The organism is Pseudomonas sp. PAMC 26793 (assembly GCF_000313235.1).
GTDB classification, from domain to species: domain Bacteria; phylum Pseudomonadota; class Gammaproteobacteria; order Pseudomonadales; family Pseudomonadaceae; genus Aquipseudomonas; species Aquipseudomonas yamanorum.
In genome coordinates, this window is sequence record NZ_AMXG01000054.1 from 339,282 (window position 1) to 384,167 (window position 44,886).

The 44,886-nt window shown below is 61.7% G+C and carries 34 protein-coding genes (1 of these 34 cut by a window edge); 19 read left to right on the plus strand and 15 right to left on the minus strand.

The window, feature by feature from the left end:
- Together D109_RS0129400 and D109_RS0129405 are read left to right on the plus strand one after the other, a co-directional pair.
- On the plus strand, window positions 1–172 hold the 3' portion of the coding sequence (locus D109_RS0129400; RefSeq protein ID WP_003216406.1) for a VF530 family DNA-binding protein. 65 nt of this gene lie to the left of the window's left edge; 172 of the gene's 237 nt are visible here — the last part of the coding sequence; its start codon lies beyond the left edge, outside the window; it ends in the stop codon at window positions 170–172.
- Window position 173: 1 nt separating this feature from the next.
- Window positions 174–815 (plus strand): Pr6Pr family membrane protein, encoded by a 642-nt coding sequence (locus D109_RS0129405; protein ID WP_017480068.1) that lies wholly within the window; start codon window positions 174–176, stop codon window positions 813–815.
- 71 nt (window positions 816–886) lie between these two features.
- On the opposite strand, the gene D109_RS0129410 is transcribed toward D109_RS0129405, so the two are convergent.
- Window positions 887–1,636: a siderophore-interacting protein gene (locus tag D109_RS0129410; RefSeq protein WP_017480069.1), complete on the minus strand. Its 750-nt coding sequence runs from the start codon at window positions 1,634–1,636 to the stop codon at window positions 887–889.
- The gene (locus D109_RS0129415) at window positions 1,633–2,181 is read right to left on the minus strand and encodes a PadR family transcriptional regulator (protein ID WP_017480070.1); all 549 of its coding nucleotides are present in this window, start codon (window positions 2,179–2,181) and stop codon (window positions 1,633–1,635) included. The genes D109_RS0129410 and D109_RS0129415 overlap by 4 nt, the downstream gene beginning before the upstream one ends.
- 512 nt (window positions 2,182–2,693) lie before the next feature.
- Here D109_RS0129415 and D109_RS0129420 point away from each other — a divergent pair.
- From D109_RS0129420 to D109_RS1000000133475, 9 genes are read left to right on the plus strand one after another with little or no spacing between them, the layout of a single operon-like run.
- Window positions 2,694–3,215, plus strand: a complete 522-nt coding sequence (locus tag D109_RS0129420; protein ID WP_026078297.1) for a fimbrial protein — start codon at window positions 2,694–2,696, stop codon at window positions 3,213–3,215.
- Window positions 3,216–3,269: 54 nt separating this feature from the next.
- Window positions 3,270–3,830: a fimbrial protein gene (locus tag D109_RS0129425; protein WP_017480072.1), complete on the plus strand. Its 561-nt coding sequence runs from the start codon at window positions 3,270–3,272 to the stop codon at window positions 3,828–3,830.
- Window positions 3,831–3,847: 17 nt separating this feature from the next.
- Window positions 3,848–6,457 (plus strand): outer membrane usher protein, encoded by a 2,610-nt coding sequence (locus D109_RS0129430; protein ID WP_152416425.1) that lies wholly within the window; start codon window positions 3,848–3,850, stop codon window positions 6,455–6,457.
- The gene (locus tag D109_RS0129435; RefSeq protein WP_017480074.1) at window positions 6,454–7,203 is read left to right on the plus strand and encodes a fimbria/pilus periplasmic chaperone; all 750 of its coding nucleotides are present in this window, start codon (window positions 6,454–6,456) and stop codon (window positions 7,201–7,203) included. Before D109_RS0129430 ends, D109_RS0129435 begins: the two co-directional genes overlap by 4 nt.
- A gap of 21 nt (window positions 7,204–7,224) precedes the next feature.
- Entirely contained in the window at window positions 7,225–7,806 is a 582-nt protein-coding gene (locus D109_RS0129440; RefSeq protein WP_017480075.1) for a fimbrial protein, read from the plus strand.
- A gap of 10 nt (window positions 7,807–7,816) precedes the next feature.
- Window positions 7,817–8,302 carry a fimbrial protein gene (locus D109_RS0129445; protein ID WP_017480076.1) on the plus strand — a complete coding sequence of 162 codons (486 nt, stop codon included), beginning with the start codon at window positions 7,817–7,819 and terminating at the stop codon, window positions 8,300–8,302.
- Window positions 8,303–8,328: 26 nt separating this feature from the next.
- A complete protein-coding gene (locus D109_RS0129450; protein ID WP_017480077.1) occupies window positions 8,329–8,808 on the plus strand; it encodes a fimbrial protein in 480 nt (159 codons plus the stop codon).
- Window positions 8,809–8,819: 11 nt separating this feature from the next.
- Window positions 8,820–9,368: a fimbrial protein gene (locus D109_RS0129455; protein WP_017480078.1), complete on the plus strand. Its 549-nt coding sequence runs from the start codon at window positions 8,820–8,822 to the stop codon at window positions 9,366–9,368.
- Between the two features lie 9 nt (window positions 9,369–9,377).
- Entirely contained in the window at window positions 9,378–10,346 is a 969-nt protein-coding gene (locus D109_RS1000000133475; protein WP_026078298.1) for a fimbrial protein, read from the plus strand.
- Window positions 10,347–10,431: 85 nt separating this feature from the next.
- Here D109_RS1000000133475 and D109_RS0129465 read toward each other — a convergent pair whose 3' ends face one another.
- Window positions 10,432–15,393 (minus strand): dermonecrotic toxin domain-containing protein, encoded by a 4,962-nt coding sequence (locus D109_RS0129465; protein ID WP_026078299.1) that lies wholly within the window; start codon window positions 15,391–15,393, stop codon window positions 10,432–10,434.
- Between the two features lie 77 nt (window positions 15,394–15,470).
- On the minus strand, window positions 15,471–18,563 hold the full coding sequence (locus D109_RS0129470; protein ID WP_017480081.1) for a transglycosylase domain-containing protein: 3,093 nt from the start codon (window positions 18,561–18,563) through the stop codon (window positions 15,471–15,473).
- 607 nt (window positions 18,564–19,170) lie between these two features.
- Between D109_RS0129470 and D109_RS0129475 the strand changes: the two genes are divergently transcribed.
- A complete protein-coding gene (locus D109_RS0129475; protein WP_017480082.1) occupies window positions 19,171–20,583 on the plus strand; it encodes an amino acid permease in 1,413 nt (470 codons plus the stop codon).
- 47 nt (window positions 20,584–20,630) lie between these two features.
- Here D109_RS0129475 and D109_RS0129480 read toward each other — a convergent pair whose 3' ends face one another.
- The 5 genes from D109_RS0129480 to D109_RS0129500 all read right to left on the minus strand — a co-directional run bounded on the left by D109_RS0129480 (window position 20,631) and on the right by D109_RS0129500 (window position 24,988).
- On the minus strand, window positions 20,631–21,755 hold the full coding sequence (locus tag D109_RS0129480; protein WP_017480083.1) for an OpgC family protein: 1,125 nt from the start codon (window positions 21,753–21,755) through the stop codon (window positions 20,631–20,633).
- A gap of 144 nt (window positions 21,756–21,899) precedes the next feature.
- Window positions 21,900–22,196 carry a cupin domain-containing protein gene (locus D109_RS0129485; protein WP_017480084.1) on the minus strand — a complete coding sequence of 99 codons (297 nt, stop codon included), beginning with the start codon at window positions 22,194–22,196 and terminating at the stop codon, window positions 21,900–21,902.
- A gap of 62 nt (window positions 22,197–22,258) precedes the next feature.
- Complete coding sequence (locus D109_RS0129490; RefSeq protein ID WP_017480085.1) at window positions 22,259–22,543, minus strand: putative quinol monooxygenase; 285 nt, start codon at window positions 22,541–22,543, stop codon at window positions 22,259–22,261.
- 21 nt (window positions 22,544–22,564) lie between these two features.
- Window positions 22,565–24,184: an FMN-binding glutamate synthase family protein gene (locus D109_RS0129495; protein ID WP_017480086.1), complete on the minus strand. Its 1,620-nt coding sequence runs from the start codon at window positions 24,182–24,184 to the stop codon at window positions 22,565–22,567.
- A gap of 39 nt (window positions 24,185–24,223) precedes the next feature.
- The gene (locus D109_RS0129500; RefSeq protein ID WP_017480087.1) at window positions 24,224–24,988 is read right to left on the minus strand and encodes a LuxR C-terminal-related transcriptional regulator; all 765 of its coding nucleotides are present in this window, start codon (window positions 24,986–24,988) and stop codon (window positions 24,224–24,226) included.
- 93 nt (window positions 24,989–25,081) lie between these two features.
- Here D109_RS0129500 and D109_RS0129505 point away from each other — a divergent pair, with 93 nt between their 5' ends.
- The 3 genes from D109_RS0129505 (at window position 25,082) to D109_RS0129515 (ending at window position 27,845) form a co-directional block, all read left to right on the plus strand.
- Window positions 25,082–25,903 carry a carbon-nitrogen hydrolase family protein gene (locus D109_RS0129505; RefSeq protein WP_017480088.1) on the plus strand — a complete coding sequence of 274 codons (822 nt, stop codon included), beginning with the start codon at window positions 25,082–25,084 and terminating at the stop codon, window positions 25,901–25,903.
- 243 nt (window positions 25,904–26,146) lie between these two features.
- Window positions 26,147–27,472 carry an APC family permease gene (locus D109_RS0129510; protein WP_017480089.1) on the plus strand — a complete coding sequence of 442 codons (1,326 nt, stop codon included), beginning with the start codon at window positions 26,147–26,149 and terminating at the stop codon, window positions 27,470–27,472.
- A 100-nt stretch (window positions 27,473–27,572) separates the two neighbouring features.
- Entirely contained in the window at window positions 27,573–27,845 is a 273-nt protein-coding gene (locus D109_RS0129515) for a type B 50S ribosomal protein L31 (protein WP_017480090.1), read from the plus strand.
- Window positions 27,846–27,870: 25 nt separating this feature from the next.
- On the opposite strand, the gene D109_RS0129520 is transcribed toward D109_RS0129515, so the two are convergent.
- From D109_RS0129520 to D109_RS0129535, 4 genes are all read right to left on the minus strand, one after another.
- A complete protein-coding gene (locus D109_RS0129520; RefSeq protein ID WP_026078300.1) occupies window positions 27,871–29,277 on the minus strand; it encodes an ATP-binding protein in 1,407 nt (468 codons plus the stop codon).
- Window positions 29,278–29,279: 2 nt separating this feature from the next.
- The gene (locus tag D109_RS0129525) at window positions 29,280–31,082 is read right to left on the minus strand and encodes a DAHL domain-containing protein (RefSeq protein WP_017480092.1); all 1,803 of its coding nucleotides are present in this window, start codon (window positions 31,080–31,082) and stop codon (window positions 29,280–29,282) included.
- Window positions 31,079–32,026: a cytochrome-c peroxidase gene (locus D109_RS0129530; RefSeq protein WP_050555093.1), complete on the minus strand. Its 948-nt coding sequence runs from the start codon at window positions 32,024–32,026 to the stop codon at window positions 31,079–31,081. The genes D109_RS0129525 and D109_RS0129530 overlap by 4 nt, the downstream gene beginning before the upstream one ends.
- A gap of 66 nt (window positions 32,027–32,092) precedes the next feature.
- Window positions 32,093–33,967, minus strand: a complete 1,875-nt coding sequence (locus D109_RS0129535; RefSeq protein ID WP_017480094.1) for a bifunctional diguanylate cyclase/phosphodiesterase — start codon at window positions 33,965–33,967, stop codon at window positions 32,093–32,095.
- Between the two features lie 258 nt (window positions 33,968–34,225).
- On the opposite strand from D109_RS0129535, the gene D109_RS0129540 reads away from it, so the two are divergent.
- The gene (locus D109_RS0129540; protein WP_017480095.1) at window positions 34,226–35,572 is read left to right on the plus strand and encodes an HD domain-containing phosphohydrolase; all 1,347 of its coding nucleotides are present in this window, start codon (window positions 34,226–34,228) and stop codon (window positions 35,570–35,572) included.
- 48 nt (window positions 35,573–35,620) lie between these two features.
- Complete coding sequence (locus tag D109_RS0129545) at window positions 35,621–36,031, plus strand: NUDIX domain-containing protein (protein ID WP_017480096.1); 411 nt, start codon at window positions 35,621–35,623, stop codon at window positions 36,029–36,031.
- A 113-nt stretch (window positions 36,032–36,144) separates the two neighbouring features.
- Here the strand turns inward: D109_RS0129545 and metR are convergent, their stop codons facing one another.
- Together metR and D109_RS0129555 are read right to left on the minus strand one after the other, a co-directional pair.
- Window positions 36,145–37,062 carry a transcriptional regulator MetR gene (gene metR / locus D109_RS0129550; RefSeq protein ID WP_017480097.1) on the minus strand — a complete coding sequence of 306 codons (918 nt, stop codon included), beginning with the start codon at window positions 37,060–37,062 and terminating at the stop codon, window positions 36,145–36,147.
- Between the two features lie 97 nt (window positions 37,063–37,159).
- On the minus strand, window positions 37,160–42,745 hold the full coding sequence (locus D109_RS0129555; RefSeq protein WP_017480098.1) for a dermonecrotic toxin domain-containing protein: 5,586 nt from the start codon (window positions 42,743–42,745) through the stop codon (window positions 37,160–37,162).
- Window positions 42,746–42,948: 203 nt separating this feature from the next.
- Between D109_RS0129555 and D109_RS0129560 the strand changes: the two genes are divergently transcribed.
- Entirely contained in the window at window positions 42,949–43,968 is a 1,020-nt protein-coding gene (locus D109_RS0129560) for an alpha/beta fold hydrolase (protein WP_017480099.1), read from the plus strand.
- Window positions 43,969–44,030: 62 nt separating this feature from the next.
- Window positions 44,031–44,687, plus strand: a complete 657-nt coding sequence (locus tag D109_RS0129565; RefSeq protein WP_017480100.1) for a DsbA family oxidoreductase — start codon at window positions 44,031–44,033, stop codon at window positions 44,685–44,687.
- Window positions 44,688–44,886: the final 199 nt, after the last annotated feature.

The window sequence follows — 44,886 nt, forward strand, 5'->3', positions numbered from 1 at the left end:
GGCCCATTACCAATGGGAAGGCCTGGCCGAGCGCATCAACATCCGCTGTTTTTCCAGTGACCCGAGCATCAAGTCGAGCCTGTCGTTCCTGCGCAAGACGCCGTGGGCGCGGGAGAAGGTCGAAGGTTTGTACGTGAAGTTGATGCGCACCAAGCGACCGGTCGAGGACTGAGGTGAAACGTCACCTTATCGGCCTGGCAGCCCTGGGCGGCTGGGTTGGCCTGGCGCTGCAGCAGTACATCATTTTCTACTTCCGCTGGATCGATGGCGCCAGCCTGTTGCCGGGCCTGGTGAATTTCTTCAGCTTCTTCACCGTGCTCACCAACACCCTGGTGGCGGTGGTGTTGACCCACGCCTGGGTACAACGGCCAAACGCGGCGAGCCGGTTCTTCCTCGGGCCCGTGGTCAGCAGCGGGATCGCCGTGAGCATTGTCGTGGTCAGCCTCGCCTACAGCTTGTTGCTGCGGCACATGTGGCAGCCAGCGGGGGTGCAGTTTTTGGCGGACGAGCTGCTGCACGACGTGATGCCGTTGGTGTTTGTCGTGTATTGGTGTTGCTGCGTACCCAAGGGCAGCCTGCGCCTCAAGCACATCGGGCTGTGGGTGATTTACCCGTTGGTGTACTTCGCGTATGCGTTGTTGCGCGGGTATGTGTGGGGGTTGTATCAGTACCCGTTCATTGACGTGGACAGGCTGGGTTATCCACAGGTGTTCATCAATGCCGGAGGGATTCTGGCGGGGTTTGTGCTGATTGCTTTGGCGGTGGTGGGGCTGGATAAAATCTGTAGGAGCGAGCTTGCTCGTGAAGAACGTTAACGATAACGCAGGGTGTCTGGTTTAACGCGGCGCTCTCGGGTTCTTCGCGAGCAAGCTCGCTCCTACAGGGATCACTGTTGCCAGTAACCCACCGCCTTGAGGAATGCCTCATTGATGTTGTGGGTGTCCAGCAGCACCCGCCGCACCTGGCGCGACAGTTTGCTCTCGGTGGCGACAAAGCTGTACAGCGAACCGCCCGGCAACGTCAGGTTCTGCACCGTCTCGAGCAGGTCATCCTGGCCGCGCACCACCCAGATCACTTCCACCTCGGCGGCGCTGTGCAGCGGCTGCTGTTCCGCCGTATTGGCGATCTCGATCACCGCCAATACCTTGCGCCCCGCCGGTAATTCGTCCAGGCGCCGGGCGATGGCCGGGATCGCGGTTTCATCGCCGATCAACAGGTAGCTGTCGAAGATGTCCGGCACGATCATCGAGCCACGGGGCCCGCCGATGTGCAGGTGCTGGCCGACCTTGGCCTGCTCGGCCCAGGTGGAGGCAGGGCCATCGCCGTGCAGCACGAAGTCGATGTCCAGCTCGCCGATGTCCAGGTCGTACCGGCGTGGGGTGTAGTCGCGCATGGCGGGTTGCGGGCCATCGCCGCGCAGGTTGAAGTCGGGGCTGTCCAGCGCCGCTTGTTCGGCGGCGTTCTGCGGGAACAGCAGCTTGATGTGATCGTCACTGCCCAGGCTGATAAAGCCCGCCAGTTCCGGGCCGCCCAGGGTGATGCGGCGCATGCGCGGGGTGATGTCGACCACCCGCAGCACTTCGAGGCGGCGGCGTTTGATTTCGTGGGTCACGCGGTGGATGGCTTGGGTATTCATTGAGCTTTCCCGTCGGCAATGGCTTGGGCGGTGCCGTTGAGCAGCGCCGCGACACGAACAATTTCTTCCGGGCTCCAGCGCCCGTGGTGCGAATGCAAGGCGTGGCGCAGGTTATGCACCGCCTCGTGGATTTCCGGCGGACGGTCCTGGCCGCGCAGCGAACGTTTGCTCACATCCATGCGCATGCGAATACCTTCGAGGGCAACCGCCTGTTCGCTTAAGAAGAGACGACCGGCGTCGGTGATTGTGTAGCGTTTTTTTCCGTCTTCGGCATCGCCGGTAATCAATTCGCTTTCTTCGAGAAAGGTCAGCGTGGGGTAGATCACGCCGGGGCTGGGGCTGTAGGCGCCGTCGAACAGGGCTTCGATCCGGCGGATCAGATCGTAGCCGTGGCACGGTTGTTCGGCGATCAGCGCCGGCAACAGCAGTTTCAGGTCGCCGGGGGCAAAGACCCGTGGGCCACGGCCGCCGCGCTCGCGGCCTGGGCGTTTGTCGAAGCCGTCGCGGCTGTCACCGTGGTCGCGGTGTGAATGATGGTCTCTCATTTCGGGTGCTCTCGTTTGGTTTAGATACAACGTAAGATATATCTTAATGGGAAGGCAACCTGACCGGACGAACGGTCACTCGGCCCGCCGTCCCTTCACTTTTGAAATATTCATAAATTCGTTAGTTGGTTTGCCAGAGTAATTACTGTTGTTTTTCAGTTAATGTAATCCTATTCTTACGGATCTATCCGCCACTAAACTATTCTCATTAATTGCCATGTAGTCTGTTTCTTACAGATGGTTTTAAAGTTTTGGCAAAGTGCCATAATTTTCCTATGTGTCATGGTGTAACACGGCTACGTAACTAAGCGAATCGGACGGCTTTCCTCGTCAGAATCACAATGGATAATTGCCCGGCGTTGAGCGACTCCCTGAATTGCAATGCAACTAGTTGGAAAAAATAGAAACTTTCCAATGTGTTCAAAGGGTGAGTTCGGCGGCTTGTTTAATTAGTCCTGCACGCAATGGCGGCAGGGTCCGTTTTGATATTTGATACGTGTGAGCGTTTGCGAATGAATACTAAAGTGAAAACTGCGCTGTTAACTCTGGGTCTGCTGGCCGGTTCGATGTCCGTTGCGCAGGCAGCGGATGGGACCATTACCTTTACCGGGTCGGTGCACTCGGGCGCTTGCTCCATCAAGCCTGAATCCGTCGACCAGACCGTTCCCCTGGGCGCTATCGCAAAACATCAACTGCAAACCGGCGGCAAGTCGACCGCACGCCCTGTGAAGATCGAGCTTGAAGGCTGCGACCTGACCGGCCTTACCGACAACACCGTCACCACCACCTTCACCGCTGCACCCTCCAGCGCTGTGCCGGGCGCGATCGGCACCGTCGGTGGCGCTGGCAACATCGGCATCATGATGACCCATGGCGGCAAGCAGATTGTGCTGGGTAACCCGACCGATCCGCAGGCCATCGTTGCCGGTAACAACACACTGGAGTTCGGCGCCTACGTACAAGGTGCGGCAACGGGCGACATCGTTCCTGGCGACTTCAGCGCAGTCACCAATTTCACGTTGGCTTATCAGTAAGTTTTTTCCCCGCCACTCGTTGGGGGTGGCGGGGGAAAACTGCCGGAGGTCCAAGTGAAAACAGTCTTAAGTCTCGCTATTGCCTCTTCATTGACGATGGTCCTCAGCCCTTGGGCGTTTGCACAGACGCTCGCGCAGGGTGATGGGGTCGTCACGCTGGGAGGATTGGTCGTTGACTCGGCCTGCGGGCTGGAAACGGCCACGGTCGATCAGACCATCGAGGTGCCACCCGAACCCATCGGCCGGCTGTTGCGCGAGGGGATTGGGCAAGTCCAGCCCTTCCAGTTGCGGTTGGTCAATTGCTCATTGACGCGTCCCGATCCCACACGGCCGGGGCAAACGCTGCCCGATTGGGAGCACCTGCGCGTGACCTTCGAAGGTCCTGTGGACAGAGAGGGTCGCTCCTTTGCCGTGTTTGGTGGTTCGCAGGGCGTTGCCTTTCATATCTGGGACGCGGCCGGTCAGGAGAGCGTTCCAGGGGTGCCGATGGCGCTGGTGCCGGTGGCTGAAGGTGACATGACACTTAACTACGTGCTTCGCACGGTCGGTAACGGAGTGCCGATGCTGGCCGGGTCTCACCGTGCCGCAGTGAAGTTCAAGTTGGAATACTTCTGAATTGATGGGTTGTTTGCATGTGGAAAGCGTCGAAAATCATAACTACGCTGCGCCCCAGCCTATTTGGCGGGTTGATGTCTCTGGCAGGAACTGCAATGGGAGCCGGTGATATTGAGTTCAATACCGACGTCCTTGATCTGAGTGATCGCACCAATATCGACTTGTCTCGTTTTGCGCGCAGTGGGTTTATCCTCCCCGGCAACTATTCGATGGTGGTGCAGTTAAATAACCAGCCTATTACTGAGCAATCAGTAGCGTTCTATCCACCCGATAATGATCCCAAAGGCAGCCAGGCGTGTTTGGCGCCGGCTATTGTCGAGCAGTTGGGCCTGAAGGCCTCCGAGGCAGTGAAACTGCTGTGGTGGAAAAATGGACAGTGCCTGGACCCCCAAGGCTTGCCGGGCATGGAAGTCAGTGCCGACCTGGCCACTTCCACGCTGAACATCAACCTGCCCCAGGCCTATCTGGAATACAGCGCCATCAACTGGGACCCGCCGTCCCGTTGGGATGAGGGGGTGCCCGGACTGCTGGTTGACTACAACATGACCGCGCAGTCCAGTTACCGCAGGCACGACGGTACCCGCAGTGACGTCAGTGGCAATGGCACACTCGGGGCCAATATCGGCGCCTGGCGCTTGCGGGCGGACTGGCAAGGCCGAGTTGAAAAAGACCGCGAGGCGGCGGCCACCCGTAATCGCCTGGAGTGGAGTCGCTACTACGCTTATCGCGCCCTTCCTGCGCTCAAGGCGCGGCTGGTGGTGGGCGAGGACTACCTGTATTCGGACCTGTTCGACAGCTTCCGTTTTACCGGTGCCGCGCTGAAGTCGGATGAAAGCCAGCTGCCCCCCAACCTGCGAGGTTATGCGCCGGAAGTGGTCGGGGTCGCCAAGACCAATGCCAAGGTGGTCATCAGCCAGCAGGGGCGTGTGCTGTATGAAACCCTGGTCGCGGCGGGACCTTTTCGTATCCAGGATCTTAACGACGCGGTGTCCGGCACCCTGGATGTGCGGGTCGAAGAGCAAGACGGTACGGTGCAGAAATCCCAAATCGACACGGCGGGCGTTCCCTACCTGACACGTCCTGGGCACGTTCGCTACAAGGTGTCTGCCGGGCAACCGTCCAATCTTCAGTACCACGAAGACGGTGCCTTTTTCAGTACCGGCGAGTTCTCCTGGGGGATCAGCAATGGCTGGTCGCTGCTGGGCGGCGGCATCCTGGATAACAACTACCGTGCCGTGTCTGCCGGTGTAGGGCGTGACCTGCTGGCGTTGGGGGCACTTTCTCTGGACGTGACAGAGTCCCGTGCGCACCTGTGGAACGAGACACTCAAGGGCAAATCCTACCGTCTTCAATACTCGAAAAACTTTGAGCAGTACGACAGCCAGGTGACCTTCGCCGGCTACCGGTTCTCCGAGAAAAACTACTTGAGCATGAGTGAGTACCTGGATGCCAAGCATTACGGGATGAACAACGAACTCGGTGGACGCGGCGTGTACGACCGTGACGACGAGTTCCATGAACACTGGCGGCCGATCGGCGGCAAGAAGGCGCTGTACACGGTAACGGTCAATAAACAGTTTCGTGACCTGGGGGCCACCGTCTACGCCAGCTACAACAAGCAAACCTATTGGAACCGCCCCGATACCCAGCGCTGGAACCTGTCCGCGTCCCGCTACTTCAATGTGGGCTCAGTCAGGAACATGAGCCTGTCCCTGAACCTCTACCGAACCCAGGACTACCAATACAAAGATAACGGCATGGCCGTGACGCTCAGTCTGCCGTTGGGCCCCACCGGCACCTTGTCGCTGGATGCCCAAAGGGCCGGAGGCGACAACAGCTTCTCGACGCGCTTCAACGACCGCATCGATGAGCGCAACAGCTACCAGCTCAACGCAAGTGACAGCTCCGCCAGTGGCTATCTGAGCCATGTCGGCGACCTGGCGGATATCGACCTCAGTGCCACGCAACAAAGCAATAACCGAACCCTCAGTGCGGCCGTTCGTGGTGGTGCCACGCTCACGCCATACGGTGGGGCGCTGCACCGTACCAACAGTACCGGCGGCACCCGCCTGCTGGTCGACACTGCGGGTGTGCCCGATGTGCCGGTGCGGGGTTATGGCACACCGACCCGCAGTAACGCCTTCGGTAAAGCGGTCATCGCCGATATCAACAGCTATCAGCGCACCGCCGCCAGCGTTGACCTGGAGAACCTGCCGAACAACGTCGAAGCCACCCAATCGGTGACGCAACTGACACTCACCGAAGGCGCTATCGGTTATCGCTCCCTGGAGCTGGTTTCCGGCATGAAGGCCATGGCGGTCCTGCGCCTGCCGGACGGCAGTTCACCGCCCTTCGGTGCGACGGTGAAAAACCTCAAACAGCAGGACACCGGCGTGGTGAATGACGGCGGCGATGTGTACCTCAGTGGCATTCAGGCTGGCGAGCAGATGGTCGTCAGTTGGGGAGGAACCGAGCGCTGCATCCTCACGTTGCCTCTCACGTTGCCAACCGATGGCTTGAGCGATGCCCTGCAACTGCACTGCCAGATGGTAGCCACTGAACAACCTGTGCCCGAGCCAGCTGTGCTGACCGGTAAGCGTAACGATACGGAGAACGTAGCCTCATGAAACTGAACATGCGCCTCGCCGCCCTGCTGATACTGGGTTTGAGCCCGAGCGCCCACGCCGCTGTCGGCCTGGACCGTACCCGCGTGATTTTCGATGGTGGCAAAGAAGCCACCAGTGTGAACATCACTAACAACAATACCCAGTTGCCCTATCTGGCCCAGGGCTGGATCGAGGATGAGGCGGGCAACAAAATCACCTCGCCGCTGATCGTGCTGCCGCCGGTCCAGCGATTGGAGCCGGGCAAACAGAGCCAGGTGAAAGTCCAGGCGTTGCCGGCGGCCAAGTCGCTGCCCCAGGATCGGGAGACGGTCTACTACTTCAACCTGCGGGAAATTCCGCCGCGCAGCGACAAGCCCAACACCTTGCAGATTGCGCTGCAAACCCGGATCAAGTTGTTTTACCGACCGTCCGCCATCGCTCCCAGCCAGCAGGACCTGTCCAACCCCTGGCAGGAAAAGCTGACCCTCAACCGTGACGGTGAGGCTTATTGGGTGATCAACCCAACGCCTTACTACGTCACCCTGGTGGATGCGCGCAGCAGCAAGGAGGGCAAGACCATACCCGGCTTCGAGCCTGTGATGGTCCCACCCAAGGGCTCGCTGTCCCTGGGACCGATTGCCAAGGCGCTCGGCACCACCCCCTACCTGGCCTACGTGAATGACTACGGCGGCCGCCCGCTGATGGCCTTTTCCTGCAGTGGTGACGTTTGCACCGTCAACCGGCAAGCGTCTGCGGCTAACCAGTAGTACCTGCGGTGGGAGAACGTCATGAAGTTGCACAAAGTGAAATTCCTGGGGTGCCTGCTGCTGCTCGTGATGGCGCCGGCGCATGCGCTGGATGAGGGCGATATCGAGGGCATGGCGGGCATGCTGAACATCATCGGGTCCATGCATGAAATGCCGTGCAGCCTGGAGATGACCTCCCTGCATCAAACGATTGACCTGGGCGACATATCGGCCAGCCAGTTGCGCCGCCCCGGCGACCAGGCCACTTCCAGGCCCTTTCAACTGCGTTTCCAGGATTGTCAGCGCACCGCCGGGAGCATCGCCAGCGAGCGTACCGGCAACCTGACCTGGAGTGCTCATCAACCCGTGCTGTCGGTGGCGTTTATCGCCCCCGCGGATGCCGATGACCCACGGCTGGTCAAGGTGCAGGGCATCACCGGTATGGGCCTGCGCCTGACCGATGCTGAAGGGCGCGATGTGCAGTTGGGCTCGCGGGGTGAACCGTTGTTTTTGCCCTTGGGCGGCAACACGCAAACCTGGCATGTGCAGCCCACGCGCACCTCTGCGCCGCTGACCAGCGGGGCATTCCGGGCCGTGGTGGATTTCAGGCTCAGTTATCAGTGAGGGCAGGACAGTGGCTAGGTTAATCATTTTTATCGGTGCGGGCCTGCTGTGGGCTGTCAGCCAGGGTGTGCAGGCCGACACCAACCTGACCATCCGCGCGGTCATCATCGCGCCCCCGCCGTGTGTCATTAACAGTGGAAGTACGCTCAATGTGCCATTTGGCAATGACCTGCTGACGTCGCGGGTGGATGGGGTCAATTACCGGCGGGACGTGCCTTACACCATCCGGTGCGATCCGCCTGTTTACAGCAATGCGATGACCCTGGAACTCAAGGGCGCAGGGGCCGCGTTTGATAGCGGCGTGCTTTTGACCGGCAAGCCGGACCTGGGGGTAAAGCTGTTCGCCAACGGGGCCGACTGGCCGGTGAATTCGACCGTGCGGTTTACCCACCCCAACTTTCCCGTCGTGCAGGCGGTGCCGGTCAAGCGCGCGGGCAGCACGTTGACGGGCGGCGCATTCAATGCCGCCGCCACCTTGGTGGTCGAGTACCAATGACGAGCGCAAATGAAGAGGAACGATCAATGACATGTTGGCCGCAGCGAGCGTTGCTCGCCCTGTGTTCCATCGGCCTGTGCAGTGGTGCGTCGGCCAACCTGACGTTCAGCGGCACGCTGAACGAGCCTCCACCCTGCACGATTGATTCTGGCAGCACGATTGAAGTCGATTTTGGCGACGTCGGGACAAAGCGCGTCGATGGGGTGAAATACCGCCAGGGGGTTGGCTACACCATTCGGTGCGGCGCCTCCACGTTGCCGTGGCTGCTGAAGTTGAGCGTCAGAGGTGCGGAAACGACGTTTGACAACGCGGCGCTGCAAACCACCGCGCCTGATCTGGGCATTCGGCTGTATCAGAACAACCTGCCGTTTCGCCTCAACACACCACTGGACATCAGCCTGGCGGCACCGCCGACCCTGGAAGTGGTTCCCGTCAAACGGCCGGGCGCGATTCTGACCGCCGCCAGGTTCACGGCGGTGGCCACGCTGTTGGCCGAATACGAGTAGGAGGCGAGGTTATGCGACATGTAACGGTTCACAAGGGGCTGGCAACTGCCGGGCTGGCCTTGCTGCTGACGTTCAGCCTGGTTTCCCCCGCGCAGGCGGCGGACAACCTGAGGTTCAAGGGCAATCTGGTGGAGCAGGCCTGCGATGTTCGCCCCGGTGACGAGGCAATGACGGTGGAACTCTGGGACCTCACCAGCAAGCACCTCTACATCAACAGGCGTTCAGTGGGTAAACGTTTCACGCTGCACCTGGATGACTGCAACACCACGATCAGCGACTCGGTGACGATCATGTTCGGCGGCGCGGAAAACCGCGCACTGCCCGGATTGTTCGCGCTCGACGGTGGCAGTGGTGCCTCAGGCATCGGGCTGGGGCTGGAGACGCTGAGCGATAAGCCGGTGCCCGTGAACAAAGTCGGCGACGAGCAGATGTTGACCCCTGGCAACAACGTCATCGAGCTCAAAGCCTATGTGCAGGGTGAGCCGGATGCCCTGCGCGATCAGACCATCGGGCATGGCGCCTACCGGGTGACTTCTGTGTTTACCCTGGATTATCCGTAAGAGAACACTATGAAACGACTATATGGAGCCATTGCGCTTCTCGCCCTGATTGGCGTAACGACGACCGCAAGAGCAGCGGACTGCCGCGTAAACGGCGGGCCGTGGCAAACGGTCAACCCCGGCGGGTCCTTCAACCTGCAAGTGCCGGTAACGGTCCGAGTAGGCTCGGACACCACCCGCATCCTCCTTGAAGGGGCGAACATCGAGTGCAGGTTCACCGCCTTTGGGGGGGCACCTTCGTTCGAGGACTACTGGTCAACCTCGACAGCAGTCGGCCCCGCCTGGACGCCTGGTCCAAAGTTCTCCAGCCTTGGCACCGGCTTGCGCATAAACGGTACGTTCTATAACACGCCGGTCCCGAGTAACGTTCGGATAGCGACCATCCCCAATAACGGGAGGGGCGTCCCGATCGCTGTAACGCCTTATATTCTGCTGCGCAACAATCCGGTGACCCCCGTCGACGTTCGAATTGGGGATGTTCTCGGGGTGCTACGTCTGAACCAGACAAACAACTACGATTCGGGTTGGACGCGGCTCGTTCTGACGTACACCGCCGCCAACAACTTCTCGATCTCCCCCTCTACCTGCACGATCAACAATAACAACCCGATCGAGATCAACTTCAACGACGTTCACCAAAGGGCAATCGGCAGCGACCCCCTGACCACCTCCATTCGCACCATCCGCAGACTCACCTACGCCTGCCCGGACCCCGGAATCACCACGCCGATCACCATCACTTACAAAGGCACCCCGTCTTCGTTCAACCCCAACCTGTTGACCATGAGCAACCCGAATGTGGGCACGGCCATGCTTTATGCGGGGTCTGCGGTGCGCGTGAACGGCTCATTCCTGACCCGCATTACCAACAGCAGCGGGAGCGACGACGTGACCTTTGCGCTGGTCTCGCGGCCGGGGTCCCTGCCGGCCGCCGGGCCCGTGAGCGGCAGCGGTGTGTTGGTGATGGGGGTGCCGTAATCCCGGCCAGCACCTGAGCCGAATACGAGTGTCGGTTTCCTCAACCGGGGCTGGCGGTGATTGCCGGCCCCGGCTTTTTCAGGGGTTATTCGTCCGAGTTCGGCTCCCGGTTGCGACGACCTTCATGGCGCTCCAGGGCCTCGCGGGTGAGTTGGCGCAGCCACTCTTTTTGCTGGTAGCCCAGGTCATTGAGCAGTTGCTCGTAGAGGGCGTCGGGCATCGGTTCTTCACCCACGGCGGTCTGCGCCTTGCCCAGGGTTTCCAGCAACTCGCGGGCGGTATCGCGCAGGGCTTGCTGTTCTTGCGCCGGCAGGCCGGGGGCCCATTTGGCCTGGTTTTCCTGGAGCGCTTCGAGGGCGAAGAAGCGTTCATCAAAGCGCAATTCGTTGAGCTGGTCTTCGCGTTGGTGGCTGTCGCGCAGGTAGTGTTCCCAATAAGGTTCCAGCAGCATCTGGTTGACCAGGCCGTCACCGTCTCCCAGGGCCAGCACGCTCCAGTAGGCGCGTTCGATTTGCACCGTGCTGACGTTGGCGGTTTCGCGGTACAGCATGTGGTCAGCCAGCCACGGCAGGTCCAGGCGCTCGGCGAGTGAGGTCTGGTAGGCCAGGTAGATATCCACCTCGTCGACCTCACCGGGTACGCCGTCCACCATCTGGGAACGCAAGCGCTGGCCCAGGCCGCCCTGGGCCACGGGGTTGAGGCGCTGGCGGATGTCGCTGCGGATCACTTCGCCCAGGTGCTTGAGTCGAGCGGTACCCTTGCTCAAGGTCACCAGGCGCGCCTGGCGTTCGGCGTCGTTGAGGCTGTAGCGCTGGGCTTCGCTGGCCAGCACTTCAATGCCCATCTCATTGAAAATCTGCGCGCCGCCGTCGGCGCACAAACCGGGGAAACTGCTGAGCTTGAACAAGTCTTCGCGCAGCTGGCTGTCGGCATGGGTGGCACGCAACAGGCGCCACACCCGCGTGGTCAAGGCCGGGCGATTGAGGGCGTAACGCACCTCATCTTCTTCGGCTTCGAAAAATGCCGGCGCCTCCAGAGACTTGAGTACTTCAAAAAATCCCTGGGAGCCATGCTCGCGCTCCACCGCGTCCCATACCTGTTGTTGTGCCAGGCGCCGGGGGCCTTCGGCTTCCGACAGCCAGAAACTGGCGTCGCCCCGGGGTTCGTAGGTGCGTTTGGGGTCGAGCCCGGCGGCCAGTCGATAGGCTTCATACCGCTGGCGATCCTGGTCGCTCAACAGGCGTCGGTCCAGGCGGGTGCGTGCGATCAGTTCGGCGGCGCTGGAGCCGGGGCGCGCCTCAGGCAGGTGGTCGATCAGCGTGCCGCTGAGGTCCAGCTCAAAGCCACTGCCCCTTGGGTGCAGGAACAGCCCGCTCGGCCAGGCGCGGATCTGGCTGCGGCTCAGATCCAGGATGCGCAGCTCGCGCATCAGGCTGACATTCGGCGCCAGGCTCAGCGGGTTATGGCTCAGGTTGAGCACCGTTAGCCGGCGCATTGCGCCCAAGGTGTTGACATCTGCCGGGCCGAGCACCAGTTGGTTGTTGCTCAGGCCCAGTTCGTACAACTGCAGCATCTGCTCCAGCGCCGGGGGCAGGCGGGTGAGGGTATTGTCATTGAGGTTCAGGCTGCGCAGTTTCGGGAAGTGGCTGAGCAGGTCGTTATGGGCCTGGCTGAAGCCTGTGTCCTGCAGGGTCAAGTGGGTCACGTGTTCAAAACTGGCGTTCAGCGGGGGCAATGTCTCGGGCAGCGGCTGGTGGCTCAAATCCAGGCGTGCGCCACTTTGGGTGTGGCCCCAGCCATCGACATGTTCGGCGAAGCGGTCGGTCCAGCACAGGTTCAGAGCGTCCCCCAGGCGTCGACGGCGGCTGCGCTCCCGACGTTCTTCGGCGCTGCCCTTGGGATGGCGGGTGGGGCCTTTGCGCCAGGTGTCGAGTTCCACATGCAGGCGCTGTTTTTCCAGGGTCAGGTTATTCAGGGTGGTGCGCAGTTGCCGTGGGCGAACGCCCTGGATCACGCGCTCGATTTTTTCCGGTGCCAGGCTGGGGAACAGCAGTTGCAACACTTCCCTGGCATGGCCGACATTTGTCTCTTGCGCGCCCGGGTTGAGCCGGGTCAGCGCCGGGCCGCCTAGTAGGGTCACAGTGTGGCGGTCGGCGACGCTGCGTTCCGGCGCCTGGGCCAGCGACTTGCGCCGCTCGGCCAGGGGTTCGAGGCTGTCGATCAGCCATTGGCGCAACGCGCCGCCCTGGCCGGGTCGGTAGCCCAGCGGTGTGTTCGGCAGGGCGAGCAGGATGGCTTCGTACAGCGAACCCGGCGGGCTGCCGGTGACCTCATAGCCCAGGCCGGGGCGTTGCACCACGTGGCGCAGGGTGCCGGCCGTGGCGGGGCCGACGCTGCTGCGCAGCGTGCCGAGCGCGTCGCGAATTTCCAGGCGCACGTTGGCGAAGCTGTCCGTGTGCAGTTTGAGGGCGTTGAGCAGCATTTGCTCGGTATCCGGGGTGATGCGCGCGCTGTGATAGAGGCCTTCGAAGGCCAGTGTCGAACGCTCGGCCAGTGCCAGTTCGCGGGCTTGCTCCAGCAAGGCCAGGGACGGATGTGACGGGTCGAGGCGTTGCAGGTCGGGCTCGCCGACGTGCTCCAGCAGGGTCTGGGCGGTATGTGAACCGAGCCCCGGCACGTGCTGGCGCAGCTGTTGCTGGCGCGGAGAGTCAGCCCGTTGCGCGCGCAGGTCCACAAAGTGGGTAATGGAAGACGTCTGGCTCAACACATAGTCCGCCAGGCGGTCGCGCAAGGCTTGAACACGTTGCTCGGGAGCAACCTCGGTGCCGAGCAATTGATCGATCTGCGCGCTGTCGAGAAACCCCAGTACCCGTTCCGGCAATTGCCCGGACATGACCTCGCCCAGGCTCAGGCGCAGGGTGTCGGCAGGCTTGGCGTCGGCATTGCCGTACTTGTGGGGTTCGCCGCTGAAATCGGATTTGGCGAACACCTCAATCGCCTTGTCGCTCGGCCAGCCCGCCAATTCGGTGACCATCTGTTCGAACCAGTCCGAGGACGGGTCCAGTGGCATGGCCTGGCCATTGCGGATTTTTTCGCTGGCGCGCCGGGGGTACTCATACAGTTCAAAGCGGCGCAGGGTTTCACTCAGCAAGGGCGGCGGCGGTTGGTTGCGTACATACATGCGGCGCAACACGCCGTCGTCGGTGCCGCTGATGCGGCGGATGCGTTCCAGTTGCAACTCGCTCAAGCCTTGCACCGAGGGCCCCAGGCGGCGCATCAGGGTGCTGCTGGTCCACGTACGCGGTTGTTCGCCTTCATGCACCCAGGCACCCTGACCGTTGCCGGTGATACGCGGCTGGTAGGCCGAGGCGCGGCGCGGGTGCAGCACGCGATGCTCGCCGGTGTCGGGGCTGTGGCGCAGTACGTAGTGCTGATCGTCGAGGGGCAGAATCAGGCGCTGCTGGTGTTGATGCAGGCCCGACGGCAGAGGTTTGGCATCGGGCGGCAGGCGTACATCGGCATGGGCGTAGGGGGCCAGGTCGGGGTTCCAGAGACGGGTCTGGCCGTCGGGCAGTTGCACCGGGCGCAGGCGCTCGACAAACGGCGACAGCCCGGTGCGAGCCACCTCGCTCACAGCCCCGGCCCCGGCAAACACCCCGGCTTCGACCAGGCTGCGGGCCACGCCGATCAGGTGCCCGGCCGCCTCGCGGCCACGGCCCTCGGCCCAGTCGACCAGCCCTTCAAACACCTCATCGGCCAACTGGTAAGCGGTGTAAGCCAACATCACCTGGCCCAGCCCCGGCACAAAAGGCGTGGCCACCAACAGCGCGACATTGAGCAGGTCCGAAAGGATTTTTTCCAGGTTGTCCCACCACGCCCAACGCGCCAGGCGATCCACCTGGGCGGTGGACACGGCGATCTGCCGGGCATCGTTGAGCAACTTGTTCAACTTGACCCGGTACAGGTAATTCCACAGGTCGTTTTCGGCCTCCAGCGGGCCGCGATTGGGGTGGTCCTCGCGGATGTCCAGCGTGCTCATCACCAGCCTGGGCCGGGCCTTGAGCGCTGCCAGAAAGGCACCGCGCCGTTCGTGGTCGACGAACTGGCTGAAAAACTGCCGGTAGTCGGCCTCCTGCAACTGGCGGCTGAGTTCCTCGGCGCAGGCCTTGGGCGTGGGGTACTCCTTAAGCGGGTGCTGCGGGTCTTCCGGCACCCAGGCGAGCACCCGGCCTGCCGGCTGGCCGCCAAACAGCACGACACCCGTCAGTGGGCAATCCAGCAGGCTTGTGACGTAGCTATTGAGAGGCTGGCCGTCGAGGCTCGCATGGTGATAACCGCCAGCCAGCAGCAACAGGCTGTCATGGGCGTCCTGGGTGATGTCGCCGCGCAGCAGTGCCTGATGGGTGGCCACCGTCAGCGACGCCTTGAGGTTGGCGAGCACCGCCAGGCGGACATTCCGCGCGGTGACGGCATGGTGATAACCCACCACTTGATTGAGACGTGCCTGATACAGGGCACCAAGGTCCAGTTGGCGGCAGATACCCTTGAGGGCCACGGCGGTCAGCGACGTGTTGAGGGTATCGCGCTGACCCCGCGCGTCTTGCGGGCCAAGAAAGGCAAAGTCGATAAACTCATCGCCAGCGGCAAAGTTGTGCAGGGCGGCGTCAAGCAACGACAGCGTGCGGCTGTGCTGGCCGTGTTTGACGCCGATCACCCACCAGGCTTTTTCGGCGTTGGCGTACGTGCGCAGAAAGGTGTTGCGCACATCCATCTCGCCGTAGGCGGCGAGGGCTTTTTTCAACAAGGGTTCGGCGAAGGCGTAAACGTCGGTCAGGCCGTGGAATAACACGTCGAGACGGTTCTGGGTCTGCCATTGCCGGGCAATGGCAGCCTTGAGCCGTTGATGCTGGCCGGGCGTGGCGTTGGGGTAGGGCGCAGGGTCGGTGAGGCCAACGGCGTGCAAGGCATGAATGCGCGCCAGGGTGGTGGTTTTGATCCACGGTGGCAGCGCATTTTCCATCAGTGTTGCGTGGTTTGAATCGAGCATGGGAAGGCCTGAATAGAACGCAAGAAACCTTGAGTCTAGGGAGGAACGTCCCAAAAAAAGGCTGAGTAGTTAACACCCTAAGGCGCCTGGCATAGGGTGAGGCTTGCGGGTTGCAAATACGGGGTCAGCATCGGGGCCATGCCCTTGAGCACCTGCACCGGCAGTGCCGAGGTGAATTTGAAATCCTGGGCCGAGGTGCCTGGCACGAAGGCGGTGAGGGCACCGAAGTGGTGGTCGCCGATGTAGAACACGAATGTCGCCGTACGATTGATCGCCTTGGAGCTGAGAATCCGCCCGCCGGCGCCGATGGCTTCGATCCGGTTGTCGCCGGTACCGGTCTTGCCGCCCATGGCCAACGGTGTACCATCCGCCAGTTTGAAGCTGCCGGACACGCGCCGTGCGGTGCCCGCGTCCACCACTTGGGACAGCGCGCCCTTGAGCGCCATGGCCACCTCGGAAGGCATCACGCGCTTGCCGCGATTGGGGTCATTGACCAGTCGGGTTTCGTACGGGGTGTCGGCGGCAAAGCGCAGGCTGTCGATACGCAGGGTGGGCTGGCGCACCCCGTCGTTGAGGATAATCCCCACCAGTTCCGCCAGGGCCGCCGGGCGGTCGCCGGAGCTGCCAATGGCCGTGGCGAGCGACGGCACCAGGTGGTCGAAGGGGTAGCCGACTTTTTGCCAGCGCTGGTGAATATCCAGGAACGCCTCGATCTCCAGCATGGTGCGGATGCGGCTGTCGCGGGCACTCTTGTGGCGGCTCTTGAACAGCCAGCTGTAAACCTCCTGGCGCTCGTGTTCACTGGCGGCGGTGGCCTGGGTGAAGGTGGCGTCGGGGTGTTGCAACAGGTATCCCATCAACCACAGGTCCAGGGGGTGAACCTTGGCGATATAGCCTTGGTCGGGCAGGTCATAGGCGCCGGGGCCATAGTTCTGGTAGAGCTTGTCGAGGCGCTCATCGGTGAGTTTCTCAGGGCTTTTCACGCTGCTCAAATGGGCGCGGACAAAGCTGTTGAAGCTCGCCTGGCTGGCATTGGGCAGCAGGTAGCGGTGCACGGCGGCCAGGCGAATGGCGGTGGGGTGCATGCCATCGAGAAACGTATCGAGGCGCGCCTGGGTATCTTTGTTGCGGTACTTTTTCCAGAACTTGAGCAGGAACGTAGTGCCCTCGCGGTCGGCAAACTGGGCCAGGTATTCCTGGCGACGCGGGTCGTTGTCGTCCTTGAGCAACTCGGCGCTGTTGTTCGGACCCTGATAGGTGGTGTAGCGCACCAGGTCACGCATCAGGCGAATGAACGGCAGGTTGATGGACTCACGCAGGGCTTCGATCAATGTGGGGGTGCGGCCGTTGTCCTGGCTGCGGAAGTTGTGGAAGTGGTGCATACCGCCGCCGGTGAAAAAGCCTTCGCTGGTGTTGGCCGAGTATTGGCGATTGAGGGCGGCGTCGAGCATGGCCGGCAGGTTGCGATCACTGTTCTGGATCAGGTAATCGAGGGCCCAGCGGGTGATGCGGTCCTGGTCGTCCACCGGAATCTTGCGCAATTGGGCAGCGGGCATCGCGCCGTATTTGTCGTGCAACTCGCTGACGATTTGCAGGTAGGTGGTCATCACCCGCAGCTTGGCGGTGGAGCCCAGTTCCAGCTTGCTGCCTTCGTTGATGTCGAACGGCTGGTCGGTGCTGTCGGTCTGCACCCGCACCCGCGCGCCGTCGGGGGTCATTTCGTAGAGGTTGAAACTGTAGCGCACCTGGGCGGTGTTGGCGGGCGTCAGCAACGTTGGGCCGAGCAGGCCGATCTGCGCGGCGAAGGCCGGGTCGGCGAGGTGCTTGAGGTAGGCGCTGGCCTGGGCTTGCAGGTCCGACTGCAAGGTGCTGGTGGCAGACAGGTCGAGGCGGTCGAGGTCATACAGCGGCTGGTTGAGCAGGGCGGCCAGGCGAGTGCGGGCGACGGTAATGCCCTTATTGGTTTCGATCGGCTGGATCGTCGGTTGCTGTTGCCAGTCACGGTAGGTGACTTTGCTGGCGAGGGCGGCGTTGGCCAGGGCCGGGTCGATCACATTGTTCTGTGCGAGCAGGCGGATGTGGCTGTCGGTGAGGTCCGCCAGCTCCTTGTGACCCTTGGACAAATAGTGAGACGGGCGGCGCTGGGCGATCATCAGTGACAGCACCTCGCGCAACGCCAGGCCTCTTTGCGGCAGTTGTTTGGGGTCGCTGCTGTTGAGCTGGGCGTTGGTCTGGTTGAAGTCAGCGCCGTACCACACGCGCAAACCTTCGGCCATGCCGTGCACTTCGCCGTGGCCGGGCACCGCCGACAGGGGCACGCTGTTGAGGTAGTCGCGCACGATGCCCTGGCGGGCGGGGAGGGTTTGCGGGCCGTCCTGGTACGCGCGCACGCTGGCGGAAATCATCTGGCGAATTTTCTCGCCGCCGGACAGGGTCAGGCCGTCGGGCGAGTGGCGGTATTTCTCCAGTTGCGTCGCCAGGGTACTGCCGCCGGCTGTCTGGCCGGGCAGGTGCAAGAGCTTGGCCACCTGGGACCAGGCGGCCTTGGCGAAACGCGGCCAATCCACGGCCGGGTTGAGTTGAGGATTTTTCGGGTCGAGCAGGTCGCGGTCTTCGATAAACAGCAGGCTGCTGACCACCACCGGCGGGATCGCCGCAAAGCTTGGGTACAACTGCTGTGGATACGTGAACTGATACAGGGGGGCGGCCCGGCAATCGGTGATAGTCAGGCCGGCCTGCATCTTTTCCGGGTAGGGCACGAACAGGCCGCGCTGGGCGTAGGCCATCAGGTCGGGGGAGAAGCGCGCTTGAGCCTGGATCAGGTAGTCACGCTTGATCAAGCGCGGCAGGAACTCGCCAAGGGCGCTGTAGCCCAAGCGCTTGTCAAAGGGCCCGGCACCTGGGTAAACCCGTGCATCGCTTGGGCCCGAATGCATTTGGTAGGTGAGGGTTGAGGCGATGTCGGAGAAGGTTTTGGCCTGCAACCTTGAAGTGCGCATTTCCCGCAGAGCGGCAAAAGCCAGGGCGATCAACGCAATCAACAGTACCAGCCAGAACAGCCGCCACCACAACCGTCGGCGGGGGGGAGGGCTTTGTGGCAACGGCTGTTCATCCGGGCTATCGGTGGATACCGCAGCCTTGGTCGAAGCGTTTTGCCATAAAGCGCCCATAGTCGATTGATCCATTTACGCAGATTGATCGGACTTGGTTGAAGCTTAGACGGTGGTGGGCGAGTGGGCGGAATTTGTGAGAGGGATGTTGTTTGTGGTGAAGGGGCTTGCTGTGGCGAGGGAGCTTGCTCCCGCTGGAGTGCGAAGCACTCCCAAAGAATCCGCCCCGGTCTAACTGAAAAAAACCATGCCCAGGTTTTGGGTCTGCTACGCAGCCCAGCGGGAGCAAGCTCCCTCGCCACAGCAATCTCCCTCGCCACAAAGTGCCGCCCTAGAGCCTCCCCCGCCGGTAAATCCGCCAAAGGTCGGGGCATGACGCTGCACCATTACCGTGCAATACTCGCGGCCGTTTGTTGGCGAAGGTTCCTACGCTGGCCAGGTAATGCTCCTCCGCAAAAGGCGTGTTTACCGAGAGTTCCCGCTGAATCTTGCCGTTTATAGAGTGAAAACCCCTGGGTTTAGCTTTTTATACTGCACCCCCGCTGATCTGGCCTGGCCAGACCGTTTTACCCAAAAGGTGAACCGGAAACGGTACGCCCTGGCACACCCGCCACGACGCTCCGGACTCGGTGGCTCATATCCAATAACAAGACGAGGTTGTATCCCTATGCCCGCTGGCAATCACCTGCCCCAAGGCGAGACCGCTCAGGGCGGTCCGCTGAAACGCGAACTTGGCGAACGGCATATTCGCCTGATGGCCCTCGGCGCCTGTATCGGTGTCGGCCTGTTCCTCGGTTCGGCCAAGGCCATTGAAATGGCCGGCCCGGCAATCATGCTGTCCTACATCATCGGCGGCCTGGCGATCCTGGTGATCATGCGCGCCCTCGGCGAGATGGCTGTGCACAACCCGGTGGCCGGCTCCTTCAGCCGCTACGCCCAGGATTACCTCGGCCCGCTGGCGGGCTTTCTCACGGGCTGGAACTACTGGTTCCTGTGGCTGGTGACCTGTGTCGCAGAAATCACCGCCGTCGCCGTCTACATGGGCGTGTGGTTCCCCGATGTGCCACGCTGGATCTGGGCCCTCGGCGCGCTGGTCAGCATGGGCACCATCAACCTGATCGCGGTCAAGGCGTTCGGTGAGTTTGAGTTCTGGTTCGCGCTGATCAAGATCGTCACCATCATTGCCATGGTGATCGGCGGCGTCGGCATCATTGCCTTCGGTTTCGGCAACGATGGCGTGGCCCTGGGGATTTCCAACCTGTGGAGCCACGGCGGCTTTATGCCCAACGGCGTACAGGGCGTGTTGATGTCCCTGCAAATGGTGATGTTCGCCTACCTGGGCGTGGAGATGATCGGCCTCACCGCCGGTGAAGCGAAGAACCCGCAGAAGACTATCCCGAGTGCCATCGGCTCGGTGTTCTGGCGCATCCTGCTGTTCTACGTGGGGGCGTTGTTCGTGATCCTGTCGATCTACCCGTGGAACGAAATCGGCACTCAGGGCAGCCCGTTCGTGATGACCTTCGAGCGTCTTGGCATCAAGACCGCCGCCGGCATCATCAACTTCGTGGTGATCACTGCGGCGCTGTCGTCGTGCAACGGCGGTATCTTCAGCACCGGGCGCATGCTCTACAGCCTGGCGCAGAACGGCCAGGCCCCGGCCACGTTCGGCACTACGTCGAGCAACGGCGTGCCGCGCAAGGCGCTGCTGCTGTCGATCTTCGTCTTGTTGTTGGGCGTGTTGCTCAACTACATGGTCCCGGAAAAAGTCTTCGTCTGGGTCACTTCCATCGCCACCTTTGGTGCGATCTGGACCTGGCTGATGATCCTCCTGGCCCAGCTCAAGTTCCGCAAGAGCCTGACCCAGGCCGAACGTGACGGCCTCAAATACCGCATGTGGCTGTACCCGGTCAGTTCCTATCTGGCGCTGGCGTTCCTGGTGTTGGTGGTGGGCTTGATGGCGTACTTCCCGGACACCCGCGTGGCGCTGTATGTCGGCCCGGCGTTCCTGGTGGTGCTGACCGTGTTGTTCTACGTGTTCAAGTTGCAGCCCACCCAAGCTGCGGCACGCACCGCAAGCTGAGATTGTTCTGCGCTCAACAAAAAGCCCCTTTCGGGGCTTTTTGTTTTTCAGGCGGTGGCGATGCGTGCCGGTTGGGTGAGCCGCTTGTTCAAATCCAGCCAGGCCCCCAGCAACGCCATCAGCCCTGCGCCTACCAGTGCGGTGAAGATTTGCATGGCGAAGGCATCGCCGGTGATCGCATTGATCATGTCCGCCAGGGGCGCCAGCAGCACCCCCAGGCAGAACACTTCCAGGGAGTAACGCCCCATGCGGCAGGTTTGTTGTGCCAGCCAGTTTTGCGTCCAGGCGCGGCCGGGTAACAGCTTCGCGGTGACGTAGGCCAGGGCCAGGAAGTGCAACAGCCGCACCGGCGACAAGTCGGTCTTGCTGATGGGGTACAGCAGGTCACTGAGTGCCGATGGCATCAGCGCATCGTGGATTTCCGGCCAGCGCCACGAGAGCGTGAGAACCCCCGCCACCAGCGCGTACATCGCCGCAGCCACGAACAGCGGCTGACGCAACAGCCCACGGGTTTCTGCGGGACGTGGCTGCTGCGCATGAATCGCCGCCGCACCGCCCAGCACAAACAGCAACTGCCAGGTCACCGGATTGAAGTACCACACGCCGTCGGCAATCGCCGACAGGTTCCAGCCCAGGTGCGGGGCCAGCAGGTACACCGTCAGCGAAACAGCCACCACCGCCCAGGTCTTGCGCAGCAGCAACGGCAGCACCAGCGGCAAGCAACCCAGCAGCACGATGTACAGCGGCAGCGGGTCCATCAGGTTGGGCTTGAAGCGCAACAGCAGCTCATCCACCAACGCTTGCTGGGGATGCGTGACGAAGTGCGTAAGGCCCATCTCTTCAACCAGGTCGCGGGTTTCCACATGGCTGTTGGCGAAGAACACGATGCCCATCAGCATCGCCAGCAAGAAGATATGCACCACGTACAGCACCCAGGTGCGTCGCCAGATTTTTACGCAGGCGATCAAGTAACCGTCGCGCTGCAGGACCTTGCCGTAGGCCAGCACCGCCGCATAACCGGCCAAAAAGACGAAGACTTCCGCCGCGTCGCTGAAACCGACGTTGCGCAGGGTGATCTGGCCCAGGGGGTTGTGGGGCACGTGATCCCAGAAAATGAAGATCAACGCCAGGCCCCGAAAAAAATCGATGCGCGGGTCGCGTCCGTTCAGCATGGCAGCGGGCTCTTGAACAAAGGGTTTAGTAATGACAAGCGGACGACGGCTTTTGCCGAGCCGTACGTCGGGCGGGGCGCAGGTTGGCGGTATTTGTAAGCAATTGCAAAGCCGAGTTTTTTGCTGAATGTCTCATCGCTTCGTTTAAACGTCGATGATCACCAGCGTGCCGTGGCTACCGGCAAGTACCGCATGGGCGATGCCGGCTTCCACCAGGTACATCTGACCGGCGGCGACGTCGATGGCCTGCTCGCCGATGGACAGGCGCAAAAGGCCGTCGATCACCAACAGCCCTTCGTTGTAGTCGTGGGTTTCTTCTTTATAAGCCTGCGCGTCCATGCGCAGCACCTTGATCCGCGCCGGGCCGACCTGGCCCAGGCGGGTGGATTTCCAGGTGTCCGGAAGTTGTGCGGCGATGGCGGTGAAGTCCAGTAACGGCATGGTGAAGCTCCTTGTTTCAACGATGCCGTTCGGTGGTCCGGTTCAGGCGCAAAAGGGATGGCTTAGAACGCGTCCATCAGCAAAACCCGGCAGGGTTTGGCTTCGTATTGGTTGATCTGCGGCACCAGGCGGGTGAAGTGCTCCGTCTGGCAGTGCGCATCCAGCGCGGCCTGGTCGGGCCATTGCTCGACAAAGATAAAGTGCCCGGGGTCTTTCTGGTCGACGAACAGATCGTAGGCGAGGCACAGCGGTTCCTGGCGGGTTTTCTCTACCAGTTCGGCGTACCACGGGCGCACGGTGTCGAGGTGTTCGGGTTTGATGAAGTCTTCGGCAATCACTTTCAGCATCGTATCGCTCCGTTAAACAGATCAGGCTGCGGCGATTTCATTCGGCTCAAAACTATCGGCCCGCGCCATCTGCCACATGCGCGAATAAAACTCGCCGTTCACTTCGCCGGTGAGCAATTCACCTGGCTTGAGGAACACATGCAACTGCGAGAACAACTTGATCTCGGTGGCCGACATACGTCGCACCAAATGCTTGGCCGACAGTTGCGACGGATGATCGAGACCGGCGGCGGCGAGCATTTCGGCCAGGGCCTTGAGCGTGTTGCGGTGGAAGTTGAACACGCGCTGGGCCTTGTCCGGCACCACCAGTGCCCGTTGGCGCAGCGGGTCTTGGGTGGCCACGCCGGTGGGGCATTTGTTGGTGTGGCAGCTTTGCGACTGGATGCAGCCAATGGCGAACATGAAGCCCCGCGCCGAGTTGGCCCAGTCGGCACCGATGGCCAGGACGCTGGCGATGTCGAACGCGCTGACGATCTTGCCGCTGGCGCCGAGTTTGATCTTGTCCCGCAGGTTCAAGCCCACCAGGGTGTTGTGCACGAACAACAAGCCTTCACGCAGCGGCACGCCGATATGGTCGGTGAACTCCACAGGTGCGGCGCCGGTGCCGCCTTCCTTGCCGTCCACCACGATAAAGTCCGGGAGGATACCGGTTTCGAGCATGGCCTTGGCGATGCCCATGAATTCCCACGGGTGGCCCAGGCAGAACTTGAAACCCACCGGCTTGCCGCCCGACAACTCACGCAACTGGGCGATGAAGTGCATCATTTCGATGGGGGTGGAAAACGCACTGTGGCGCGACGGCGAGATGCAGTCTTCACCCATCATGATGCCGCGGGTCTCGGCGATTTCCTTGGTCACCTTGTGCTTGGGCAGGATCCCGCCGTGGCCCGGTTTGGCGCCTTGGCTCATCTTGATTTCGATCATCCGCACTTGCGGGTTCTGCGCCTGTACGGCGAAGCGCTCCGGGTCGAAAAGGCCGGCGCTGGTACGGCAGCCGAAGTAGCCGCTGCCCAGTTCCCAGGTCAGGTCGCCGCCGTTTTCCCGGTGATAGGGGCTGATACTGCCTTCGCCGGTGTCATGGGCGAAATTGCCGAGCTTGGCCCCCTGGTTGAGGGCGCGAATCGCGTTGGCGCTCAACGAGCCGAAACTCATGGCCGAGATGTTGAACACCGAGGCCGAGTACGGCTGCTTGCACTGCGGGCCACCGACCATCACGCGAAACGCGCTGGGGTCACTCAACGGCGCAGGGCGCATGGAGTGGCCGATAAATTCAAAGCCGGACTGGTACACGTCGATCAGCGTACCGAAGGGTTTGTCGGCGCTTTCGTTCTTGGCGCGGGAATAGACCAGCGAGCGCTGGGCCCGGGAAAAGGGCAGGGCGTCGCTGTCGGATTCCAGCAGGTATTGGCGGATTTCCGGACGGATGCCTTCCACCAGGTAACGGATATTGCCCAGGATCGGGTAGTTGCGGCGCACCGCGTGGGGGCTTTGCAGCAGGTCGAAAATGCCGATCAGGCTGAGGATGCCGGTGACTGTCGCGATCGGCCACACCCATTCTTGTTCGATAAACGGCATGCTGGCGAGGGTGAAAATGACGCAGGCGGCAAAGAACGCGTAACGGCTTAGTAACGACAGGCTCATACGGTTTTCCTTAGGTTCCACTCATCAGTAATACGATTTTCAGGCGTTTTGCGCCTGCAGAAAAATCGAGAACAGCTCCGACTGGGATTTGATCCCCAGCTTGCTGTACATGTGTTTCTTATGGACTTTCACGGTTTCAACAGAGATTTCCAGCTTACGAGCGATTTCCTTGCTGGAGCAACCACTGAGCATCAAACGGCCCACATCCAGCTCCCGCGCGGTGAGTTGCGCCCCCCAGCCATCGTTGTGGATCGGCGCCTGCGGGGCGCTCACCTGGTTGAGTTCATGGGGCAGGCGTTGGCGCAGCAAGCCCAGCACCCAGGGCTGAATCAGCGACAGCAGGGCAATCTGCTGCGGCTCAAAGCGCTGTTTGGAGCCCAGGGACAGGCATAAGGTTCGCCCGTCCGGTTGCTGGCAGTTGAACTGGATTTCATCGGCCACCACGTTCAGCCGGAAGTAGCGCTGGTAGTACTCGGTCAGCTCGAAATGCTCCGGGGCCACTTCGGCCAGGCGAAACAGCCCGGTGCGTGAGTGTTCGCGGCTGGCGATGTAGAAGGGGTCGAGCAGGTACAAGCCGTTGAGGTAATCCTGGAACAGATGGTCCGGCTCACCGTCCTGGCCCGGGCATTCGGCGAACACCAGGGGCTTGTGCGCGCTGCTGAACAGCAACACCACCCAACTGTCGAACGGCACATATTGGTCCAGCAACCGGACCAGCTGCGTCCAGAAATTCGGCTGGTCCAGGGCGTCTATCATCTGCCCCACCGAACGGTGCCAGGCGATGTCTTCCAGCGACAATGTCATGCATCTACCCCCATAGGGTTAACCCGGCTGCGTAATTTCCCGAGTGTTCGCGGCTGCGCATACTGCGCCACAGATAAAGAACAAGGAATCACCATGAAGGTCGAATTTGCCCAGCTGGCAGGCCGCGATAACGCCACAGCTTACAACCTTGAGCGCGCTTTGGCGGCGATTGCTGCGTGTGCGGCGGATACCCAATTGGTCGTATTCCCGGAAACCCACCTGATGGGCTTCCCGACCGCCGACACCGTGGCCGAGGTGGCCGAGCCGGTGGAGGGCCCGACCGTCCAGGCGATTATCCAGGCGGCGCGCACGCACAATATCGCCGTTGTCATCGGCATGGCCGAGAACGACGCCGGCCAGTTCTACAACACCACCTTGATGGTCACCCCGGACGGCATCGCCCTGCGTTATCGCAAGACCCACCTGTGGGCCTCGGACCGCGGCGTGTTCACCCCCGGCGACCGCTACGCCACCTGCGTGTGGAACGGCGTGTGCGTGGGCCTGCTGATCTGCTACGACATCGAATTCCCGGAAACCGCCCGCGCCCTGGCGCAGTTGGGCGCTGAAGTGTTGATCGTCACCAACGGCAACATGGACCCGTACGGCCCCACCCACCGCACCGCGATCATGGCCCGCGCCCAGGAAAACCAGGCGTTTGCGCTGATGGTCAACCGGGTGGAAGAGGGCGACGACGGCCTGATGTTTGCCGGTGGCAGTGCGCTGGTGGATCCGTTTGGCAGCTTGCTGTTCGAAGCCGGGCGCGCGGAAGGGCAGTTCAGGGTTGAACTGGACCTGGGGCAACTGGCGGCGGCGCGACAGGATTATCGCTACCTGGATGACCAGCGCTTGAAATTGCCCGGGGAGGTGATCGAGCGCAAGGACGGAACGCGGGAGTTGCTGATCCCCAAACCCTGACCCCGATTCTTGTGGCACGGATGCTGTTGTGGCGAGGGAGCTTGCTCCCGCTGGGGCGCGAAGCGGCCCTAAGATTTTGGGGCCGCTGCGCAGCCCAGCGGGAGCAAGCTCCCTCGCCACAAAAGGGGTAATCACCACAACGTGGCACCCGTTCAAAAAGCGGCTTCAACCATAAAAATTATTGTTCCTGCTACACCGACTTCAGTCCTGCCATAACTCTAATAATTGCGCGGAGAATCGCTCATGGCTCGTTTGCAACGCACCCTGTCGCTAGGGTCGGTGGTGCTGTTTGGCATCGCCTATATGACACCGATCATTGTCCTGGGCACCTTCGGCATCCTGGCGCAATCCACCGCCGGGATGGTCCCGGCCGCTTACCTGGCCGCGCTGGTGGCGATGTTCTTCACCGCCATGAGCTACGGCCGCATGGCCTCGGCGTTCCCGGTGGCCGGTTCTGCCTACAGCTACGTGCGCAAGGCCATCAGCCCCAAGCTCGGGTTTATCGCCGGTTGGGCGGTGTTGCTCGACTACCTGTTCCTGCCCATGGCCATCTGGCTGATCGGCGCGGCCTACCTGCATTCGGCCTTTCCGGCTGTGCCCCAATGGGTCTGGGTTCTGGCGTTTATCGGGGTCACCAGCGTGATCAACATCATCGGCCTGAAACTCGCCAACGGCATCAACGCCTTGCTGATGCTGGTGCAGTTCCTGGTGCTGATCGCCTTCGTCGCGCTGTGCATCCACTACATCGGCGGTGACGCCAGCAAGCCGCTGTGGACCATCACCCCGTTCTTCAACGGCCAGATGCACATGCCGCTGATCATGAGCGGCGCAGCGATCGCCTGCTATTCGTTCCTGGGCTTTGACGCGGTCAGCACCCTGACCGAAGAAACCCGTGACCCGCGGCGCACCATTCCCCGGGCGATCATGCTGATCACCCTGATCGGCGGACTGATCTTTGTCGGGGTGTCGTACTTCGTGCAGATCGCCCATCCATCGTTCGAATTTACCGACGTGGATTCCGCAGCCTACGAGATTGCCCGCAACATTGGCGGCGACCTGTTCGTGTCGATCTTCCTGATCGGCCTGATCGTCGGCCAGTTCGCGTCGGGGTTGTCGGCCCAGGCCAGTGGTTCGCGGTTGCTGTTTGCAATGGGGCGCGACGGGGTGTTGCCCAAGTCGTTCTTCGGTACTTTGCATGCGCGCTTCGGTACGCCGGTCAACAGCATCCTGCTGTGCGCGGTGGTGGCGTTACTGGCGTTGAGACTGGACGTCACCACCTCGACCTCGTTCATCAACTTCGGCGCGTTCCTGGCTTTCAGCCTGGTGAACCTGTCGGTGATCTTCCACTACTGGATCGGCGCGAAGCAGCGTGGGTTGCGGGAGCTGGTGTTGTTCCTGGTGTTCCCGACCATCGGGCTGGTGGCGGATTTGTGGTTGATGGTCAGCCTCGATCACCTGGCGATCTACCTGGGCCTGAGCTGGTTGGCGATTGGCCTGGTGTACCTGGGTTTCCTGACGCGGGGCTTCTCGCAACAGCCGCCGGAAATGGACTTTCAGGAAGCCGCATAGAAGCTCGGGGTCTATTCTTATTGCAATCGGTTCTCGTTTGGGCGCATCATTTGTGTTACTGTATAACACTTGATGTTCACCCAGACGCCCCGGAGGCCTTATGAAACCTGGTATCCACCCCGACTACCGCACCGTGCTGTTCCATGACACCGCCGCCGACGTTTTCTTCCTGATCGGTTCCACCGTGGAAACCGACCGTACGCAGAAACACAGTGACGGCAACACCTACCCTTACGTGCTCCTCGACGTGTCCAGCGCCTCGCACCCGGTGTACACCGGCCAGCAGCGCAAGACCCAGTCCGAAGGCCGCATCGCCGGCTTCAACAAGCGGTTTGCGTCGTTTGGTTCGAGCCCGAAGAACGCCGAAGCCTGAGCCTGTCCCCTGTAGAGGTTTGCCTTTACAGGGGATCTGTCGTCTGGCGAATCGGCAACACCACCCGAAACGTCGTGCCTTTGCCCACTTCGCTGTTCACTGAAATGGTCCCGTGATGCTTCTTCACAATGCCATACGACAGCGACAGCCCCAGGCCTGTACCTTCGCCCACCGGCTTGGTGGTGAAGAACGGGTCGAAGATCTTCTGCACAGTCTCCGGCGCGATCCCGCAGCCGGTGTCCGCCACTTCCAGCCAGACCTGGTCGCCCTCCACGCCATTGCTGAGGGTGATGGTGCCGCGTTCCGGGCCCATGGCCTGGGCGGCGTTGATCACCAGGTTCATCACCACCTGATTGAGCTGCGAGGCCAGGCATTCAATGTCCGGCAGCACTTGGAAATGCTTGACCACATCGGCCTTGTACTTGAGTTCGCTGGCGACGATATTCAGGGTTGAGTCGATACCCTGTTGCAGGTTTGCCCACTGCCATTTCTCGTCGTTGTCGACCCGCGAGAAATCCTTCAGGTCCTTGACGATCCGGGCCACGCGACCAATGCCGTCCTTGGATTCGTGGATCAGAATCGGAATGTCTTCCTTGAGAAACTCCAGGTCCATGGCGTTGCGCAGGCGTTGCAATTGCGCCAGGCATTCGCCGGGCGCAAGGGCTTCTTCGGCCTGCTGGTAGGCGTCGAGCATCTGCTGCAACTGTTTGAAGTAGCCGTCCAGGGTGCTCAGGTTGGAGGAGATGAACCCCACCGGGTTGTTGATTTCATGGGCCACGCCCGCCGCGAGCTGGCCCAGGGACGCGAGTTTTTCCGACTGCACCAACTGGCTTTCCAGTTGCTTGCGCTCATCGATCTCCAACTGCAGCGCTTGGCTGGCCAAGGTCAATGCCTGGGTACGCTGCTCCACCAGATGTTCCAGGTGACTGGTTTGCAGGGACGCACGCCGGGCCATGTCCCATTTGGCGGCCAGGGTGTTAGCCATCTGTTGGACTTCGATGTTGTCGAAGGGCTTTTTCAGGATCAGCAGGCGGTCATGGCCCTGCAGCCGAAACAGCAGTTCTTCCCAGGAGTAATCGGAGTAGGCGGTGCACACCACCACTTGCAGTTGGGGGGCGACTTTCCATAATTCTTCGATGGTTTGCGCGCCGTCCCAGCCCTGGGGCATGCGCATGTCGACAAAGGCCAAAGCGTAGGGACGCTCCTGTTGCATGGCCTGGCACAGCAACTGCAATCCTTCCTGGCCGCCGTAGGCCGAATCCAGCTCAAAGGCCAGGGCCTGGGGTGTGGCGCTGTCGCCGAAGAGCGCGGTTTCCATCTCATCCAGTTGTTGGTTCGCATCCACGGGCGGCATCAAAATCTTGCGAAAGTCCTCGTGAATCGACGGGGTGTCGTCGATCAATAAGATTCGCCGGTTCGGTGGTTTATTCATGCTCAGGTCCGTACGGGATCAAGGGGGATGAGCAAGGTGAACAACGCGCCTTTGCCCGGGCCATCGCTGTGGGCAGTCAGGCGGCCCTTCATTTCCAGGGCCGCCAGGGCGCAGCTGTGCAGGCCAAAGCCGTGGCCTTCCTTGCGGGTGGTAAAACCGTGGGTGAAGATTCGCGTCATATTTTCTGCGGGTATGCCTTCGCCTTCGTCCTTGACGCTGATCTGCAAGGTGCCGTCATTCAGCGGCAGCACCGTCAGGGTCATTTGCCGGGTGCGGTCGGTGAGGTTGGACATGGCGTACTTGGCGTTGCTGATCAGGTTGACCAGGATCAGCAGCAGCCGATGCTTGTCGGCCATGATCTCGGGGACGTCGTTGTAGTGCTTGACCACGGTCACATGGTGGCGGCTCAAGGCCCCGGAATTCATGCGCAGGGCATCCTCCATCAAGGCGCTGATATGCACCGGCTCCAGCAGTGTGGATGCGCCGGCGTAGGACTGCTGGGTGGAGACAATGTCCTTGATGTGGTCGACGCTTTTGCTCAGTTGCGCCAGTTCCTCGGTGAGGCCCTGCTGTTCAGTGGCGATGGCCTCGACCAACTGGTTCAGGTAATCGGGCAACAACTTGCCTTTTTCATTCTCGGTGAGAAAGGTCCCCAGGTCGCGGCGGTGCTCGTTGATCAACTGCATGGCCTTGCCCAGCCCCAGCGCCTTGCTGGTGCGCAGCTTGCGCGTCACCAGCTCGGCGGAGATGTTCACGCTGTTGAGTACGTTGCCGACGTTGTGCAGCACGTTGGTGGCAATTTCCGCCATGCCGGCCTGGCGGGCGCTGTCCATGAGTTCACCTTGGGCGTCCTTGAGTTCCCGGGTACGTTCCTCGACGCGTTGCTCAAGGTTTTCGTTGACCACATGCAAGGCCCGGTTGACCCGGTTGATCTCGGCGAAACTGCGCAACAGGCGAATCGCCAGGTACAGCAGCAGCGCCACCAACAAGGTCGAAAACACCAGCAGGTAGCGATGGTATTTCTGGTCGAGCAGGTCGGCGGCCGCCTGGTCCTGGTTGAGCTGGTTGGTCAGGTCGTCCAGGCGTTCGGCCAGCGGCACGGCGGCGATGCGTTCGAGCAGGTCGTTGACCACGGGCTGTTCACGCAGGATCAGCGAAATGTGCTTGCTGAGAATATCCACCGGCACCTGGAACGACTCGGGCAGGCTCAGTTTGTTGATCGCCAGTTTGTTCAGGCCCACCAGAATGTCGGCGGCCTTGTCGTCGCTGGTCACCTGGGCGAATTCAAGGCTGCTCAGGAGTACGTCGTAGGTGTCGGTGGCGATGCTTTGCTGAAGCAGCTTGTCGCCGTCGGTGAGTGCCAGGAACTGCGCCTGGATATCGTCTTCGGCGGTAGGCAGGAAGGCCAGGGAATTGCGCAGTACCGCATTGTGGGACTTGAACCGCTCCACCAGCCGGGCCTTTTCCTGGATCTCCTGGCGATAGGCGTCCTGGCTGGATTGCCAGCGGGCCGGGTCTTCGTGAGTGTTCTGCGATTCGCGGCGCTCAAGCTGGGCCCACAGGTCGTTTATCTCTTTGAGGGGGGCGACCAAGGGATCGTAGTTGTGGGTCAGGGCAATCCTGGCCTTGAGCACTTCGCTGTCCCATTGTGAGTTCAGTTGCTTGATTTCGCGGATCAGGTCGCGGGATTCGGAGTAGGTGGTCTGCTCGCTCGATGACTTGAGGTACAGGAATACCAGGATCGAGGCGAGTATCAGGGTCATGGCGCTGAGCATGAGCTGGGTGGCGCGGCGGGAGAGCTTCATAGGGGCTTGCCTGCCCATTCGCCGGTCAGGGTTTTCAGAAACAGCACGATCAGGGTCTTGTCTTCCGCGGAGGGAATGCGCCCCAACTGGTACTTGAACATCACGTCGACGGCTTCTTCGAGGGTCTTGGCCGAGGCGTCGTGAAAGTACGGGGCGGTGACTGCCACGTTGCGCAGGCTGGGCACCTTGAACACGTTGCGGTCTTCCTCGTCCTTGGTCAGCAGGTAGCGTCCCAGGTCGGCTTCGGTGGGGTTGCCACGGGCTTTGAAGTAGTCGTCCATCACGCCGAATTTCTGGTACATGTTGCCGCCGATATTCGCGCCCTGATGGCAGGCGATGCAGCCGTATTCCTTGAAGCGCTGGTAGCCGTATTTTTCTTCAAGGGTGAGGATGTCGGTGTTGCCCAGCAGGTATTGGTCGAAGCGCGAATTGGGAGTGAGCAGGGTCCGTTCATAGGTCGCCAGGGCATTTTGCACCGTGGCGGGCGTAATGCCGTCGGGGTAGACCTGTTGGAAGGTGGCCTGATAGTAGGGCAGCGCCGACAAGGTCCGGATCACGGTTTTCCAGTCGTTGCCCATTTCCAAGGGGCTGGTGACCACTTGTTCGACCTGCGCTTCAAGAGTGTCGACCCGTGCGTTCCAGAATTGTTTGAAGTTCAGGCTGGCGTTGAACACGGTCGGGGTGTTGAGCGCCACGGGCTTGCCGTCGAACCCCAGGGAAAACGGCTGATTGTCGACGCCGCCGGTTTGCAGGTCATGGCAGCTGGCGCAGGACTTGGTGTTGTTGACCGACAGTTGTGTTTCGTTGAACAACTGGCGCCCCAGCTCCACCGTTGCCGGATCCAGTTGCGGTATCGGCGGCAGCGGCTTGAGCGGTTCGTCCAGGGGCGCGGCCATCACGGGCAGACAGGTCGCCAGCCAAAACAGGATGGCGAGCCCGGGCACCCATGAAGACCGGTGAACATTGCGTGGCGTGGCGTCGCTCAAGCGATGATTCCTTGGGGAAGAAGGTTATTGGCTAGGCATCAGGGTGCGTGGTCCGGCTTGCATGAACTCGGCGAATTCATCGGCTGCCACAGCCTTGCTGAACAGAAAACCCTGGCCTTCCTCACACTGGTGAGCCCTGAGGAAGTCCAATTGCTCAACCGTCTCCACGCCCTCGGCAATGATGTTCAGGTCCAGGCTTTTACCCAGGCTGATAATCGCGCTGATCAGTTGTGCGTCCTGGGTGTTTTTACTCAAGCCACGAACGAACGATTGATCGATTTTCAGCACATCAATGGGAAAGCGCCGCAGGTAGCTGAGGCTGGAATAGCCGGTGCCGAAATCATCCACGGCCAGGCGCACCCCCATGGTCTTGATCGCCCGTAAGGTAACCAGGGTCTCCTCGACGTTTTGCATCAGCACACTTTCGGTAATCTCCAGCTCCAGCAAGCCCGGCGTGAGGTGGGTGCGCTCGAGGATGGCCGCCAGGTTGGCGACAAAATCCCGCTGGCGAAAATCGATGGCCGAGATGTTCACTGAAATACAGATCGGCGCCATGCCGGCTGCCTGCCAGGCTTGCGCTTGCTCGCAGGCCTGGCCCAGCACCCATTGGCTCAGGAGCACGATCAGACCGCTGTCCTCGGCCACTGGGATAAAGGCCGACGGGTAGACCCAGCCGTGATCGGGCTGGTACCAGCGAATCAAGGCCTCCGCGCCGACAATTCGGCCGCTGTTCAAGTCCAGTTTCGGTTGGTAGTGCAACACAAACTCGTTGCGTTGCAGGGCCAGCCGAATCGCGGTCTCCAGGCTGTGTTGTTCCTGGGCGTGGCGGTTCATGTCATCGATGAAAAAGCTGAAGTCATTCGGGCCGTGATCCTTGGCGGCGTGCATGGCGGTTTCGGCTTTCTTGATCAATTCCACGGCGCTGAAACTGTCATTGGGGTAAATGCTGATGCCCAGGCTGGCGGTGACGCTCAGGTCGTGGCCGGCCACGTAGCGGATGTGGCTGACCACCTTCAGGACTTTCTCGGCGATGTGCTGGGTTTGCTGGGGATGATGAACGTCGTTGAGGATCAGCACGAACTCGTCGGAGCCGTAGCGAAACACCGAGTCCGACTCGCGCACTGTCGCCACCAGGCTTTGGCTGACTTGCTTGAGCACTTCATCGCCCACTGGGTGGCCCAGGGCGTTATTGATGCGCTTGAAGCGGTCCAGGCCGATAAACATCACCGCCAACTGGGTGTCATGGCGCCGGCAGGCGGCGATGGCCTGGGTCAGCCGGTCTCCCAGCAGCGTGCTGTTGGGCAGGTCGGTGAGGGCGTCGTATTGCAACAGGTGCGAAACCTTGAGCAGCTCCTGCACCCGCTCCTCCACTGTACGTTCCAGGCCCATCAGCTTGAGGGCGGCATCCTGTGTGAGCTGCCATTTCCAGGTCAGGGCACTGGCCATCTGGCGGATTTCGAGGTTATCGAAAGGCTTTTTCAGGATCAGCAGTTGGTCGTCGTATTTGAGGCGCGCTTCGATAGCTTCAAAGGAATAGTCGGAGTAGGCCGTGCACAAGGCGATTTGCAGGTGGGGGTCGATCGCCCACAGTTGCTCGATGGTCTCCAGTCCGTCCCAGCCCGGCGGCATGCGCATGTCGATAAAGACCAGGGCGTAGGGGGTGTTGGCTGCCACGGCCTTGGTCACCAGGGCCAGCGCTTCCTCGCCTTGATAGGCCGAGTCCAGCAGGAACGTCTGGCGCACGGCAGGGGCGGTGCCGAACAGAGTCTCTTCGATGCTGTCCAGGGATTGGCCGCCGTTGGTGTCGGCTTCGAGGATCTTGCGGAAGTCTTCGTGGATCGACGCGGTGTCGTCGACGATCAGGATCCGTCGATTGGCCCTCGCGGAGCGCGGGTTCACGAGCGGTTCCGGGAGGCGCTCAACTGCATATTCTGGCGCATGTGGCTTCCTTACCTTGAGTGCATCGGTAAACAGGGGCGGTCATGGGCTTCTTGCCACAAGCATAGTTGGCTCCCTTGAATAAGTCGGCCAGTTGGCGTCAAATCAACGCCAGTTACCCCCGCATTCATCTAGCGCTCAATGCTCCTGCAAGTACAGCGATTGATGACGACGGGCGCGCAATGGTGCAATTTTGTGTCATTGAGAGGAGGTGTCGCCATGGACGAGCAACTAGCAACGACTGCCCCCTACACCCCCACGATTTTGCTGGTCGACGACGAAGAGTCGATTCTCAACAGCCTGCGCCGTTTGCTGCGCGGCCAACCCTATGACGTGCTGCTGGCCGGCAGTGGCGCCCAGGCCCTGGAAATCATGGCCGCGCGGCCCATCGACCTGGTCATGACCGACGCCCGCATGCCGGCCATGGACGGCGCGATGCTGCTGGCCGAGACCCATCGGCTGTACCCGGCTACCACGCGCATCCTGCTGACCGGCTACGCCGACATGAGCATGATGATCAAGGCGATCAACGAAGGGCAGATCCACCGCTATATCAGCAAACCCTGGAATGACGAGGAAATGCTCCTGACCCTGCGCCAGTCCCTCGAGCACCAGCATTCCGAGCGCGAGCGGCTGCGCCTTGAGCAGTTGACCCGGGAGCAGAACGACCAGTTGAAAGCCCTTAATGCCAGCCTGGAAAAACGCGTGGTGGCGCGCACTTCCGAGCTGCAGCAGACCGCCGACATGCTCGACCTGGCCTACGATGAACTCAAGCGCAGCTACGTCACCGGTACCGAGGTGTTTTCGCTGCTGGCCAACCTGCGGCTACCCAAGGAAAAACAGACCAACCGCCAACTGATCGAACTGATCCGCGTGTACTGCAAGTTCCAGCCCATGGACGAAGCCAGCGCGCGCGACCTGACCATGGCTGCCGCGCTCTACAACATCGGCAAGTTAAGCTGGAGCGACAGCATGATGATCTCTCCCAGCGACCTGCTGCACAGCACCGACCGTGAGCGTTACCGGGCGTATCCGACCCAGAGCGAATCGTTGCTGATGACCCTGGAACCGATGAAAGACGCGGCACGCTTGATCCGCCATCACCAGGAACGCTGGGACGGCAGCGGCTTTCCCGACCACCTCAAGGGCGACGCAATTCCGCTGGGCTCGCGGCTGTTGAAACTGGCGGTGGATTTCATCGAACTGCAACGCGGCTTGATCCTTGAGCGGCAGATGAACAGCGACGAAGCGCTGCTTTACATCCGCAAATACGCCGGGCGCCTTTACGACCCGGAGATGGTGGAAGACTTCATCCAGGCCTGCGCGGCGTTTCTCAGTGACGTGACCCTGGGCGATCCGTCGGTCAAGGTCCTGACCACCCGCGAACTCGCCGAAGGCATGGTGCTGGCGCGCAACCTCAACGCCGACAACGGCATGCTGCTGCTCAACGCCGGCAAGGTGTTGAACCTGCCGCTGGTGGACAAGCTGATTGCGTTCGAAGCCATGGAAGGGGCGAAGTACAGCGTCTTCATCAAGGTGCCGGATGAGGCGCTGCTTTCGGGCTGAGGCCGGTTCATGGGATCCTTGCGCCTTTGTATTCAAGGCGACCTTCCCATGACCTCCACCATTCGCATCGCCGCCGCCCTGCTGATCGGCAGCAACGGCCAGACCCTTTTGGTACGCAAGCGCGGCACCCAGGCCTTCATGCAGCCAGGCGGCAAGATCGACGCCGGCGAGCAAGCTGCCGAGGCCCTCGCCCGTGAGCTGCACGAGGAACTGGGCCTGAGGATTGACCCGGCGGCGGCTGTTTACCTGGGGCAGTTCTCGGCGCCGGCGGCGAATGAGCCGGGGTTTGTGGTGCAGGCCGAGCTGTTCCAGGTGCACATCGACGTGGCGGTGACACCGGCTGCCGAGATTGAAGAGGTGCGCTGGATCGACCCGGCCGGCGACGGCGGTTTGCAGCTTGCGCCGCTGACTCGGGATTTGATTCTGCCGTTCTATCGCTCGTCGCTGATCCCTGCCTGACCTTGTGGCGAGGGAGCTTGCTCCCGCTGGGGCGCGAAGCGGCCCCAAGATTTCTGGGTCTGCTGCGCAGCCCAGCGGGAGCAAGCTCCCTCGCCACAGGTACCCGCTATTTATCAGCGCACGGCGCTGACCCCGTCCAGGGTCGAAAACGAGGTGTCCTTGGCCGTCAGCAGGAAGTCGCGCATATAGGGCGCGTCCAGCATGTCGGCGCGAATCCCGGCGTACAGCGTGGCAAACAGGCCTTTTTCCCCCAGCCGCTTGGCTTTCACATAGCCCCGGGAGCTGTATTCATGCAGCGCCCAATGGGGCATGCCGCACACGCCGCGACCGCTGGCCACCAACTGCATCATCATCACCGTCAGTTCCGAGGTACGCACCTGGGCGGGTTCCACGTCGGCGGGTTCCAGGAAGCGGGTGAAGATGTCCAGGCGATCACGTTCCACCGGGTAGGTGATCAGGGTTTCGCTGATCAGGTCTTCGGGCACGATGTAAGGCTTGTTCGCCAGCGGGTGCTGGTTGGCCACCGCGAGCATGGCTTCGTAGGTGAACAACGGCACATAAGTGATGCCCGGCAGTTCCAGCGGGTCGGAGGTCACCACCAGGTCGAGGTCGCCACGGGCCAGGGCCGGCAGCGGCGCGAAGGCGAAGCCGGAGGCCAGGTCCAGTTCCACTTCGGGCCAGGCGTCGCGGAACTGGTCGATGGTGGGCATCAGCCACTGGAAACAGCTGTGGCATTCGATGGCCATGTGCAAACGCCCGGCCGTGCCGCCGGCCAGGCGTGCGATGTCGCGTTCGGCACCGCGCAGCAAGGGCAGGGTGGCATCCGCCAGTTGCAGCAGGCGCAGGCCGGCACTGGTGAAGCGCAGTGGCTTGGTCTTGCGCACAAATAGCTGCATGCCCAGGCGTTCTTCAAGTTCCTTGAACTGGTGGGAGAGCGCTGATTGCGTCAGGTGCAGGCGCTCAGCGGCCTCCACCAGGCTGTCGGCTTCGCGCAAGGCGTGCAGGGTCTTGAGATGGCGGATTTCGAGCACGGGGTCTCCATGAATATAACTGGTGACAAATTCGGATTGGTTGAGTTTGTCTCATGTTGTTATGCCTGTCGACCGTCGTGCTCAAGTCCCGCCGCCTTCACACCCCGGCAAAGTGCCGGGTGGCCAGCGGTCGCCCGATATTGCCGCGCCAGATCGGATCCACCGTGGCCCCGGCTTGCGCCTGGGCGACTTGCCATTGCAGGCCCAGGTTGCGCTGCTCGGGGATCTTCAAGTGGGCCTTGATGAACTCGTCGAACTGCGCCCCGGCCTTGTCGTAATGAAAATGCGCATACCACAGGGGGACGGGCGGCGTTTGTGTCAGGTCCTGAACCACGTATTCCTGAAGAAAATCCGCCCGTCCTTTCTTGCCTTCATTGAGGTTGCGAGCCGGTTCACCCTTGCGAATATCCACCACCCGTTGTTCGCGAAGGTAGTCCAGATAACCTTCGGTGGGGGTTTTGCTGACGAGGGTCTGGCGGATGCGCAGGTTGCGGCCCTTGATGGTCAGTTCCGCGGCCTTGGCACGCAGTAGGCGCACGAGGTCTTCGGTGGGGTCCAGGCGTTCCAGACGATTGGCCCGCAAGTTCAACTCGGCTGCTTCGCTGACCAGCAGGTGTTCCAGGTCCACCGGTAGCATTTTTTGCTCGATATAGGCGATGACGCGGCTTTCGTACTGCGCGACGTTGTCCAGGCGAGCCCTGGCTTCGCTCGCCACGAACTGCTTGACGTTGGATTCCGGCGGCGCGGGCTCCGAGGCGGCACTGTCCTTGAGCCGGGACTTGCCGCCGGGACCCTTGATCCAGGTCTCGGTCGGCCCTCTGGCGTTCTCCACCCGGTAGGTGGTGGCCTGGGTTTGCGGGTCGATGCTCTCGGTACCCACCAGGGAAATATTGTCCTCGGTGTCGAATACTCGCCGCACAGGTTGCCCGGCTGCTGGGCGGCTTGCTGGCGAGTCCTTGATGGCGCGGCGGGCCAGTTCGATCATCTGGTCAATGTCGACGAAAAACGCGCTGAGTTGCGCCTGATCGAAATGCTGCGGGTAACCGAGATTCCAGGCGCGGATGGTCAGCCGGAATTGTTCATAGGCCTGTATGCAGTCCTCCAGCACCTTGCGCCGCTGTGTGATGTTGGCACTGGCGTTGGGCAGTTCAAAATGCGAGGCCTGGGCCCGGCTGACCTTGGCATAGCTGTCCCGGGCCTGGGCCCGCAGGTACCACCAGGACAGCTCGGTCACTTCAGGGTATACCTCAAGGGTGTCGAAGCGGTGCGCCAACCTCAGGTGCATGCGGTAGCTGTCGTTGAGCACGCGTCGGAACTGTTCCAGCATCGGGCTCAGCCGGCCACGGTGGGCGGTGTCAGTCACTTTTTCGAACCAGCGGTTGAAGTGCGAAAAGTCGGCATCAATGAGGTCCAGGTCGCGCAGAATCTCGCTGCTGATCCTTTTACGTTGCCGCAGGATGTTCAACACGGCGGGAACAAGCTCCGGGGTGTCGAAGACCTCGGGGGCGATGGTGGTCATGTTGTGGGGGCGAAGCTCCAGGACCTGCGCCTCGATGCGCCTGAAATGGTAGCGCGCCCTGTTCAGGGTGGTCAGCGTCAGGCGCGCGGCATTGCGGCTCATGTCCTCTCTGATCGCGCGCTGGCGGTTGCCGCTGGTGAAGGGCGCGAACTCGGTCAGTTCCTGATACTGGCGGCTGTACAGTTCGATGTCCTGTTCGAAGGATCTGCGGATCGCCGGATCTGATGGGTTGGCCCGGGCCATCAGTTCTTCGGTTCGGTTAATGGAACTCGCAATCAAGTCTTCGCGGCTGTTGATAGTGTTGGCCAGCGCCTGTTGGCGGCGCAGGGCGCGGTCGGTCCACCAGCGCGGCAAGTAATCACGAATCGACTGGGGCCAGATCGGATCAAGCACTTCGGCCATATGCCCGAGCACGCTGCCGCCACCCGCCAGGCCACCCTTGAATGCGCTGCCGTAGACGCCGTAGTGGGTGTCCCATTCACCGTTTTCATCCAGGGCAATCGGCTGCTTGTAGGTTTTGCTGCGGGTCGGGCTCAGGCGCCAGTCCAGGGGATCGCCGGCCAGCTCAACTTGGTAGATGCGCCCGCGCCGCACGATGAAGTCGCCTTCGGTATGCCGGTACACGTTGCGATAGAACCCGTGGGTTTGAGGTTGCAGCCCCGCCAGCGAGATCACCCCTTCATATTCATAACCGGCGAAACGCTGTGCCGCCCGTCGAGCCTGGGTGACCGAGGGCAGGTGCAGGCTGGCGGCGCTGCTGGCCAGATGGCGCAATTGACGCTGGCGGGTGGCGGCGCGGGCGTTGACCGGCAGGGCGAGGCTGCCCGGCAGAATGTCCATGGCGCAGTCGATCAGCGACAACAGCACCGCTTCGACCTCGGCCAGGCCATGGCCGACGTTCCCGCGCAAGAAGGCGGCAGTCGCCAGGTTGGCACTGGACCAGGCGTCATACAACGCGACGACCGAGCCCACGAAAGGCACCAGCCCCAGGGCGATTTTCAAGTAGTTGAAGATCAGCCCGGCGCGCAACGCATTCTGCTCCAGCAACAAGGCCGCGTTGGAGCGCGAAGTCGCGCGATGCGCTTCTATGACCCGTCCCATATGGGCGTTCAGCAAATGGGCGGCCAGCGACGTGGTGGCCGGCCAGGGGGTTCCGACGGCAAAGATCGGATCAAAATTCCGTTGCTGGGCCTGGGCGATCCGGGCGAGGTGGGCGAGGTGGGCGGCGGTGTCGCCTTTGATGGCCAAGCCTGCCAGGTAAGCACTCATGCCGCTGCCCAGGCTGAGGTCGTAGAGTGCCTTGCGCGCCAGTTCCAGGCTCGGGTAACGCCGCAGGTCCTGATTATCCGGGCTGTTCGGCAGGTACAGCAGGGTCAGGCCGGAGACTTGCTCCTGAATAAAGGTGACCCCCGACAGGGTGGTCGGACCGAAGTCGGTATCTTCCCCGCCCGCGCTCAGCGTGGCCGGCAGCAGCACGATTTTCTTGCCCTCCACCTGCCAGGCACCCGCGTTGTCGGCGTCGATGGCGATGTTCAGCAGCCGCAGATCGTTGTCGTCGAATCGCCCCAGGGCCCGGGCGCGTTTGCCTTGCAACATGAGCATCAGGCGCAGGGGCTCGGTCAGGCATTCGCGCCGGTGCTGGTTGGTGAAAGGCGCCGCCGCGGGATCACCGAGGAAGGTGCGGGTGATCAAGCTTTCGTAGGCCCCGGCAAGGTCGAGTTCCTTGACCAGGGTTTTCAGGTATTCCAGGGACAGGCCGGTGGTCAGCCGGGTGGTTTCAAGGGCATCGGCGCCGGTGACATCGAGCTTCATGTAGGTCAGGCGCTGGGCCAGCGTCGGGTCGATGTTTTGCTGGGCCAGTTGCAACAACGACAGCGTGCTGCGGCGGGAACTGGGCACCGTCACATACTTGAACGGGGTACCCGGGCCCGCATACTCGGACAGGTATTCGCGCTCCTGGCTGACCGCGTCAGGCAGGTCCAGCTGCACAGACCAGGCGTGTTCAAGTTGGAAGTCTTCGCGCAGGCGCTGATCCAGGCGGCGCTGGCCGAAATCATCGAAGGGTTCAAGCTCACGCTCAAGCAATTGCTGCGAGCGATGCAGGGCGCTGATCTGCGCTTGAACCAGGCGTTTGAGCGCCAGGCGTTCATTCGCCGGCAACTGGCTCAACTCCCCAGGCAGTACCCCGGCCAGGGTGGCGCTGCGTTGTTGCTCGAGCAGCTGTCCGTAGGCCAGCTCACGCGCCGGGTTCACTGGGGTTTGCAGGGTGAACAGGGTTTGCTCCTTGAGCTTGTCCAGGCCATCGGCGCGCTCCTGGGCGAACGGTGGCACCGGGAAAAGGGAGATCAGCGCGTACGCCTTTTGTTCGCTGGCGTACAGCTGCTGTTGCAACGAGTATTCAATCGGGTCGCCGGTCAGCAGCGACAGTTGCAGTGTGACGTCCTGCGCTTCGCTCGACAGCTTGAACAGGGAGTGTTCCAGGGCTTGGCGGGATTCGAAGCGCTGCAGGCCCCCCGCGTTGCCGGGCCAGTAGAGCAACAGGCTGTGTGGGGCCGAAGCGCTCAAGGCACTGGTCTGGGTGATGAGCAGCAGGCCCGTCAGCTCCTCTGGGCCTTCCTTTGGGGCACGGCCGGAGAGTATCAGGCGGGTAACTGCGACAGCCGGGCGGCGTTCCGGGGCCGCGGGGTGCTCCGCGACAGCCAGGAGCAGGCGATGCTCTTCATCGCTGATCTGTTGGAGCGCGTGCTGGATGGCGCCCTCGGCGCGCAGGGCGGCGATCCGCGCCTGATAGAGCGCGTCATAGTGCGGATTGGGTTTTTGCCGCAGCTCAAGTTGATCGAAGGCGGCTTTTTTTGCCAGCAGGCCGCTGGCGGCATCATTGCCGGCTTGCTCTGCGTCTTTCAGCGCTTGCATCAAACCCTTCAACTGCGCCAGCCGGGCTGTTTGCTCAGGGCCATCGCCCAGGAAGCGTTCCAGTGCGCTGCGTTGTTGCTTGATCGCGGCCCAGCGCTGGCCCAGGGCAATGTCGGCGCTGAGGTGGCCGAAGGGCAGGGCAGGAGGCAGGTCGTCAGCGTCCGGGCCGGGCTTACCTGCCGGTTGAGGTGGCGCGATGAGTATCGGGATTTCCCGGCGCTGGCTGTCCAGGCGGTCGGCATCATCCAGGGCGTGTCTGGCGAAACGAGCCAGGTCGCTGCCATTGCGATGGCGGTTGCGCAGGCTTTCCAGTTGAGCCGCGTGCAAGTGCGACAGCAGGTCCAGAATGCCGTGCTCCAGCGCTTCAGTGCGCGAGCTGTATTCGACGGTGACCGCGTCCGCCGCGGCATCCGGCGGTACCAGTTGCTGATCCGCCGCGACCAGCCACCGCTCCATGTCGCTGCGTTGGCTGAACACCATCACGCCGGGTTGCCGGCAGGGCAGGTACAGGGTTTGAGTCAGCAACGGCTCCTGGCGCACGGTGATGACCCAGGCGCCAGGCAGTTTGACCTTGCTCTGGTCGGGCAGCCGCAACGCCAGCTGGCAGGTCTCGACGGGGCGTACGCCATTGGGGGCAGTGATCGGGTTGAGGACTGTCTGCAACGATATCAGTTGTTGGGCACTCAGCTTTCCCTGGGCGTAGGTCAATTGCCCACAGGCTTCGAAATGCTGGCAGTACAGGTGTGCAGCCCGCTCGCGACGGGACAACGGCGTGCCCGGTGCCCGGGTATTCCAGTAGTTCTCCCAGCGCACACTGAGCAATTTCCTCAGGTCCAGTGCCTGGAGCCGCTTGAGTACTTGCACGGGCGTGAGGGCTGACAGGCTATGGGACGCCAGGCCGACCACGGTGCTGCGGGCATCCAGGGTGGGGGAGATGTCTGGAAACTGGCAGATAAATCCCCAGGCATCCACCAGGCTGACGAAGTGCTCGTCGTGATCTTCAGTCTTGAGAAAACCCAGGCCGACCGGCGTGGCGCCCAGTTGCCAATGCTCTATGAGCAGTTGTTCGATGGAGTCGCGTACGCCCGGCGCCTGGGCGATAAGTGCATGCAGCTCCTGTTGGCTTTCGCGCCAGCGCGCGGAGGCTTGCAAGGACAGGCTTTGGTCCTGGAGGCGGGCCTGGCCTGGAAGCGACGGCGAGGCGAAGTCGCTCAGGGTGGCAGGTAAGGGAAGTAGGGTCAGGTCACTCATGATGGTGTGTTCATGCTCTGGTAAGACCGGGCTTGCCGGTGAATGCACCATTAAAGAGGCGGGGCCGGGGCGTGAGGTGATAGATAGATACGCTGATGACCGTTGGGCGCCCTTCATCAAACTGTCACTGAACTGTGGCAGCGCGCTTGTACAAACTTCATCAGACTCGCGCTCTACTGGGGTTCTGTGTTTCGGTGTTTTTCATGCGCGTGTTTTTTTTCATGGCCGCTCTGTTATTCGGCCTGCCGTCCTTTGCGGCTTCTCGATGTGATGTGAATGTTCCGACTGAACGGGTCGATCTGGAACAGGTGAGCCTGGCCTACCAGAGCATTGGTCGCGCCTCCGACCCGGCCTTGCTGCTGGTGATGGGCCTGGGCGGGCAGTTGATTCACTGGCCGGACGAAGTGGTGGTGGCCCTGTGTGAGCAGGGCTTTCGGGTGATTCGTTATGACAACCGTGATGTCGGGCTGTCCACCTGGCGCCAGGCACCGGCCAGCGCCAACCTGACGTTCGAAGTGCTGCGCTACAAACTTGGTCTTCCAGTGGCGGCGCCCTACACCCTGACCGACATGGCGGACGACGCACTGGGCCTGATGGACGGCTTGCACATCCAGCAATTCCACGTATTGGGCGCAAGCATGGGCGGCATGATCGCCCAGCACCTGGCGGCCATGGCGCCGCAACGGGTGGAAAGCCTGACCCTGATCATGACCAGCTCCGGCGCCGAAGGCCTGCCAGCACCGAGTGCGGCGTTGGTACAACTGTTGTCGCGCCGCAGCGCGCCCAATCGTGAAGTGGCCCTGGAACAACAGGCCGACCTGCTGGCGGCGCTGGGCAGTCCTTATGTGAAGGATGATCGCAAGGTGCTGTTGCAGCAGGCGGCGCAGTCTTACGACCGGGCGTTCAACCCTGACGGTGTGAAGCGCCAGATCATGGCGATCCTTGCCGAACCGAGCCGCGTGCCGTTGCTCAATCAACTGCGGGTGCCGACCCTGGTGGTGCATGGCACGGCCGATCCGTTGTTGCCGGTGATGCACGGGGTTCACCTGGCGGCACATATCCAGGGCAGCCAGTTACGGCTGATCCCGGGACTGGCCCATCGCTTCCAGGAGGCGTTCAAGGCGCCGTTGCTGGCGGCGGTCTTGCCCTATTTGCAAGAGCATCGGCAGGATGCGGCGCATTGGGCGCAGATCGACACGGTGGTGCCCGCGAAGGTTTTGTAAGGGCTTGACGGGGTGTATCGTGGGGCCTTTCCGGCGTTTAATGCCAGCGAGGTTGCCTAGTCATGAGTACTCCCCTGAAAATCGATTTCGTCAGCGACGTGTCGTGTCCCTGGTGCATCATCGGCCTGCGTGGCTTGACCGAGGCCCTGGACCAGCTGGGTCCGGAGGTGCAGGCCGAGATTCATTTCCAGCCTTTCGAGCTGAACCCGAACATGGCTGCTGAAGGCCAGAACATTACCGAGCACATCACTGAAAAGTACGGCTCCACGGCTGAGCAGTCCCAGGCTAACCGGGCGCGGATTCGTGATATGGGCGCGGAGTTGGGGTTTGCGTTTCGCACCGATGGGCAGAGCCGTATCTACAACACGTTTGATGCGCATCGTCTGTTGCATTGGGCGGGGCTTGAGGGGTTGCAGTACAACCTCAAGGAAGCGCTGTTCAAGGCGTACTTTACGGATCAGCAGGACCCGTCGGATCACCGGACGTTGGCGGGGATTGCCGAGGGTGTTGGGCTGGATCGTGTACGGGCGGAGGAAATTCTGGCTTCGGATGAATATGCCGCCGAGGTGCGGGAGCAGGAGCAGTTGTGGGTGTCTCGTGGGGTGACTTCTGTGCCTACGATCGTGTTTAACGATCAGTATGCGGTGAGTGGCGGGCAGCCGGCTGAGGCGTTTGTCGGGGCGATTCGGCAGATTATCAGTGAGGCTGGCAGGGGGTGATGGGGGCATATCCGTTGCTGCGGTAACGGCCTCCTACGGTTCCGCTCTTACAGCGGGTCACTTTTGAAAAGCGCAAAAGTAAGCAAAACGCTCTTGCCCCACCACTCGGCACCTCGCCTAGGCCCGGTGTGCCCACTCCGGCCTTGAACCGTGGGCCGCCGTCATGGGCCATCCTTGGCCCAGGACGGCTAACCCGGGC

Bases quoted from the DNA above. Each gene is read 5' to 3' on its own strand.
- D109_RS1000000133475 (WP_026078298.1), top strand. From the start codon at position 9,378: ATGAAACGACTATATGGAGCCATTGCGCTTCTCGCCCTGATTGGCGTA.
- D109_RS0129440 (WP_017480075.1), top strand. From the start codon at position 7,225: ATGAAGTTGCACAAAGTGAAATTCCTGGGGTGCCTGCTGCTGCTCGTG.
- D109_RS0129470 (WP_017480081.1), bottom strand. From the start codon at position 18,563: ATGGGCGCTTTATGGCAAAACGCTTCGACCAAGGCTGCGGTATCCACC.
- D109_RS0129410 (WP_017480069.1), bottom strand. From the start codon at position 1,636: ATGAATACCCAAGCCATCCACCGCGTGACCCACGAAATCAAACGCCGC.
- D109_RS0129475 (WP_017480082.1), top strand. From the start codon at position 19,171: ATGCCCGCTGGCAATCACCTGCCCCAAGGCGAGACCGCTCAGGGCGGT.
- D109_RS0129455 (WP_017480078.1), top strand. From the start codon at position 8,820: ATGCGACATGTAACGGTTCACAAGGGGCTGGCAACTGCCGGGCTGGCC.
- D109_RS0129565 (WP_017480100.1), top strand. From the start codon at position 44,031: ATGAGTACTCCCCTGAAAATCGATTTCGTCAGCGACGTGTCGTGTCCC.
- D109_RS0129415 (WP_017480070.1), bottom strand. From the start codon at position 2,181: ATGAGAGACCATCATTCACACCGCGACCACGGTGACAGCCGCGACGGC.
- D109_RS0129465 (WP_026078299.1), bottom strand. From the start codon at position 15,393: ATGCTCGATTCAAACCACGCAACACTGATGGAAAATGCGCTGCCACCG.
- D109_RS0129485 (WP_017480084.1), bottom strand. From the start codon at position 22,196: ATGCCGTTACTGGACTTCACCGCCATCGCCGCACAACTTCCGGACACC.
- D109_RS0129500 (WP_017480087.1), bottom strand. From the start codon at position 24,988: ATGACATTGTCGCTGGAAGACATCGCCTGGCACCGTTCGGTGGGGCAG.
- D109_RS0129545 (WP_017480096.1), top strand. From the start codon at position 35,621: ATGACCTCCACCATTCGCATCGCCGCCGCCCTGCTGATCGGCAGCAAC.
- D109_RS0129520 (WP_026078300.1), bottom strand. From the start codon at position 29,277: ATGAATAAACCACCGAACCGGCGAATCTTATTGATCGACGACACCCCG.
- D109_RS0129525 (WP_017480092.1), bottom strand. From the start codon at position 31,082: ATGAAGCTCTCCCGCCGCGCCACCCAGCTCATGCTCAGCGCCATGACC.
- D109_RS0129505 (WP_017480088.1), top strand. From the start codon at position 25,082: ATGAAGGTCGAATTTGCCCAGCTGGCAGGCCGCGATAACGCCACAGCT.
- D109_RS0129560 (WP_017480099.1), top strand. From the start codon at position 42,949: ATGCGCGTGTTTTTTTTCATGGCCGCTCTGTTATTCGGCCTGCCGTCC.
- D109_RS0129555 (WP_017480098.1), bottom strand. From the start codon at position 42,745: ATGAGTGACCTGACCCTACTTCCCTTACCTGCCACCCTGAGCGACTTC.
- D109_RS0129420 (WP_026078297.1), top strand. From the start codon at position 2,694: ATGAATACTAAAGTGAAAACTGCGCTGTTAACTCTGGGTCTGCTGGCC.
- D109_RS0129435 (WP_017480074.1), top strand. From the start codon at position 6,454: ATGAAACTGAACATGCGCCTCGCCGCCCTGCTGATACTGGGTTTGAGC.
- D109_RS0129450 (WP_017480077.1), top strand. From the start codon at position 8,329: ATGACATGTTGGCCGCAGCGAGCGTTGCTCGCCCTGTGTTCCATCGGC.
- D109_RS0129515 (WP_017480090.1), top strand. From the start codon at position 27,573: ATGAAACCTGGTATCCACCCCGACTACCGCACCGTGCTGTTCCATGAC.
- D109_RS0129490 (WP_017480085.1), bottom strand. From the start codon at position 22,543: ATGCTGAAAGTGATTGCCGAAGACTTCATCAAACCCGAACACCTCGAC.
- D109_RS0129430 (WP_152416425.1), top strand. From the start codon at position 3,848: ATGTGGAAAGCGTCGAAAATCATAACTACGCTGCGCCCCAGCCTATTT.
- D109_RS0129495 (WP_017480086.1), bottom strand. From the start codon at position 24,184: ATGAGCCTGTCGTTACTAAGCCGTTACGCGTTCTTTGCCGCCTGCGTC.
- D109_RS0129510 (WP_017480089.1), top strand. From the start codon at position 26,147: ATGGCTCGTTTGCAACGCACCCTGTCGCTAGGGTCGGTGGTGCTGTTT.
- D109_RS0129540 (WP_017480095.1), top strand. From the start codon at position 34,226: ATGGACGAGCAACTAGCAACGACTGCCCCCTACACCCCCACGATTTTG.
- D109_RS0129480 (WP_017480083.1), bottom strand. From the start codon at position 21,755: ATGCTGAACGGACGCGACCCGCGCATCGATTTTTTTCGGGGCCTGGCG.